The following is a 57,392-nucleotide window of genomic DNA, read 5'->3' as shown; positions in this document are numbered from 1 at the left end:
CGCTCTCGTGGCCGTCCGCCTCGACGACCTGCTGGCTGGCGACGCCACGCCGACTGTGCTGTTCGAGCCCACCGAGCGCGCGAGCCTCGACTCCGCCACGTGGACCCGCGAGTGCCTCGTCCTGACGATCCTCGAGGACGTCCGCAACCGGGTCGAGGTCCTCGTGCCGCCCGCCGACGGGGCGACGGGGTGGGAGCGCGGGCCGCTCCCCGGGGCGCCCACGACGGCGACGCTCTCCGTCGGGGCGGTCGACCGCGACGAGTCGGACGACCTGTGGGTCGTCGGCACCGACTTCCTCACGCCCGCGACGCTGCACGTCGTCGACGCCGCCGGGCGCACGGCGCCCGAGGTGCTCAGGTCCGCGCCCAGCGCGTTCGACGCGAGCGGTCTCGCGTTCGAGCAGCGCTTCGCGACGTCCGACGACGGGACCCGCGTCCCGTACTTCGTCGTGCGCAGCAAGGACGCGGCTGCAGGCGAGCCCGCCCCGACGCTCCTGTACGGGTACGGCGGCTTCGAGGTGTCGCTCACCGCGGACTACTCGGGCGTCCTCGGAAGGTCGTGGCTCGAACGGGGCGGCACCTACGTCCTCGCCAACATCCGTGGCGGCGGCGAGTACGGCCCCGCCTGGCACCAGGCCGCTCTCCGTGAGAACCGGCACCGCGCGTTCGAGGACTTCGCCGCGGTCGCCCGCGACCTCGTCACGACGGGCGTGACGACGCCCGAGCGGCTCGGCTGCAAGGGCGGCTCGAACGGCGGCCTGCTCACGGGCGCGATGCTCACGATGTACCCGGAGCTGTTCGGTGCGATCGTCATCCAGGTGCCCCTGCTCGACATGCGCCGCTACACGAAGCTCCTCGCCGGGGCGTCGTGGGCGGCCGAGTACGGCGACCCCGACAACCCCGAGCAGTGGGACTATCTGCGCACGTTCTCGCCGTACCACCTGGTCCGGCACGGCGCGACGTACCCGCCCGTGCTGCTGACCACCTCGACGCGCGACGACCGCGTGCACCCGGGCCACGCACGGAAGATGACCGCTCTCCTCGAGCAGGTCGGGGCGGACGTCACGTACGTCGAGAACATCGAGGGCGGGCACGGCGGAGCGGCTGACAACGCCCAGGCCGCCCACATGTCGGCGCTCGCCTACGAGTTCCTCTGGCAGCAGCTCGGCTGACGACGGCACGGGGGTTGCTGCCGCAGCACGGGGCCGCCGCAGAGACGCAGCGGCGGCACCCTCCCGACGAGCGGTGCGGTGCCACGCGGCGCGCCACCGGGCCGGTCGTCGCGGCTCAGCCCGCGGCACGCTCCGCGAGGACGAGCGCCGCGCGCGCGAGCGTGCGCAGCGCGCCCCGCTCGGCCTGGACGTCGCCACCGGTCCCGACGGGCCCCGGCACGAGCGGCAGCGCACCGCGCGCCGCCGTCACGACGACCTGCTCGAGCGACCGGTCCGGCAGACCGATGCGCCGCCACGGCTCGCTCACGAGCCGTGCGACCGCACCGACGTCGGCGCCCGCGCACTGCGAGACGGGTGCGGGCGGAAGGCCCGCCCACAGGTCGACCCCGCGCTCGACCGCACGCGCGACCTGGTCCCACGTCCGCTCGTCCCACGGGCCCACGTCCAGACCGACCGCATCCGCCCCCGCGAGCACGGCTGGCGCGACACCGACCCACGCGCTGCCCACGTGGACGACCGAGCGCGCGCCCGCCGAGCGCACCGCGCTCACGACCGGACGCAGTCCCTCGAGCAGCGTCGTCCGCTCGACCGCCGGGATCCGCGAGTATCCGGAGAAGGTCGGAAGCACCCCCGCGGTGACCTGGCCCAGGAGCGACTCGTCGAGCTGCACCGTCAGCCGGGCCCGCGGGGCGTGACGCCGCACGTCCGCCAGGTGCGCGGTCACGCCTGCGGCCAACGACTCCCCCAGCTCGCGCACCGCGCCCGCGTCCGTGAGCACACGGTCCCCGCGCGCCAGGTAGAGCGCTGCCGCGAGCGTCCACGGGCCGACGACCTGCACGCTCAGCTCTCCGTCGAACGACGCAGCCGAGATCGCGAGCGCGTCGAGGTCCTCGCGCCAGAAGGCCTGCGCACGCTCGAGGTCGACCCCACCGTGGTCGGCGAGCCGCCATCCGTGCGGCCCCAGCTCGACCGGGAGCTGGTCGAGCAGCGCGGCCGTGCGGCCGACCGGGTCGGCCCCAGGGCCACGCGAGGCGAGCTCGGGCAGGAACGGCACGCCGCGCACACCGTCCGGCACGTCGCTCAGGTCGCCGAGGACGGTCAGCTGCGACTCGAGCGGGTCGCTGCCGGGCCACCGGCCCGGACCTGAGACGCCAGGGCCAGGTGCCCGCCGCGGCAGCGCGTCAGCGTCGCCGCCTGCCCCGTCGGGCGTCAGCTCCGCCGTCACGACGCCGCCGCGACGGCGCCCGCACGCCACGCACGCGACACCGTCGCCTGGCCCAGCACGCGGGTGCCGCGGTAGACCACGAGCGACTGCCCGGCCGCGACGCCGCGCAGCCGGTCGCCCGTCAGCTCGACCTCGAGGGCGCCGTCGGCACCCGTGCGCACGCGCGCCGGCACGGGCGCACCGTGGGCGCGCACCTGCACCTCGCCGTCGACCCAGCCGCCCGGTCCCTCGCCCCGCACGTCCTCGGCGAGCCAGACGACGCGCTCGCCCGCGAGGCGGTCGACCGTCAGCAGCTCGGCCGCGCCGACGACCACCGTGTTCGTCACGGGCTGCACCTCGAGCACGTAGCGCGGCTTGCCGTCCGGGGCCGGGCGGCCGAGCGCGAGCCCGCGGCGCTGCCCGACCGTGTACGCGTACGAGCCGTCGTGCTGCCCGACGACGTTGCCCTCGGTGTCGACGACGTCGCCCGGGCGGGACCCGAGCCTCTCCCGCAAGAAGCCCTGCGTGTCGCCGTCGGCCACGAAGCAGATGTCGTACGAGTCCGGCTTGGCGGACACGCTCAGACCGCGGCGCGCCGCCTCGGCGCGCACCTCCGCCTTCGACGCGAAGTCGCCGAGCGGGAAGATCGACCGCGCGAGCCGCTCCGGCCCCATGACCGCGAGGACGTAGCTCTGGTCCTTGTCGACGTTCGGCGAGCGGTGCAGCTCGCGCACGACCTCGCCGCCGGCTCCCGTGCGCTCGACGACGCGCGCGTAGTGGCCCGTCGCGACCGCGTCGAAGCCGAGCGCGGTCGCCTTGTCGAGGAGCGCCTCGAACTTGATGTGCTCGTTGCAGCGCACGCACGGGTTGGGTGTGCGGCCGGCCTCGTACTCCGAGAGGAAGTCGGCGACGACCGTCTCCTCGAACGTCTCCGAGAGGTCCCACACGTAGTACGGGATGCCGAGCACGTCGGCGGCGCGCCGCGCGTCACCCGCGTCCTCGATCGAGCAGCAGCCGCGCGAGCCCGTGCGGAACTGCGCCCGGTCGCGCGAGAGCGCCATGTGCACGCCGACCACCTCGTGACCCGACTCGACCGCAAGCGCCGCGGCCACTGCCGAGTCGACGCCGCCGGACATCGCTGCGAGGACGCGCATCAGCCTGCCACCGCCCTCGTCGCGTCGGGGCGCGCGGACGCGAGGCCCGCGCGCGAGGCGCGCGCGACGATCTGCGGGAGCACCTCGAGCAGCCGGTCGACGTCGGCCTCGGTCGTCGTGCGTCCGAGCGAGAAGCGCAGCGCGCCGCGCGCGTCGACCTCGTCGACGCCCATCGCGACGAGCACGTGCGACGGCTGCGGGACGCCCGCCTGGCAGGCCGAGCCGGTCGAGCACTGCACGCCCGCCGAGTCGAGCAGGTAGAGCAGCGAGTCGCCCTCGCAGCCAGGGAAGGTGAAGTGGGCGTTCGCGGGCAGGCGTGCTGGCCCGTCGTCGAGCATCGCGTCCACCTCAGGGCCGCGCAGGACCGCCGACGGCACCCGCTCGCGCACGCCCGCGACGAGGGCGTCGCGCAGCGCCGCGACCCGCGCACTCTCCGCCTCGCGCGCCGCGACCGCCTCGTCGAGCGCGACGGCGAACGCACGCACGCCGGGGGCGTCGAGCGTGCCCGAGCGCACGCTGCGCTCCTGCCCGCCGCCGTGCAGGACGGGGGTGATCGCGAGACCGCGACCCGCGACGAGCGCGCCGACGGAGACCGGCCCGCCGAGCTTGTGCGCCGAGACCGTCATCGCGTCGAGGCCCGACGCCGCGAAGTCGACCGGCAGGTGTCCGACCGCCTGCACGGCGTCCGCGTGCACCGGCACGCCCACGGCGTGCGCGACCTGCACGATGCGCCGCAGCGGCTGGACCGTCCCGACCTCGTTGTTCGCCCACATGACCGACACGAGGGCGACCTGGTCGCCGTTCTCGTCGAGCTCCGCGCGCAGGGCGTCGACGTCGACGAGACCGTCGCGGTCGACCGGAAGGAGAACGATCTCCGCGCCCGCGTGCTCGGCGAGCCAGAACGCCGGGTCGAGCACGGCGTGGTGCTCGACGCCGGAGACGACGACGCGACGACGCTCCGGGTGGCCCGTGCGCCGAGCCCAGAACAGCCCCTTGATCGCGAGGTTGTCGGCCTCCGTGCCCCCCGCGGTGAAGATCACCTCGGAAGGGCGGGCACCGATCGCTGCGGCGACGGACTCGCGCGCCTCCTCGACGACGCGGCGAGCCGCGCGGCCCGCGGCGTGCAGGGACGAGGGGTTGCCCACGACCGCCATCTGCTCGGCGTACGCCTCGATCGCCGCCCGCGACATCGGGGTCGTGGCGGCGTGGTCGAGATAGACGCGGGGTGGGGTGGTCACGACGTCCAGTCTACGAACGGCTCGGGCAGTGCCCGCGCCGAGGAGAACCCGGTCAGCCGCGACGCTCGCGGATCGCCGCCGCGGCCTGCGGCAGGACGGTCGCGAGGTCACCGACCACGGCGAAGTCGCAGATCTCGAAGATCGGGCACTCCGGGTCCGAGTTCACCGCGACGATGACCTCGGAGGCCTGCATGCCGCCACGGTGGTGCGGCGCGCCCGAGATGCCGGCGCCGATGTACAGACGCGGGGAGATCGTCACGCCCGTCTGGCCGATCTGGGTGTCGTGCTCGATCCAGCCCTCGTCGACGCAGTCACGTGTCGAGCCGACCGCAGCACCGAGCGCGTCCGCGAGCTCACGGACGGGCGCGAAGTCGCCGCCCGTGCCGCGACCGCCCGCGACGACGTACGCCGCCTCCGCGAGCGCGGGGCCCGCCTCGGCGTCGATCTCGTGGACCGTGCGCGAGACGAGGCGCACTCCCCCGGCAGCGGCCGACGCCTCCTCGGCGGGGACGTCGACCTTCTCGACGGACGGCGTGGTCGGGTCGGACGCCTCGGACGGGCGCACCGAGTTCGGGCGCACCGTGAGCAGCGCGAGCGGCGTGCGGACCTCGCACACGAGGTCCCACGTCCCGGCGAACACCCGCTTGGCGCCGACGACGCTCCCCCCGTCACCTTCGCGGACCTGCGCCGCGTCGATGACGAGCCCGGCGCCGGACAGCAGGGCGAGGCGCGCGAGCACCTCCTTGTGCGCGAACGTCGCCCGCGCGAGGAGGACGCGTGCGCCGTCGGTCACGTGCGTGAGCGCCTGCGCGGCGACGCCGGTGAGGTGCGGCTCGCCGTCGACGGCGAGCTCGACGACGCGAGCGACGCCGTACGCGCCGAGCTGGTCGAGGGTCGCGGGCGCGGGCGCGTCGAACGAGACGACGGCGACGACGCCCAGATCGCGGGCGATCGTCACGAGCTCGAGGTCGGCGTCGCGCAGCGGCTCCGCGAGCGAGTCGACGAGGACGAGAGCGGTCGAGGTGCTGGTCATGTCGGGCATCCCTCTCAGACGAGACCGCGGCTGGCGAGGAAGTCGGCGAGCGCGACGCCGCCCTCCCCGTTGTCGACGTGCAGCTCGACCGGCGGGCGCTCGGGGCGCGGTTCGGCGGACAGCACCTGTGTACGCGCACCTGCAGCCCCGACCTTCGACGTGTCGACGTCGAGCTCCGCGAGGGACCAGGTCGTGATCTCCTTCGTGCGGGCCGCCATGATGAGCTTGAAGTTCGGGAAGCGCGGGCGGTTGATGTGGTCGTTGACGCTCACGACGACCGGCAGGTCCGCCTCGAGCACCTCCGTGACCCCATCGACGTCACGCTCCACCCGGGCCGCGCCGTCCGCGACCGCGAGCGCGCCCGCGTTCGTCAGCTGGGGCCAGCCGAGCTCCGCGGCCACGAGCGCCGGGACCACCGAGCCGAGACCGTCGAGGGCCGCCATGCCTGCGAGGACGAGGTCGACCGGACCGTCCTGCGCGACACGGCGCACCGCGGCGGCGAGCACCGCGGCCGTGCCGAGGTAGTCGGAGCCCGCGAGCGCGTCGTCGAGCACGTGCACCCCGACGTCCGCACCCAGCTGGTAGGCGCGGCGCAGGGCGTCCGACGCCTCTGCCGGGCCCATCGTCAGCGCGACGATCTCGCTGCCTGCGCGCTCCTCGTCGGACATGCGCTCGAGCAGGCGCACCGCCTCCTCGAGGGGGTGCTCGTCGAGCTCGTTGAGCGAGCCGTCGGCCGCGCCGCGCGCGACCCGCCCGTCGACGAACGTCCGGTTCGAGTGGATGTTGGGCACGTGCTTGGTCAGCACGACGATTCTCAGACCCACGGTGCTCCTCGGCTGATCTCAGGCTCTGCCCGGCCGGTCCGGCCCACGACGAGAGCAGGCTACCGCGCGCCCCGCCGCGCCGTCGGGTCATCCCGGGTGACGGATTCCCGCACGCGGGCGCCGCTGCCTCACAATGGGACGATGCACCGCCTCGCCCGCGGCCCGCTCAACATCGGGCCCGGTCGGACGAATGGATGAGAACCATGACCTGCCTGCTCGACGCCACCGCCATCGACACGACCCGCGCACCCCTGGGTGTCCGCGTCGTGGACGGAGGCGTGACCGTCGCGGTCGCTGCGGCGCACGCGACGCGCGTCGAGCTGTGCCTCCTCGACCGCGACGACGCCGCGCCGAGCGGCTGGAGCGAGCGGCGCGTCCCGCTGTTCGGCCCGCGCCTGGGCGTGTGGTCCGCGTTCGTGCCCGGCGTCCGCGCCGGCCAGCACTACGGCTTCCGCGCGCACGGCGCGTGGGACCCCGCCGTCGGCCTGCGCTACAACCCGAACAAGCTGCTGCTCGACCCGTACGCGCGCGGCGTCGAGGGTGAGCTCGGGTACGGCCCCGAGACGTACGGGCACTCGTGGGAAGCGCGGTGCGAGGACGGCCTGCCCGCGATGAGCGAGCTCGACTCGCTCGGGCACGTGCCGCACAGCGTCGTCGTCGACTCCTGGTTCACTCCCCCGGCCTCCGGCCGGCCGCACGTCCCGTGGAGCCAGACCGTCGTCTACGAGGCGCACGTGCGCGGGCTGACCCTCAAGCTGCCCGGCCTACCCGACGAGCTGCGCGGCACCTACGCGGGCCTCGCGCACCCCGTGACGATCGAGCACCTCAAGAGCCTCGGCGTGACGACGCTCGAGCTCCTGCCGGTCCACGCGTCGGCGTCCGAGCCGCACCTCGTGCGCAGCGGCCTGACGAACTACTGGGGCTACAACACGCTCAGCTTCTTCGCGCCCGAGCCCCGCTACGCGATGGCGTCCTCCCGCGAGGCCGGCCCCGGTGCTGTCCTCGACGAGGTCAAGGGCATGGTCGCCCTCCTCCACGAAGCAGGCATCGAGGTCGTGCTCGACGTCGTCCTCAACCACACGTGCGAAGGCGGCACCGACGGGCAGCAGCTGTCGTGGCGCGGGCTCGACCCCACCGTCTACTACCTGCACGACGGCGGCCACCCCGCCCGCTTCGCCGATGTCACCGGGTGCGGCAACACGCTCGACTTCCGGCGCACGCGCGTCGTCCAGATGGCTCTCGACTCGCTGCGCTACTGGGCGGACGAGGTCGGCGTCGACGGCTTCCGCTTCGACCTCGCCGTGACGCTCGGTCGCGGGCACGACGGCTTCACGAACTTCCACCCGTTCCTCGTCGCCGTCCAGACCGACCCCGTCCTCGGCGGGCTCAAGCTCATCGCGGAGCCGTGGGACGTCGGCCCCGGCGGCTGGCAGACCGGCAGCTTCAAGGCGCCCTTCGCCGAGTGGAACGACCGGTTCCGCAACGCGGTGCGCTCGTTCTGGCTGTCCGACGCGCGCGCCGCCTCGCACGGGCACCCGACGCACGGCGTCCGCGAGCTCGCGACGCGACTGTCCGGGTCCGCCGACATCTTCGGTCACAGCGACCCGCCGCTCGTGCGTGGCCCCGGCGCATCGATCAACTTCGTCACGGCCCACGACGGCTTCACGATGGCCGACCTCACCGCGTACGACCACAAGCACAACGAGGCCAACGGCGAGGACAACCGGGACGGCACCGACGACAACCGGTCCTGGAACCACGGCATCGAGGGCCGCCTGGACCACGTCGGCTCCGAGATCGCAGCCCTGCGCCGTCGCTCGCACCGCAACCTCATGGCGACGCTCCTGCTGAGCGCTGGCACGCCCATGATCACCGCGGGTGACGAGATGGGCCGCACGCAGCACGGCAACAACAACGCGTACTGCCAGGACACCGACATCGCGCACGTGTCGTGGGACCTCGACGCGCCCGCCCGAGACCTGCTCGAGACGACGCGCTACCTCCTGGCGCTGCGCCGATCGCTGCGCGCGCTCCAGGCCGAGCACTTCTTCCTCGGCCGCCCGCTGTCCCGGCGCGGCGACGACAAGCTCGACCTCGCGTGGCTCGGGACCGACGGCGCGCCGCTCACCGCGGACCGCTGGAACGACACCTGTACGCGGTCGCTGCAGATGATCCGACGCACCGCCGACGCCGCCGACCCGGCCGTCCTGGTGGCGCTCAACGGCTCGCTCGACCCCGTGCCCCTCACCCTGCCGGCCGACGAGACGTGGGAGCTCGTCTGGGACAGCACGTGGGAGAACCCCGTCGAGCGGCTGAGCCCGGACGACGAGGACGACCCGGAGCTCGAGCCGCTGAGCATCCGGATGTATGTGTCGAAGGCCCCATGACCGGGGCAGACGCGCCCGTTCCGGCCCTCGCGGCCCGCGCGTGCTGGTGCGGTTCGGCACGGGTACTCGATAGGTTCGTCCAGTGAGCAAGAAACGTCGCCCCACTGCCCCGGCCCGCGCCACCTCCGCCCGCCAGGAGGTCACGCCGGCCACGTCCGTGACCGTCCCGGCCGAGGTCGGCAGCGCGAACGGTGCGGTCTCCGCCGTCGTGCCCCCCGTCCCCCAGGACGTCCCCGTGCCGATCCTGCCGACACCGATCGGCCGCATCCCCGTGCTCGACGTCAGCCCGACGCTCGAGCAGGGCCGATGGCCCGCGAAGGCCGCCGTCGGCGAGGCCGTCCCCATCCGCGCGACCGTGTTCCGTGAGGGGCACGACGCCGTCGCTGCGACGGCGGTGCTGCTGCGCCCGGACGGCAGCGTGCACTCGACCGCGCGCATGGTCGACATCGCCCCCGGACTCGACCGCTTCGAGGGGCGCGTCGCGCCCGACGCCGAGGGCGAGTGGAGCTTCCGCGTCGAGGGCTGGTCCGACCCGTACGGCACGTGGGCGCACGACGCCGAGGTCAAGATCAACGCCGGCATCGACGTCGACCTCATGTTCGAGGAGGGCGTGCGCCTGTTCCGCCGCATCGCCGCGCAGGACGGCCTCACCCGCTCCGCCGCGGGCGTGCTCGAGCGCCTCCTCGCCACGCTGCAGGACCCGCGCCTCGCACCGCCGCAGCGGCTCGCCGCCGCGCTGTCGCCCGAGGTGCGCCGCGTCGTCGTCGACGAGCACCCGCTGCGCGACCTCGTGACCCCGTCGGCCACCTACCCGCTATGGGTGGGCCGCGAGCTCACGCTCGCGAGCTCCTGGTACGAGATGTTCCCGCGCTCCGAGGGCGCCCGGTACGACGCCGCGACGCAGTCGTGGCAGTCCGGCACCTTCCAGACCGCCGCGCGCCGCCTGCCCGCGATCGCCGCGATGGGCTTCGACGTCGTCTACCTGACGCCGATCCACCCGATCGGCACGACGTTCCGCAAAGGCCGCAACAACTCCCTCGAGGCGCTGCCCGGCGACCCGGGCTCGCCGTACGCGATCGGCTCAGCGGACGGCGGCCACGACGCGATCCACCCCGACCTCGGCACGTTCGAGGACTTCGACGCGTTCGTCGCGTCCGCGCGCGAGGTCGGCCTCGAGGTCGCTCTCGACCTCGCGCTGCAGTGCTCGCCCGACCACCCGTGGGTCACCGAGCACCCCGAGTGGTTCACGACGCGCGCCGACGGCTCGATCGCCTACGCCGAGAACCCGCCGAAGAAGTACCAGGACATCTACCCGCTCAACTTCGACAACGACCCCGAGGGGATCTACGCCGAGATCGAGCGCGTCGTGCGCCTGTGGATCGACCACGGGGTCACCGCGTTCCGCGTCGACAACCCGCACACCAAGCCCCTCGACTTCTGGGAGCGGCTCCTCGCGTCCGTCCGGGCGACGCACCCGCACGTCATCTTCCTCTCCGAGGCGTTCACGCGCCCCGCGATGATGGACGCTCTCGCGCGGATCGGCTTCCACCAGTCGTACTCGTACTTCACGTGGCGCAACACGCGCACCGAGATCGAGGAGTACCTGCGCGAGGTGTCCGACGAGCAGGGCTCGTGGATGCGCCCCTCCTTCTGGCCGACGACGCACGACATCCTGCCGCCGTACCTCCAGCACGGCGGCGTCGCAGGATTCGCCGTGCGCGCGGTGCTCGCCGCGACGTCGTGCCCCACGTGGGGCATCTACTCGGGCTACGAGCACGCCGAGCGCGTCCCCCGCCCGGGCGTCGAGGAGCAGATCGACAACGAGAAGTACGAGTACAAGCCGCGCGACTGGTCCGCGCCCGAGGCCCAGGGCCTCACGCGCCTGCTCACGCAGCTCAACCGGATCCGCGCCGACCACCCTGCGCTGCGCCAGCTGCGCAACCTCACGGTGCACTCCTCGACCAACGACCAGGTCGTCGTCTTCTCCTCGCACCTCGACGGGCGTTTCACGCCCGACGGGCAGCCCGACACGGTCATCACCGTGCTCAACCTCGACCCGTGGAACACCCAGGAGGCGACGGTCCACCTCGACCTCGCCGCCCTCGGCCTGCCGGCCTCCGCCGGCGACGCCCCCGCCTTCAACGCCCACGACCTGCTGACCGGCGCGACCTACGCGTGGGGCAGCGAGGCGTACGTGCGCCTCAACCCGTTCGAGAACGTCGCTCACATCATCCAGGTAGGACACCCATGACCGTTCCCCCGTCGTCCGGCTCCCCCCGCCCCGCGCCCGTGCCCGCCGGTCCGGCGGCTGCGCCCGCGCCCGGCGGCCGGACCCAGCACGAGCCCGCACCGGTGACCGCGCCGGTCCCGCTCGCGTCGCTCCCGCGACAGCGTCAGCCGCAGGTGCCCGCCTTCCCGAAGGCGCTGTCGGACGACCCGGAGTGGTACCGCACCGCGGTGTTCTACGAGGTCATCGTGCGCGCGTTCTCCGACTCGACCGGCGCTGGCACGGGTGACATCCGCGGCCTGATCGACCGGCTCGACTACATCCAGTGGCTCGGCATCGACTGCCTCTGGTTGCCGCCGTTCTACCCGTCGCCCCTGCGCGACGGCGGCTACGACATCTCCGACTACACCGCGATCGCGGGGCAGTACGGCACGATGGAGGACTTCGCGGAGCTCATCGAGGCGGCCCACGCGCGCGGCATCCGCGTGATCATCGACCTCGTCATGAACCACACGAGCGACCAGCACCCGTGGTTCCAGGCGTCGCGCTCGGACCCCGACGGCCCGTACGGCGACTTCTACGTGTGGAGCGACGACGACTCGAAGTACGAGGACGCGCGCATCATCTTCGTCGACACGGAGACGTCGAACTGGACGTTCGACCCGGTCCGCCGGCAGTTCTACTGGCACCGGTTCTTCTCGCACCAGCCCGACCTCAACTTCGAGAACCCGCACGTCGTCGAGGCGATGCTCGACGTCACGCGGTTCTGGTGCCGCGTCGGCATCGACGGCTTCCGCCTCGACGCCGTCCCCTACCTCTTCGAGGAAGAGGGCACCAACTGCGAGAACCTGCCGCGCACGCACGAGTTCCTGCAGAAGGTGCGCGCGATGGTCGACCGCGAGTTCCCGGGCCGCATCCTGCTCGCCGAGGCGAACCAGTGGCCCAACGACGTCGTGGACTACTTCGGGACGGAGGAGAAGCCCGAGTGCCACATGTGCTTCCACTTCCCCGTGATGCCCCGCATCTACTACGCGCTGCGTGACCAGCGCTCGACGTCGATCCTCGACATCCTCGCCGACACCCCGCAGATCCCTCGCGGCGCCCAGTGGTCGACGTTCCTGCGGAACCACGACGAGCTCACGCTCGAGATGGTCTCCACGGAGGAGCGCGCGAGCATGTACGGCTGGTACGCGTCCGACCCGCGCATGCGCGCGAACGTCGGCATCCGCCGCCGTCTCGCTCCGCTGCTCGACAACTCCCGCAAGGAGATCGAGCTCGCGCACGCCCTGCTGCTGTCGCTCCCCGGAAGCCCGTGCCTCTACTACGGCGACGAGATCGGCATGGGCGACAACATCTGGCTCCCGGACCGCGACGCGGTCCGCACGCCGATGCAGTGGACCCCGGACCGCAACGCGGGCTTCTCGACGGCCGACCCTGGCAAGCTCTACCTGCCGGTCGTCCAGTCGCTCGTGCACTCGTACGAGGGCACGAACGTCGAATCGCAGCTCGCGCAGCCGTCCTCGCTCCTGCACTGGGTGCACGGCATGCTCTCGGTGCGCCGTCGCCACCGGGCGTTCGGCACAGGTGACTTCGTGCCCGTGCAGTGCGACAACGACGCCGTCCTCGCGTTCCTGCGCGTGACGAATGAGGAGACGCTCCTGTGCGTCGCCAACCTCGCCGCGACCGCGCGGCGCGCGCAGCTGACGATCCCCGGCTGGGAAGGTGCGCAGGCGGTCGACGTGTTCGGCGGCGCTGTGCTCGGCGAGGTCGACGCGGACGGCGAGGTCACGTTCACGCTCGGCTCGCGCGACTTCTTCTGGTCGGTGCTCACCCCGGCGGCGGAACTCGCAGCCGAGCACTCCCCGGCCGCAGCCGACGCGCAGCCCGCGTAACCCGCAAGCGCCCGCCCGCCACCAGCCCAGGAGTGACGCCGATGTCCCGACCCGCAGCGGACCTGACCGAGCAGCTCGGTCCGTTCGAGCCCGCCCCCGTCCCGACGGAGGCGGAGCTCGCGGCCCTGCGCGCCTGGATGCCGACCCGCCGGTGGTTCCCCGTGAAGAGCGGGTCGCCGGCGATCGACCCGTGGATCAGCGTGCGCTTCACCGACGGCTCCGCTCCGGTGATCCACCTGTTCCTCGTGGGCGACGGCGAGCCGGACACGCGCACGATCGTCCAGGTGCCGGTCGTGCGCCGTCCGGCGCTCCTCCCGCCCGTCGAGGTCGGCGCACCGCTGCCGCCCGGTGTCATCGGGGAGGTCGACGGCGAGTGGCTCGTCGACGCCGTCGGCGAGGAAGAGCTCTGGCGGTCCTGGCTCGCGCTCGCGCAGTGGGGCGAGCAGGACGCGGGTCCTGCGGACGTGGACCTCGGCAACGCACGCCTGGTCACAGGCGAGCAGTCGAACACGTCGATCCTGTTCCCGCGCGCGGGCGGCGGGGCGATCCTCAAGGTGTTCCGCGCCGTCGTGCGCGGCGCGAACCCGGACGTCGACGTGCCGCGAGCGCTCGTCCAGGCCGGCTGGACGGGTGTGCCCGCCCCGCTCGCGTGGCTCGAGCTCTCGTGGCCCGAGGAGCGCACGGGCCTGCTCGACCTCGGCGTGCTCTCCGAGCTCGTGGCGGACGCCGCAGACGGCTTCGAGCTCGCGTGCGCGTACGCGGCGGAGGCCCGCAGCTTCGAGACCGAGGCGTTCGAGCTGGGCCGCACGATCGCCGAGATGCACGACGCCCTCGCCCGGGCGATCCCGACGTCGGGCCAGACGGTCGGCATCGAGTGGCTCCGCTCCGAGCTGCGCCACCGGGCGCGCGGCTCGGCCGCGCAGGCTCCTGTCCTCTCGACGCGCCTGCCCGCGATCGAGGCGCTCCTGAGCAGGCTCGGGACGGACGTGCCCGCCGACCTGCTGCTGAGCCTCCAGCAGATCCACGGCGACCTGCACCTCGGCCAGGTGCTCTACTCCCCCACCGGCTGGCGCGTCATCGATTTCGAGGGCGAGCCGATGCGCCCGCTCGAGGAGCGGCGTCGGCCTGACCTGCCCGTGCGGGACGTCGCCGGCATGCTGCGGTCCTTCGACTACGCGGCCGCGGTCGGCGAGTGCCCGGACCCGACCTGGGTCGTCGCGTGCCGTGCAGCGTTCCTCGACGGCTACGCGGCCGGTCAGGCCGAGGGCGCGGCGCTCGCGCCGACCGTGCCGGGCCTCGAGGCGGCCCTGCGGGACGCCCTCGAGCTTGACAAGGCGCTCTACGAGGTCGTGTACGAGGCGAACAACCGCCCCGACTGGGTCGCGATCCCGATCGCGGGGGTCGACCGTCTGCTCGCTGCGGCGGCTGCCCCGGACCCCGGCGACGACGTCGTCTGACGTGGCGCAGCCCCGTCCGGGCCGTGCCGACGCGCGCCGGGACCGGCGTGCGGACCGTTGAGCAGCGGCGACGCCCGGCGCGCCGGGCCTTCGTGCCCAGCGAGAGCGGCTGAGTCGTGGAATGGTAGGAAGATGACAGCCGCGCCTCTCCCGATCCCTGTCGACCCGAGCCTGCTCGCTGCCGTCGCCGGCGGGCGTCACCACGACCCGCACGGCATCCTGGGCCCGCACCCGCACGACGGCGGCGTCACGATCCGCGTGCTTCGCCCCCTCGCCGACGAGGTCGTCGTCGTCACGGCCGACGGCGAGCACCGCGCCGAGCACGAGCAGGACGGCGTCTGGGTCGTCGTGCTCCCCGGCGAGACCGTCCCCGAGTACCGCCTGCGCGTGCGGTACGGCACCGAGACGACCGACACCGACGACCCGTACCGGTTCTGGCCGACGCTCGGCGAGATGGACCGCCACCTCATCCGCGAGGGCCGCCACGAGGAGCTGTGGCGCGTCCTCGGCGCGAACGTCCACACGTACCCCGGCCAGCTCGGCGAGGTCACCGGCACAGCCTTCGCCGTGTGGGCGCCCAACGCCCGCGCCGTCCGGCTCGTCGGCGACATGAACCACTGGCAGGGCTCGTCGCACTCGATGCGTTCGCTCGGCGAGTCCGGCGTCTGGGAGCTGTTCGTCCCCGGCGTGCGCGGCGGCACCCGCTACAAGTACGAGATCCTCACGCAGGACGGCTCGTGGCGGCAGAAGGCCGACCCCATGGCGAAGGGCACCGAGGTCCCGCCCGCGACCGCGTCGGTCGTCGTCGAGAGCGGGTACCGCTGGCAGGACGACGCCTGGATGGACCAGCGCGCCCGGACCGACGTGCACAACGCCCCGATGAGCGTCTACGAGGTCCACCTCGGCTCGTGGCGCCAGGGCCTGAGCTACCGCGAGCTCGCGGACCAGCTCACGCAGTACGTCGTCGACCTCGGCTTCACGCACGTCGAGCTCATGCCCGTCGCCGAGCACCCGTACGGGCCGTCCTGGGGCTACCAGGTCACGTCGTACTACGCCCCGACGTCCCGCTTCGGCAGCCCGGACGACCTGCGTCACCTCATCGACACTCTCCACGCGGCGGGCGTCGGGGTCATCCTCGACTGGGTGCCCGCGCACTTCCCCAAGGACGAGTGGGCGCTCGGCCGCTTCGACGGCACCGCCCTCTACGAGGACCCGGACCCGCTGCGCGGGGAGCAGCCCGACTGGGGCACCTACGTCTTCAACTTCGGCCGTCCCGAGGTCCGCAACTTCCTCGTCGCGAACGCGACGTACTGGCTCGAGGAGTTCCACGTCGACGGGCTGCGCGTCGACGCCGTCGCGTCGATGCTGTACCTCGACTACTCCCGCGAGGCGGGACAGTGGCGGCCGAACAAGAACGGCGGCCGCGAGAACCTCGAGGCGATCGCGTTCCTCCAGGAGGCCAACGCGACCGCGTACCGCCGCAGCCCCGGCGTCGTCATGATCGCCGAGGAGTCCACCGCGTGGCCCGGCGTCACGACGCCGACCGACGCGGGCGGCCTGGGCTTCGGCCTCAAGTGGAACATGGGCTGGATGAACGACACCCTGCGCTACCTCGCGCAGGACCCGATCAACCGCCGCTACCACCACTCCGAGATCACGTTCTCGCTCGTGTACGCGTTCTCCGAGCAGTTCACGCTGCCGCTGAGCCACGACGAGGTCGTGCACGGCAAGGGCTCGCTCCTGCGCAAGATGCCCGGCGGCGACTGGCAGCAGCTCGCGGGCCTGCGCTCGCTCCTGGCGTACCAGTGGTCCCACCCCGGCAAGCAGCTGCTGTTCATGGGCGGGGAGATCGGCCAGGGCACCGAGTGGAGCGAGAGCCGCAGCCTCGACTGGTACCTGCTCGACCACGCCCCGCACCAGGGCGTGCACCGGCTCGTGAAGGACCTCAACGCGCTGTACCGCTCGCAGCCCGCGCTGTGGTCCCAGGATCACACGCCTGCCGGCTTCGAGTGGCTCGACTCGGACGACGCCGACCACAACGTCATCGCGTACCTGCGCCGCGGCACGGACGGGTCGACGGTCGCGATCGTCGTCAACTTCGCCGACGCGACCCACGAGAGCTGGCGCCTGCCGCTCCCCGAGGGCGGCGTATGGCGCGAGGCGCTCAACACGGATGCCGAGGTGTACGGCGGCTCCGGCGTCGGCAACCTCGGCGCGGTCCACGCGGAGCCGGTCGGCCACCACGGTCGTCCGTTCTCGGCGACGCTGCGCGTGCCGCCGCTCGCGGCGCTCTTCTTCGTGCACGAGGGCTGATCCCGCCGCGCACGACGAAGGCCGGGCCCCTGCGGGGGCTCGGCCTTCGTCGTCGGTAGGTCGTCGCGGCGGTGCGTCTCGCTCCGAGCCGAGGGCTCAGTAGAGCGCGTTCGCGAGCGCGCGGCGGGCGGGGCCGACGCGCGGGTCCGCGTTGCCGAGGATCGTGAAGTAGTCGACGAGCCGGACGCGCACCCGCTCGCGGTCGTCACCCGCCGTGCGGGCGACGAGCTCGATGAGACGCCCGAGAGCGTCTTCGACCTTGCCGCCGGCGAGGTCGAGGTCTGCGACGTCGAGCTGGGCCTGCACGTCGTCGGGCGCGTCGGCGGCGGCGCGGCGGACGTCCGCGAGCGTCATGTGCGACGTCCGCTCGAGCAGCTCGACGTTCGCGAGGCCGGCCGCGGCGTCGGTGTCCTTCGGGTTCTCCTTGAGCGCCTGCTTGTAGGCCGCGATCGCGGTCTCGAGGTCGTTCTCCGCGATCGCGTCGTACGCCTTCTGGTGCAGCGGCGGGAGCTCCGGCTCAGGCGCCGGCTGGGCAGCGGCCTGCTCGGCGGTGACGCCGGGCGCTGCGGTGAGGCGACCCGTGATGCCGTTGGCCTCGGCGGCCGCGAGCACCTGGTCGAGCACGTCGCGGACCTGGTTCTCGTCGGCGGCGCCCTGGAACAGCGGCACGGGCTGGCCGGCGAGGACCGCGACGGCAGTCGGCACGCCCTGGACCTGGAACGCCTGCGCGATCTGCGGGTACGCCTGGACGTCGACGCGCGCGAGGAGCATGGCGCCCTCGTAGCCGTCGACGAGCCGTCCGAGGGTCGTCGCGAGCCGCGCGTTGGCCTCGTCGGTCGCGACCCACAGGAGGACGACGACGGGGACCTGCATCGACTGCTCGATGATCTGCTGGAACGTCGCCTCGGTCGTGTCGACGACGAAGCCGCCCGCTGCCGGGGCCCCGCCGGGCTCGCCCGGGGGCGGCGCGACCGGGCGGCCGAGGGACGAGAGGTCGACCGCTCCGCGGACGTCGAGCCGAGGGTCTGGCGCTTGCTGACTCATGAGACCTTCCTGTTCGCGTGTGTCGGGCCCGCGCGCGGGCCGGACGGGGTCAGTCGGGGATGCCTGCCGCGGTCGCGACGTGCTCGACACCGAGGACCGAGACCTGTCCGCCGCCGGCGGCGGGCGGGACGTAGAGGGCGACGACCGTCGTGTAGCTGATGGTCATCTCGTTCTTCACCTTGGTCTTCTTCGGCAGCAGCGCCTTCTCGATCGCCGTGCCGGGCGAGAGCACGGCGCCCTTCTCGGCGGTGCGGAGCTCGAGGACCTTGAGCTCGCCGACGACGACGGCGCCGCCGTCGGCCGTGCCGACCGCCTCGATCGCGCCGGGGACGGGCGTGAAGGTCATGGTCTGCTTGCCGTCGGCGGCCTTGAGCGCCTTGTTCTGCAGCTTGGAGATCTCGGCGATCTGCTCGCGGAACGGGTCGTCGGCGAAGGCGTCGGCGTGCTTGGACTTCGCCTTCTTCGTGAGGACGTCGGCGTACTGGTCGACCGCGGTCTGCGGCGTCACGAGGAGGCCCTCGGCGTCGGGGGCGACGGCCTGCGAGCCGACCTCGAGCGAGGCGAACGCCGGCAGGACGACCTTGGGGAAGAGACGGACCCAGCCCCACAGCTGGTAGTTCGAGCGGGCGTCCGCCTGCTCGAGGACGAGCAGTCGCTCGGTCTGCAGCTCGGGCTGCTCGGAGATCGCGACGACGGTGCGCGGCCACTGCGACTCGACGGGCGAGGTCGTCGAGACGACCTCGGTGGGGAGCGCGGTCAGGTACTCGTCGGAGTCGATGCGGTCGGCGACCTTGAGCTCGCTCTCGCGGATCGCGCGGGCAGGGCCGGTCAGTCGTTCTCCGAGCCCCTTCGCGGAGCGCGCCTCCTGGGTCTTGGCGAGCGTCGTCCCGATCGCGTCGAGGATCTTCGCCTCCTGCTCCTCGTCGAGGACGGGGCCGGGAGCTGCCGGGGCTGCGGGCGGCTCGGGCGTCGGGATCTCGGGCGCGCACGCGCCGAGCGCGGTGAGCACGACGGCGACGCCGAGCGCTGCGGCGGTGCGGCCGGTGCGGCGGGTCATGCGTCCTCCTCGGGGCGGTCGGGGGTCTGCTTCTCGGGCGTCCACGTGGGCGGGTTCGTCGGCCTGTCGGTCGTGGGCGGCGTCGTCGCGGCGGGCGTGTTCAGGTACGGGTTCGCCCCCGCTCCTGCCGCGTAGGGGGACGACGGCGCACCTTGGCGCAGCTGGTGGTGCGGCTGCGGGATCGGGGGCCCTGCCGTGGGGCTCGGGGCGGCCGGACCGACGGGGGTCCATGCCGCGCCAGGCTGCGCCCCACCGGGCCGGGAAGCGGGCGCAGGCCGGGCTGCGGGCGTCGCGGGGGTGCCGTACGGCGACGCGGTGCCGGACGGCGTCGGAGTTCCGGACGGCGTCGGGCTTCCGGCCTGTGCCGGGCTGCCGTACGGCGAGCGGTAGGCCGACGGCGTCGCAGAGCCGGACGGCGCAGAGCCAGACGGCGCAGGGCCAGACGGCGCAGGGGCCGCGTACGGGGAAGCGCCTGCCGCGGGCGGCTGCGTGGCCGACGGCGGCTGCGTGGCGGACGGCGCAGGCGCGGCTGTGCCGCCGGCCTGGAAGCCCCAGGCCGCGCGCCACGCGTCGGCGCGTGCGCTCGGGTTCTCGTCGGCCGGACGCTGCCCGGGCGTCGCGCCGGCGACCGCTGCGGCGGGTGCCGCCTGGCCGGGAGCAGCAGGGCCCTGGGTCGTGGCGGGGCGTCCCGCGGAACCCGGGGCTGCCAGGTTCTGCTCGGCAGTCTCCGTCGCGGACTCTGCACGGGAGCGGACCTGCGGGAGCATGCCGGTGCGAGGACGCTTGCGCCCGCGGTCGCGGGCCGCCTCCGCGGCCTCGCGCTCGGCGCGCTCACGCAGCTCGCGACGGGTCAGGGGGCGACCGCCGAGCTCTCCGGGGGCGGGTGCACCTGCCTGGGCGGCAGGCGCCGTCACGGCCGCGGCTACCGGAGCCGGCTGCTGCGTCTGCGCAGCGGCGGGCGCCGCTGCCGGCGCGTTCTCGTCGCTGCCGACCGACGCGGCGAACCGTGACGTGGGGGCGACGATCGGGCCGCCGTGCGGCGCGTCGGGTGCGACCCGCACGGGGGCGGGCACGCCGCGGCGCGCGTTGCGCGCCTCGACGATCCGCAGCGCGATCGCGGGCAGGCGCGGCACGAGGATCAGCGCAGCGGCCGCGAGCAGGAGGACGACGCCGAGCACGACCCCCGGCACGAGCGCGGGCGTCGAGACGACGCGAGGCCAGCTCATCGTGACCGTCGGGGCGACGGCGCCGTCGCCGGTCCCGGCCACGAGCAGCATCTCGCGGTCGAGCTTCTGGTCGAGGGTCAGCGTCGCCGTCCCGTCGCCGCGCGCCTCCGCGAGCCACATGTCCGAGCCGAGCGGGTCGGGCCCGACGATGCCCGAGGCCCCGACGGACGGCGCGTCCTCGTCGCCCCCGGCCTCGTCCTTCGCGTCGCCGTCCTTGCCGTCGGCGTCCTTCGCGTCGGCGCTCGGCTCGGGGACCGGCGTCGTCTCCCCCGCGACCGGGGTCGAGGAGAGGTCTGTCCAGGACGCGAGACCGCTGACCTGCACGTGGGCGTCGTCGCCGACCCACCCGCGCACGTCAGCCTCCCGGCCGACGACGATCGCGACGGGGCCGCCGTCGGCGCGCGCGGCCGTCACGGTCACCTCGTCGCCCACGAGCCCGAGCACGCCCGGCTCGGCCACGAGCATCGTCACCTCACCCGACGGAGCGACGGAGGCCGTGACGACGTCGTCGGGCCGCCAGAGGGTCGCCGAGGCGATCGCCAGGCCGAGGGAGGCAGCTCCCAGGACCGCGAGCACCACGGCCATCACGCGTTGCAGCACCGTCATTCCCTTCACGTCGGACGTTCTACCCTACGGCGGCCGGTCCTCGCCCGGCGAAAGTCTGACGTCCCCAGGTCCGGCGCGCACCGAATCTGCACGAGTCGGGCACGGGCCGGGCCCGACCGCGGCCCCGGACCCACAAGACCAGCCGCGCCCTCACCCGATAGGCTGGCGGGGTGCACGCCCGCGCGTGCGCCCACCGCTGACGTGGTGCGTCACTCACGGGAACGGTGCCCGCCGTCCCCACGACCGCCGAGGTTCTCTCGTGACCGAAGATCGTCCCCTGTTCCCCGTCGTCATGCGTGGCTACGACCGTTCCCAGGTCGACGGCGAGGTTGCGCGTCTCCAGAAGCAGCTCGAGAGCGCGCGCGCCCAGGTCGCCCAGCTCGACGAGCGCACGCTGCAGATCAGCGGCGAGCTCTCCGAGGCGCAGCGCCAGCTGCGCGAGGCCGAGCGCCCCACGTACTCGGGTCTCGGCACCCGCATCGAGCAGCTCATGCGCTCCGCGGAGGAGCAGTCGTCGGACGTCGTCGCGCAGGCCAACGCCCAGGCGGCGGACGCGCTCGCCCGCGCCAAGCTCGCCGCCGGCCAGATCCGCGGCCGCGCCGAGAACGAGGTCGCCGAGCTGCTCGCGACCGCCCGCCGCGAGGCGGACGAGATGCGCGCGGCCGCCCACACCGAGGCCGAGAGCACGATCACGAGCGCCCAGCGCCGTGCTGAGGAGATGGTCGGCTCCGCCGAGCGCGAGGCCGCTCGCATCCAGGGCGTCTCCCAGACCGAGGTCGCCGAGCGCCGTGCGACGACCGAGCGCGAGCTCGCGACGCTGCGCGCGACGACGGAGCGCGAGACGACCGAGCTGCGCATCACGACCGAGCGCGAGGCTGCCGAGCTGCGCGCGAAGACCGAGGCCGAGACGACCGAGCTGCGCGAGCAGACCGACCGGTACGTCGAGGACGTCCGCCAGACGGCGCACCTCGAGACGACGACGCTGCGTCAGCGCACCGAGAAGGAGGTCGCGGAGATGCGTGCCGCGGCCGAGGCGGAGACCACGGAGCTGCGTCAGCGCACGGCCAAGGAGACCGCCGAGCTGCGCGCGACGACGGACGCCGAGGTCACCGAGCTCCGTGCCCGCGCGAAGGAGTACTCCGACTCGCTCCGCGAGGCGGCGGACCGCGAGACGACCGAGCTGCGCCAGCGCGTCGAGAAGGAGACGGCCGCGCTGCGCAAGGAGGCCGACCAGTACGCGGCCCTCACCCGCACGACGGCCGAGCGCGAGGTCGACGAGCTGCGCACGACGGCGCAGGCCGAGGTCGACGAGCTGCGTTCGACCGCCGCGACCGAGACGGCCGCCCTGCGCACCGAGGCCGAGCAGTACGCGGCGTCCGTGCGCGCTGCCGCCGACCGCGACGCGACCGAGCTGCGCGAGAGCGCACGCCTCGAGAGCACCGCGCTGCGAGAGAGCACGACCCGCGAGATGACCGAGCTGCGCGAGAGCACGGAGGCGGCTGCGGCCGCACTGCGCGAGCAGACCCAGCGCGAGACCGACGAGCTGCGCTCCGCGACCGAGATCGAGGTCGAGCGGATCCGCACCGACGCGACGCGCGAGGCAGCCGACATCGTCGCCAAGGCGCGTACCGAGGCGGCCAGCCAGCTCGAGCGGGCGCGCACGGCCCTCGCGGACACCGAGATCGAGATCGCTCAGCGTCGCGAGACCGCCGAGCGCGAGGAGGCCGAGCGCCAGGCCGCGGCCCGTGCGGAGACGGAGCGCATGGTGAACGAGGCCGAGGCGCACGCCGCCGACGCCGAGCAGCGCGTCGTGCGCGCCGTCGAGCAGGCGGAGAAGGTGCGCCGCGAGACGGACGAGCACGCCAAGCAGCTCCTGTCGAACGCCCGCAAGAACGCCGACGCGGTCGTGTCGCAGGCACGCGAGCACGCCGAGAAGACCCTGTCCGACGCCGTCCTCGAGGCGGACCGCGAGCGCAGCGCCGCCCAGCGCCAGGTCGACGACCTCAACCGTCAGCGCGAGGCCATCACGACCTACCTGGACGAGCTCCGCTCTCTGCTCGGTGGCGACCCGATCCCGTCGCGTCGCACGCTCGAGAAGGCGTCGGCCGCGGAAGAGTCGTTCCGGGCTCAGCAGCAGGCTGTCGACCTCGACGAGATCGAGGCGACCGTGACCGGTTCCGCCGCGGAGGCCGTCGACGCCGAGGCTCCCGTCGCCTCGGCCGGGTCGGTCGAGTCTGCCGACTCCGCGCCCTCAACCGACTCGGCGCCGTCACCCGACTCCGCGCCCTCCGCCAGCTCGGCGTCATCGGCGGGCTCGGCCGGGTCCACCCCCTCCGCGGGCTCTGCGCCGTCGGCGCAGTCCCCCGCCGAGCCTGCCGGCTCCGCCGCGGCTGACGACGAGGCCACCGAGCCCGCCGAGGAGGAGGCCGCCGAGGAGAGCTCGGGGTCCAAGTGACCGACGACTCCAGGACGTGGGCCGAGCAGCGGCGCGAGCAGGCGCTCGCCCACGGTGAGCGCCTCGCCGCGGCGAAGGCTCAGGAGACCGTGCGCGCCCGCGCGCTCGTCGCAGAGTTCATCGAGCGCGCGCGGGCGGCCGGCGTCCCCGCCGAGCCGCTCCTCGCCCGCGACTACAGCGGGCGAGGTCCCTTCCGGACGGGCAAGCACGGCTGGTACGTACGCGCCAACCGGACGGCCGCCGTCGGCGACGACGGCGAGTTCTACGTGCTCGTCGTCGAAGGCGGCCTCCTGGCGAGGCTGCGCGGCGCGACGCTCACCCCGAGCGACCCACCCCTCGTCCTGGGCGCGGGCGGGCGCGACGGGGAGTCCATCGCGCTGCGCGACGCCCTCGCCCGGGTCGCACCCGAGTAAGCGCGGGAAGCCGCGCAGCGCACGGACGCGCTCCCCGTCCACGCGAGCGAGCCCGAGCCCCGGTGGGCTCGGGCTCGTTCGCGTCGACGACGGGTCAGACGCGGCGCAGCAGCGCCGCGAGCGCCGCAGCGACCGGCTCGGGCGCCTCGTTCGTCGTCATGTGCCCCGCACGCGGGACGACGACGAGCTCAGCGTCCTTCGCGGCGTCGACCATCTTCTGCGCCTCTGCGACGGGCGACAGCTCGTCCTCGTCGCCGACGACGACGACCATCGGCCCCTCGAACCCCGCGATCGCGTCGAGGCGGTCGGGCCGGGGCGCCATCGCCCGCTGGCACCACGCGACACCCGCGGGTCCCTGGTCACGGATCCACGTGTCGAGCCGCTCGACGAGGTCCTCGCGGTTCGCGCGGCTCGTCTCGCCGAGCAGCGAGCGCCGCATCGACAGCACGGGCTCGACGTTGTGGTTCTTCTCGACCTCGTCGGCGATCCGCAGGCGGTTGTCGCGAACAGCCTGCGGGTCCGCGCCCGCCTTCGTGTCGAGCAGCGCCGCGCCCGCGACGAGCTCCGGGTGCCGCGCGAGCAGGCTCATGACGACGTACCCGCCCATCGACAGGCCCGCGACGACCGCACGGTCGATGCCGAGCGCACGCAGGGTCGCGGCGACGGCGTCACCGGACAGGTCGATCGACGGCTCGTCCGGCGCCCCGAGCGTCGCCGCGACGTCCGGACCGGTCGGCGACTCCCCCATGCCCGGCAGGTCGAGCGCGATCACGTCGGGCTCGCCCGGAAGCAGGTCGACGACGTCGAGCCACATCCGCGAGTCGAGCGGGAAGCCGTGGAGCAGCACGAGCGGCACCCCGGTGCCGCGGCGCAGACGGTGGTGCGCGAGAAGTCCGTCACCGGTGATCATCAGGTGTCCTCCCAGGTAGGTGCCTGCCTCCGATGATGCTCGCCAGGCAGCCCGGGCGCCAGAGGACCGCTCCGCTCAGCGCTCCTCGGGCTGGTCCAGGTCGGCGGACTCGACCGCGCTGCCGTCCCACACGGTCGGCAGCGGCGAGTGGCCCGGCAGGACGTGCGAGACGATCTCGTCGAGGACCCGACGGACGGAGGACTCCCCCACCCACAGGTGCTTGGCACCGTCGACGCCGATGACCTCGGCCTGCGGCACGACCGAGAAGCGCTCGCGCGCCTCGGCAGGGCGCAGGTAGTCGTCGTGCTCGGGGACGAGGGCGACGAGCGGGCGGCCGAAGTCCGCCCACCGCGCGAGGTCCGCGTCGCCAGCGCGGTGCAGCGGCGGCGAGAGCAAGATCGCTCCCTCGATCGCGGGGTCGGCGCCGTGCATGAGGGCCAGCTCGGTGCCGAACGACCATCCGACGAGCCACGGGCGCGGCAGCTCGCGGAACTCCGCGAGCTCGATCGCGGCGGCGACGTCGAAACGCTCGGCGTTCCCGCCGTCGAACGCGCCCTCGCTCGTGCCGCGGGGCGACGACGTGCCGCGGGTGTTGAAGCGCAGGACGGCGAGGTCGGCGAGCGCGGGGAGGCGCCAGGACGCCTTGCGCAGCACGTGCGAGTCCATGTAGCCGCCGTGCGTCGGCAGCGGGTGGAGGGTCACGAGCGTCGCGACCGGGTCGCGGTCGGCGGGGAGCGCGAGCTCACCGACGAGCGTGAGGCCGTCGGCGGTGTGGAGCTCGATGTCCTCGCGGCGCGCCGGCAGGACGGTCGTGGAGCGGATCTGGGTGTGGGTCGGCTCGTTCATCGCCCACGAGCCTAGCCGCGGCCCGGCCTGGGCGCGGTCTCGTCTAGCCGCGGTCCCAGCAGGCCGTGTGCCAGTGCCTGCGGGCGGCGAGCGCTGCCTCGGCCCCGAAGAGCGAGTCGTCCGCCCACGCGACGACGTGCGGCACGCCCGCGGTGATCTCCTGCTGGCAGCCGGGGCACCGGTACGTCTTGTCGTTGCCGCGCACCTTCTGCACCGTCCAGGTCTCGCCGCGGCGGGTCACGGAGGACCGGCCGCCGGTCGCTCGCTCGAGGTCGAGCTCGCGGTGCGGCTCGCCCCAGGGACGACGACGGGACGGACGCGCAGAGGGCATGCCTCCATCGTGCCACGCGGCGGCGGGGGCGCTGCTTCCAGGGTCCTCACAGGGCTACCCCGTAGGCTCTGGGGTGGACCAGCGCGCTCAGCGCACCTAGACAAGGCGAAGGACCTCTCCTGGTGAAGAACTCCACCCTCCGACGCGTGGCCGTGCTCAGCGCGGGCGCAGTCCTCCTGCTGACCGGCTGCAGCGACGACTCCGAGCCCGCGGCGAGCCCCTCGACGCAGGCCGGCGCGGCCCCGTCGACGACCGCGACCGAGTGCAAGCCCGTCGAGTCGCAGGAGGCCTCGCCGCTCGACGGCGTCGTCGTCTCGGGCGACCTCGGCACGGCCCCGACCCTCAAGGTCGAGAAGGCCGTGGAGATCACCGAGGCGGCGGTCAAGCTCGTCTGCGTCGGTGACGGCGCGCAGGTCAAGGACGGGCAGACGCTCTCCTACCGCTACACCGTCGTCATGGGCAGCGACGGCGAGCAGAAGTACCAGAGCACCGAGGACGAGTCTGGCGCGCTGACCGTCGACTTCTTCGGCGAGAAGATGCACGAGGCTCTCGTCGACGCGACGATCGGCACGCGCCTGCTGTGGGCCGAGCCCTCCACGACCGAGGGCGAGCCGCCGGCGGTCCTGGGCTTCGAGATCACGGGTGCCCGCGACGTCCCGACGCGTGCGTCGGGCGAGACCGTCGAGCCCGCTGCCGGTCTGCCGACCGTCAAGCTCGCCGACGACGGCGCGCCGACGATCACGATCCCCGAGGGCTACGAGGCGCCGAGCGACCTCGTCGTCCAGACGCTCATCAAGGGGTCGGGCCCGGAGGTGACGGCGGAGCAGACGCTCACCGTCCAGTACGCAGGTGTGAAGCTCGACGGCTCGACGTTCGACTCCTCGTGGGAGCGCGGCGCGCCCGCGACCTTCCCGCTGACGGGTGTCATCGAGGGCTGGACGAAGGGCCTCGCCGGCCAGACGGTCGGCAGCCAGGTGCTCCTCGTCATCCCGCCGGCTCTCGGTTACGGCGGCTCTGCCGGCCACGAGCTCGAGAAGGAGACGCTCGTCTTCGTCGTCGACATCCTCGAGGCCAGCTGACGCTTGTCATGACGTCTCTCCGGAGGCCCGGTCCCCTCGTGGGGTCGGGCCTCCGGCGTGTCCGGGTCGCGCTCACCACGTGTGAGGGTCGTCGCACCAGGCCTTTGGCCGCACCGACCGCCCGTGCGCGGGACCTATCGTGGACGAATGACGACTGAGCTTCCTGCCGACAGCCTCGTCCCCGCGAGCGAGCCCGAGCGGGAGGTGCTGACCTGGGAGAGGTTCGGCGTCGCCGCGCGCGAGCTGGCGCAGATGGTCGTCGACTCGGGCTTCGAGCCCGAGGTCGTGGTCGCTGTCGCCCGCGGCGGCCTGCTGCCTGGCGGCGCGGTGGCCTACGCGCTCGGCACGAAGGGCGTCGGGACGCTCAACATCGAGTTCTACACGGACATCGGCCAGACCCTCACCGACCCGCGCGTCCTGCCGCCGCTCATGGACACGTCCGAGCTGCCAGGCCACCGCGTCCTCGTGGTCGACGACGTCGCGGACTCGGGCCGCACGCTCAAGCTCGTGATGGAGATGCTCGCGAAGCAGGGCGCCGAGGCGCGCTCGGCGGTGCTGTACTCGAAGCCGCGCTCGATCATCCGTCCCGACTACTCGTGGATGGACACGGACAAGTGGATCACCTTCCCGTGGTCCGACCGCCCCGCGATCGGTTCAGACCGCCCGGGCGACTGAGGCGTCGGTCTCCGCCCCCCAGCCCAGGACGATCTGGCAAGGACGACGAGAGCGCCGCACCCGAGGGGTGCGGCGCTCTCGCGTTCGTCAGGCGGCCGGGATCAGAAGTCCCAGTCCTCGTCCTCCGTGTTGACGGCCTTGCCGATCACGTACGACGAGCCGGACCCGCTGAAGAAGTCGTGGTTCTCGTCGGCGTTGGGCGACAGGGCCGAGAGGATCGCCGGGTTGACGTTCGTCTCGTCCTTGGGGAACAGCCCCTCGTAGCCGAGGTTCATGAGGGCCTTGTTGGCGTTGTAGCGCAGGAACTTCTTGACGTCCTCGGTCAGGCCGACGCCGTCGTACAGGTCCTGCGTGTACTGCACCTCGTTCTCGTAGAGCTCGAAGAGCAGCTCGAACGTGTAGGCCTTCATCTCGTCGCGCTCGGCCTGCGTGAGCTGCTCGAGACCCTTCTGGAACTTGTAGCCGATGTAGTAGCCGTGCACCGCCTCGTCACGGATGATCAGGCGGATCAGGTCTGCCGTGTTGGTGAGCTTGGCGCGGCTCGACCAGTACATCGGGAGGTAGAAGCCCGAGTAGAACAGGAACGACTCGAGCATCGTCGAGGCGACCTTGCGCTTGAGCGGAGAGTCGCCGCGGTAGTACTCGAGGACGATCTCGGCCTTGCGCTGGAGGTTCGGGTTCTCCTCGGACCATCGGAACGCCTCGTCGATCTCCTGGCTCGAGATGAGCGTCGAGAAGATCGAGGAGTAGCTCTTCGCGTGGACCGACTCCATGAACGCGATGTTCGTGTAGACGGCCTCCTCGTGCGGGGTCAGCGCGTCCGGGATCAGGCTCACCGCGCCGACCGTGCCCTGGATCGTGTCGAGGAGCGTGAGCCCCGTGAACACGCGCGTCGTCAGGGTCTTCTCAGCGTCGGTGAGCGTCGCCCACGACTGGATGTCGTTGGACAGCGGGACCTTCTCCGGCAGCCAGAAGTTGCCGACGAGCCGGTCCCAGACCTCGAGATCCTTCTCGTCCTCGATGCGGTTCCAGTTGATCGCCGTGACACGGTCGATCAGCTTGATCTTCGGGCTGGGTGACATGCGTTCCTCGTTCGTTCGGGCAGTGTGTGCGGGGCTGGCGTTCTCAGGTCAGAGCATGCAGGAGACGCAGCCCTCGACCTCGGTCCCCTCGAGCGCCAGCTGGCGCAGCCGGATGTAGTAGATGGTCTTGATCCCCTTGCGCCACGCGTAGATCTGCGCCTTGTTGATGTCGCGCGTCGTGGCGGTGTCCTTGAAGAAGAGCGTCAGGGACAGGCCCTGGTCCACGTGCTGCGTCGCCGCGGCGTACGTGTCGATGATCTTCTCGTAGCCGATCTCGTACGAGTCCTGGTAGTACTCCAGGTTGTCGTTCGTCATGTAGGGAGCCGGGTAGTAGACGCGCCCGATCTTGCCCTCCTTGCGGATCTCGATCTTCGACGCGATCGGGTGGATCGAGGACGTCGCGTTGTTGATGTAGGAGATCGAACCGGTCGGCGGCACAGCCTGCAGGTTCTGGTTGTAGATGCCGTGCTCCATGACGGAAGCCTTGAGCGCGCGCCAGTCGTCCTGCGTCGGGATCGCGACGCCGGCCTTCTCGAACAGCTCGCGGCCGCGCTCGGTGACCGGCACCCACTCCTGCTCGGTGTACTTGTCGAAGAACTCGCCGCTCGCGTACTTCGAGTCCGCGAAGCCCTCGAACGTCGTGCCACGCTCGATCGCGATCTTGTTCGAGGCGCGCAGCGCGTGGAACAGCACCGTCATGAAGTAGATGTTGGTGAAGTCGATGCCTTCCTCGGAGCCGTAGAAGACCCGCTCACGGGCGAGGTACCCGTGGAGGTTCATCTGGCCGAGGCCGATCGCGTGCGACTTGTCGTTGCCGTCCTCGACGGAACGGACCGAGCTGATGTGGCTCTGGTCGGAGACCGACGTCAGGCCGCGGATCGCCGTCTCGATCGTGCGTCCGAAGTCCGGGGAGTCCATGACCTTGGCGATGTTGAGCGAGCCGAGGTTGCAGGAGATGTCCTTGCCGATGACGTCGTAGGACAGGTCCTCGTTGTACGTGGTCGGGGTGTTGACCTGGAGGATCTCCGAGCACAGGTTCGACATGTTGATCCGGCCCTTGATCGGGTTGGCCCGGTTCACGGTGTCCTCGAACACGATGTACGGGTAGCCCGACTCGAACTGGATCTCGGCGATCGTCTGGAAGAACTCGCGCGCGTTGAGCTTCGTCTTGCGGATCCGCGAGTCCTCGACCATCTCGTGGTACTTCTCGGTGATCGAGATGTCCGCGAACGGCACGCCGTACACGCGCTCGACGTCGTACGGCGAGAACAGGTACATCGACTCGTTCTTGCGGGCGAGCTCGAACGTGATGTCGGGGATGACGACGCCGAGGGACAGCGTCTTGATGCGGATCTTCTCGTCGGCGTTCTCGCGCTTGGTGTCGAGGAACTTCATGATGTCCGGGTGGTGCGCCGAGAGGTACACCGCTCCCGCACCCTGGCGCGCACCGAGCTGGTTCGCATAGGAGAAGGAGTCCTCGAGGAGCTTCATCACGGGGATGATGCCCGAGGACTGGTTCTGGATCTGCTTGATCGGCGCGCCGGCCTCGCGGATGTTCGAGAGAAGGAGCGCGACACCGCCGCCGCGCTTCGAGAGCTGCAGCGAGGAGTTGATCGCGCGGGCGATCGACTCCATGTTGTCCTCGATGCGCAGCAGGAAGCAGCTGACGAGCTCGCCGCGCTGCGCCTTGCCGGCGTTGAGGAAGGTCGGCGTGGCCGGCTGGAAGCGGCCCGCGAGGATCTCGTCGACGAGGCTCTCGGCGAGGGCCTCGTCGCCCTGGGCCAGCATGAGCGCGGTCATGACGACGCGGTCCTCGAAGCGCTCGAGGTAGCGCTTCCCGTCGAACGTCTTGAGCGTGTACGACGTGTAGTACTTGAACGCGCCGAGGAACGTCTCGAAGCGGAACTTCTTGGCGTACGCACGGTCGTTGAGCGCGGAGACGAACTCGAACGAGTACTGGTCGAGGACGGCCTTCTCGTAGTACTCGTGCTCGACCAGGTAGTCGAGACGCTCGCGCAGGTTGTGGAAGAAGACGGTGTTCTGGTTGACGTGCTGCAGGAAGTACGCGCGCGCCGCCTCACGGTCCTTGTCGAACTGGATCTCTCCGTTCGGGCCGTACAGGTTCAGCATCGCATTGAGCGCGTGGTAGTCGAGCTCGTCGTCGTGGGCCGCCGGGACGGTCATGCCGAGATCCGTGACTGTCGTAGCCAAAACTGCCTCAATCCTTCGCGGACGCGCGTGACGTCCTCAGTGGTGCCCAAGAGCTCGAACCCGTACAGGTACGGGACGTCGCACTTGGCGGAGATGATCGGACCGGCGATGCAGTACGCGTCGCCGAAGTTGGTGTTCCCTGCGGCGATCACGCCGCGCAGGAGCTTCCTGTTGTGCGGGTCGTTGAGGAACCTCACGACCTGCTTGGGTACGGCGCCGGAGTCCTTCCCGCCGCCGTACGTCGGGACCATCAGGACGTACGGCTCGTCGACCTGGAGCGGCTCCTCCCGGGGGAACAGCGGGATGCGCTGCGCCGGGAGGCCGAGCTTCTCGACGAACCGGTGGGTGTTCTCCGACGCGCTGGAGAAGTACACGAGCGAGGACACGCTGCTCCCCTCCTGTGCGTCGGGACGAGCGAGCGTCCCGACCGACTGGCTCGACGGCGTTGTGGCGCCTGACGGTCGGGTGGCGTCCGCGACGCCGTGCCCGGCCGGGGGCCGGGCACGTCGACAGGGTCAGGCGACGGCAGTGGCCTTCTCAGCGGCGAGCGCCGCGATCTGGTCGGGGCGGAAGCCCGACCAGTGGGTGTCGCCGGCGACGACGACGGGGGCCTGCATGTAGCCGAGCGAGCGGACCATGTCGAGCGCCTCGGCGTCCTGGCTGATGTCGACGACCGTGTACTCCAAGCCGCGCTTGTCGAGCGCGCGGTAGGTGGCGTCGCACTGCACGCAGGCCGGCTTGCTGTAGACGGTGATGCTCATGTCACGTGTCCCCTCGGGTCGGATTGGCCCGCATACCAGCGGTGTTATTACGTTCGTGTGGTTCAGGCCGGTCGTGCTGCGGCGGGCTTGTGGTCCTCGCGTCGACCTGACTGCATCAACACTACACCTAGGGGTCGAGCAAAGCCACCACCCCTAGGTGTTGTGAATGACACGGATGTCATCCCATCACTCGGGGCCCGTGGACAACCGTGTGCAAACCCTGTGGACCGCCGTCCAGGACACCCGCGAGGGCGTCCCGGACGGCTCCGACAGCGACACCGCCGCGCGCGCCTGGAACTGCGGTCACAGGCCACGCGCGCCGTCCCCGAACCGTCTCCCCCAGTCTCCCCGGACCCTCTGACACCCGTGGACGACGGTCGTCCACAACCGGTGGACGAGCTGCCGTCGCGTCGTCGCCGTCGGCGCGCACGAGGGTCATATCGTGGACCGCGGTGGTGTCGAGCGACGACGCCCGGCCCTGACCGCCACCCACCCGCACGACGAACGAGGAGAGCGATGCCGCTCTACGACCTGCCCCTCGACGAGCTCGTCTCGTACCGGCCCGACGTGGCCGAGCCCGACGACTTCGACGCGTTCTGGCGCGAGACGATCGAGTCCGCCCGCGCCCACGACACCCCCGTCCACCGCACACCGGTCGACACCCCGCTCGCGCTCGTCGACGTCTTCGACGTGACGTTCCCGGGTTTCGACGGTCACCCCGTCAAGGCGTGGCTCACAGTACCCCGCGGGCGCAGCGGCCCGCTGCCCGCCGTCGTCCACTACAACGGCTACGGCGGCGGCCGCGGCCTGCCGCACCAGCGTCTCCTGTGGGCGGCAGCCGGCTACGCGTACCTGTTCATGGACACGCGCGGCCAGGGCGGCACGTGGGGCGACGGCGGGCAGACACCCGACCCGGTCGGCACCGGGCCGTCCCACCCTGGCGTCATGACGCAGGGCATCACGGACCCGCACGACCACTACTACCGGCGCATGTTCACGGACGCCGTGCGCGCGGTCGACGCCGTCCGCACCTTCCCCGAGGTCGACGCCGCGCGCGTCGCCGTGACCGGCGGCAGCCAGGGCGGGGGCACGGCCCTCGCCGTCGCAGGCCTCGTGCCCGACCTGTGGGCGGTCATGGCCGACGTGCCGTTCCTGTGCCACATCAGGCGCGCCGTCGGGCTCGTCGACTCGAGCCCCTACCACGAGATCACGAAGTTCCTGTCGGTCAACCGCCACCTCGAGGAGACCGCCTTCCGGACGCTCTCCTACATCGACGCCGTCAACCACGCTCGCCGCGCGGCCGCCCCGCTCCTCGCGTCGGTCGCGCTGCGGGACCCGATCTGCCCGCCATCGACCGTGTACGCGGCGTACAACCACTACGGGCGGCCCGGCTCGCTGGGCGCGAGCGACCGCACGATGGAGGTGTACCCGCACAACGAGCACGAGGGTGGCGGCGGCTTCCAGGAGGCCCGTCAGCTCGAGTGGCTCGCCGGGCTCGCAGCGCGGGAGTGACGGCCGGCTGACGGCCGTGGGCGCACCACGACGCGCGAGAGGGCCGTACCCCCGTCCGGGGTGCGGCCCTCTCGCGTCGGGCTCAGCGGCCGGCGTAGTCGATCGGCGCGACGGGCGGGAGCTGCTTCGTCGTCACGAGCGTGCGGTACCAGAAGGCCGAGTCCTTCCAGGTGCGCTCGAGCGTGTCGTAGTCGACCCGGATGATGCCGAAGCGACGGTCGTAGCCCCAGGCCCACTCGAAGTTGTCGAGGAGCGACCACGCGAAGTAGCCGCGCACGTCGGCACCCGCGTCCATCGCCTGTCCGACGGCGTCGATGTGGTCGTGGAGGTACGCGACGCGCATGTCGTCGTGCACCCGGCCGTCCTCGGAGACCGTGTCGGCGAAGGCCGCGCCGTTCTCGGTGATGACGAGCGGCAGGCCCGGGTACCGGTCCGTGAGCCGCGCCAGGAGCTCGGTCATGCCGGTCGGGTCGATGCCCCAGCCCATGGCGGTGTGCGGGCCGGGCTTCGCCGGGAACTCGACGTCCTCGCAGCCGGTCCACGGCGTCGCGTCGGTGACCTTGTGGCCGTCGGCCATCTCGGGCGTGCCCTCGCCGTCGAACGCCTTGACGATGTTGGTGTCGTAGTAGTTCACGCCGAGGTTGGTCAGCGGGACGTGGATGGTCTCGAGGTCGCCGTCCTGGACGAAGGACCAGTCGGTGAGGCTCGCGGTGTCGGCGAGCAGGTTCTCCGGGTACGCGCCCTCGAGGAGCGGCCCGAGGAAGACGCCGTTGCCGACGGCGTCGATGCGGCGCGCGGCCTCGCGGTCGGCAGCCGACTGTGTGTCGTGCGGGCGCACGACGTGGATGTTGAGCGTGATCGAGACGCGCGCGTCGTCGCCGAGGACCGAGCGGATCGCGCGGGCGGCGAGGCCGTGACCGAGGTTGAGGTGGTGCGCGGCGGCGAGCGCGGCCGGGCCCTCCTTGCGACCCGGGGCGTGGGCGCCCGAGCCGTAGCCGAGGAAGGCGGAGCACCACGGCTCGTTGAGGGTCGTCCACGTGTGGACGCGGTCACCGAGCGTCTCGGCCATGAGGCGTGCGTACTCGCCGAACCGCTCGGCGGTCTCGCGCGCGGGCCAGCCGCCGGCGTCCTCGAGCTCCTGCGGGAGGTCCCAGTGGTAGAGCGTCGCGACGGGCTTGATGCCCGCCTCGAGGAGCGCGTCGACGAGGTTCGAGTAGAACGCGACGCCCTCGGGGTTGAGCGGGCCGGAGCCGTGCGGCTGGACGCGCGACCAGGAGATCGAGAAGCGGTAGGCGTCGAGGCCGAGGTTCTTGATGTGCTCGAGGTCTTCGGCCCAGCGGTGGTAGTGGTCGTCGGCGACGTCGCCGGTCTCGCCGTTGAGGACCTTGCCGGGGGTGCGGGAGAACGTGTCCCAGATCGACGGGGTGCGGCCGCCCTCGTCGGCGGCTCCCTCGATCTGGTAGGAGGCGGTCGCGGCGCCCCAGACGAAGTCCTCGGGGAACGTGCGGGCGGTGGTGTCGGCCATCGTCTCTGCTTTCTGGGACGGGTGTCGGAAATATGTCCGTGGGAACGCTCTCACACCCCACGAGACCTTTCAAGGGATCATCTCGAAACGATTCGAGATGGGTGGACGGTGGTGCAGTCGAGCCGACCGTCGTCGCGGCCCCCCGCAGGGGCCGCGACGACGGTGAGGGACGAGGGAGCCAGGCCCCGGCGTCCTACAGGTCGATCACGGCGCCCGACGGGCCACCCTCGACCACGCGGTCGCCCACCTGCACGCGCCACGGCTTCGTCGACGCGGACGTGACGCGCACCTGCGCGCCCTCGCGCACGACGTCGAACAGCGTGTCCGGGCCGCCGACCGCCTGGGCCGCGGGCACCGCCGTCGTGCCCGCGTAGCCGTCAGGCAGCTCGAACAGGCGCAGCGTGACGCCGTCCGCCCAGTCGTACTCGGGGGAATGCGTCCCGGCGCCGACCGGCAGCACCGTGCCCGGGCGCACGAGCAGGGGCAGCGAGTCGAAGCCGTACTGCTCCGTGACCCACCGCGGCCCCGTCAGCTGGTGGCCGTCGAGCAGGTGCGTCCACGTGCCCTCCGGCACGTAGTACGTCACCGTGCCGTCCGCCGTGAACACCGGCGCCACGAGCAGCGACTCGCCCAGCATGTACTGCGTCTCGATCGTCGCGACGCTCGGGTCCTCGGGGAACTCGAGCAGCATCGGGCGCGCCATCGGCGTGCCGGCCCCGTACGCGTCGCGGGCCGCGCCCGCGAGGTACGGCATGAGCGAGAGCTTGAGCCGCGTGAACAGGCGCGTGACGTCGACAGCCTCGTCGTCGAAAGCCCACGGCACGCGGTACGACGACGAGCCGTGCAGCCGCGAGTGCGACGACAGCAGCCCGAACGCGAGCCACCGCTTGAACACCGCCGGGTCAGGCGTGCCCTCGAAGCCTCCGATGTCGTGGCTCCAGTAGCCGAAGCCCGAGAACGCGAGCGACAGACCACCGCGCAGCGACTCCCCCATCGCCTCGAAGGTCGAGAAGCAGTCACCGCCCCAGTGCACCGGGAACTGCTGACCGCCCGCCGTCGCGGACCGGGCGAACAGCACCGCCTCGCCCTCACCGCGGCGCTCCTCGAGAAGGTCGAAGACCGCCTTGTTGTAGGCCTGCGTGTAGTAGTTGTGCATGCGCGCCGGGTCGGAACCGTCGTGCCAGACGACGTCCGTCGGGATGCGCTCGCCGAAGTCCGTCTTGAACGCGTCGACACCCTGGTCGAGAAGCCGGGAGAGCTTGCTCGTGTACCACTCGGTCGCGTCCGGGTTGGTGAAGTCGACGAGGCCCATGCCGGCCTGCCACAGGTCCCACTGCCACACCGAGCCGTCCGGGCGCTTGACGAGGTAGCCCTTCTCGGCCCCCTCGGCGAACAGCGGCGACCGCTGCGCGATGTACGGGTTGATCCAGGCGCAGATGCGCAGGCCCTTCGCCTTGAGTCGCTCGAGCATCGCCTCAGGCTCCGGGAAGGTGCGCGGGTCCCACTCGAAGTCGCACCAGTTGAACTCGCGCATCCAGTGGCAGTCGAAGTGGAAGACGCTCAGCGGCAGGTCGCGCTCGGCCATCCCGTCGATGAAGCTCGTGACCGTGGCCTCGTCGTAGTCGGTCGTGAACGACGTCGACAGCCACAGGCCGTACGACCAGTCGGGCACGCGCGCCGGGCGCCCCGTGAGCGCGGTGTAGCGCTCGAGGATCGCCTTGGGCGTCGCGCCGTAGATCACGAAGTACTCGAGGGACTGCGACTCGACGCTGAACTGCGTCCGCGAGACGACCTCGGAGCCGACCTCGAACGACACGAGCTCGGGCTGGTTGACGAAGACGCCGTAGCCGCGGTCCGTGAGGTAGAACGGCACGTTCTTGTAGGCCTGCTCGGACGACGTGCCGCCGTCGGCCTGCCAGACGTCGACCGTCTGGCCGTTCTTGACGACCGGCCCGAAGCGCTCGCCCAGGCCGTAGACGTGCTCGCCGACGGACAGCGAGAGCTGCTCGTGCGTGTACGTGCGCCCCTCGTCGTCGGTCACGACGCCGACGGACTTCGGCAGCGAGCTCGTCAGGACGCGGCCGTCCGCCTCGAAGTCGACGCGCCACGTGTCGCCGCGGTGGACGCGGACGCTCAGCGCGCCCGAGGTCAGCACCCCGGCCTCGTCGGTGACCTCGACCGTCGGGGCGAAGTCCTCGTCCTCGGCGACCTGGAAGTGCGGGCCATCGTCGCGCGCGCCCGCGTGGTGCGTGATGCGCACCCGCACGACGTCCTCGATAGGCGCCGAGTACTCGAGCGTGAGGAGGGTGCGGTTGAGCGCGTCGCCACGCCCCTCGATCCGCTTGGTCGGTGCGTAGACCGTGAGGCTCCGCTCGCCGGGCCAGACGTCGTAGGCCTGGGCTGCGAACTGCGGGTGCATGCCCTCGCGGACGCACCAGTAGCCGTCGGTGAACTTCATGGCACTCCTTGCCGGGTGTCTCGTGGCGGGCTCAGGGCCCGTGGTTCAGCGGTCGCGCGGAGGCGCGACGGAGTCGCCGGGCGCGAGCGCGCACGGCACGAGGATGGGCTCGGTCGGGGCCTCGCCGCCCTCGACGAGGTCCAGCAGCGTCTCGACGGCGTGCCGCGCGAGGCGCTCGGCGGGGACCTCGAGGGAGGTGAGCTGGGGCTCGGCGAGAGCGCCGACGCCGCGGGAGGTCGCGATCGCGAGGACGGACAGGTCTCCGGGGACGTCGACCCCGCGGCGACGTGCCTGCGCGAGCAGACCGAAGCCGGCGGTCTCGTTCATGAGGACGACGGCGGTCGGTGCGGGTGCCGCACCGAGCAGCGCGTCGAGCGCACCGCGCCCGCCCGCGGCGTCCTCGTCGGCCCACACGTGCGTGCCGACGACGCCGTGCGCGCGGGTCGCGGTGGCGAACGCAGCCTCGGCGCGGACGCTCGGCCCATACCCCCGCCGCTGGCTCGCCTCGGAATGGTTGACGAACCCGATCTGTCGGTGCCCCTCAGCGGCGAGGAGCGCGACGGCCTCGTCGACCGCCGCGTCGAAGTCGATGTCGACGCACGCGCGGCCTTCGGTGCGGGCGGGGCGGCCGAGCGTCACGAACGGCACGTCGACCTTCTCGAGCGTCGCGACGCGCGCGTCGTCGAGCGAAACCTCGAGGAACACCACGCCGTCGACGGCGCCGCCGAGCACGAGGTCCTGGATCTCGGCGGCGTCCTGCTCCTCGGTGCCGAGGCCGGGCCAGACGGCGACGTGGTTGTCGCGGGCGCGGGCCGCGCGGGCGGCCTGCGTGACGATCTCGGAGAGGGTGCCGCCGAGCGCGTTCTCGGTCGACGGGAGGACGAGGGCGATCGTGCGGCTGCGCTTGCTCGCGAGCGAGCGTGCGGCGGCGTTGCGGCGGTAGCCGAGCTCGATCATCGCGGCCTCGACGCGGGCGCGCGTCGCGTCCGAGATGGGTCGCGTCTTGTTGATCACGTAGGAGACCGTGCTCAGCGACACGCCTGCGTGCCGGGCTACGTCCTGCATCGTCGCCATGGATCCCTGACCTCGTCGTCGTGCGCGGTGTGCGCGGGGCGCGCCGGGTGGCGCTGGACTGGGTGAACGCTTGGTGAAGCGCTTCGATGACCAACTATCGCACACACGACCGGCGCGCCGTCAAGCGCGACCGACGAGCGCCGTCGCGCAGCCCACCGGACGGCGACGACCAGCCCCGACCACCGGGCCCGACGACCAGGCGCCTGGCCCTAGGCCACCCACGCCCCCGCGCGCGCCACCCGACGCACCGAGAGGTCCGGACCCAGCACCAGGACGTCCGCACGCGCCCCCGCCGCGAGCCGGCCCAGGTCGGAGCGCCCCAGCACCGCAGCAGGCGTCGACGTCACCGCGCGGACGGCGTCCACGAGCGGCACGCCGCCCTCGACCGTCACCCGTAGCACCTCGGCCAGGTGCGCGGTGCCGCCCGCGATCGACCCGCCGTGCGTCAGGCGGGCCACCCCGTCCACGACCGTCACGTCCTGCGAGCCGAGCCGGTACGCGCCGTCGGGCATGCCTGCGGCCGCCATCGCGTCCGTCACGAGCGCGACGTTGCCCGCACCCACCATGTCGAAGACGTCCCGCACGAGCGCCGGGTGCACGTGCGTACCGTCGGCGACGAGCTCGACGACCGCGCGGCCGCGCGCGGCCGCCGCGAGGCAGTCCGGGACCGGCCCGGCCTCCCGGTGCGCGAGCGGGCGCATGCCGTTGAACAGGTGCGTGACCGTCGGGCGGCGCGAGCGCACGCCGTCAGCCCCGAGGCGGACGAACGACTCCTCGAGGGCCGCCCGCATCTCCCCCGCCGCCGCGTCCGTGTGACCGAAGGACGGCAGCGCGCCCACCTCGGCAAGGGCGTCCGCGACACCGGCAGGACCTGCCACGCCGGGCACCTCGGGCGCGACCGTCATCGTCACGAGGTGGCCGCGCGCGACGCGCGCGACCTCGCGCACGAGGTCAGGGTCGGGCACCTGCATGAGCGTCGGGTCCTGCGCACCGCACCGGTCGGCCGACAGGAACGGCCCCTCGAGGTGGATGCCCGCGATCTCCCCCGCGTCCGCGAGGTCCGCGAGCACGGCGGTGCGCTCGAGGAGCGTCTCGCGCGACGCCGTCACGAGGGACGCGACGAGCGACGTCGTCCCCGCGCGCAGGTGCTCGCGCGCCGCGACGGCGGCCGTCGCGACGTCGGGCGAGTCCGGGAAGCTCGAGCCCCCGCCACCGTGGCAGTGCAGGTCGATCAACCCAGGGACGAGCACGTCGTCCGTCGGCGCAAGGTCCACGACGAGCGTCGACCACGCCGAGGCGCGTGCCTCCTCGCACGGCGCGACGAGAGCGATCGTGTCGCCCTCGACCACGACGACGGCGTCCTCCAGGACGCCCTCGTCCATCACCACGCGTCCACGCGACGCCCACCCGCTGAGCTCGTTCTCGGCCATGCGCCTATCGTCTCGCGTCCGCGGGCCAGGTCCCGTAGGACCCACCGAGACACGCCCGCGACCTGGCGGGACACGGCATCGCCCCACGGGGGAAGGGAGCGACGCCGTGGGGGGGCGGTTACTTGACCGCGCCCGCGGTGACCCCCCGCGTCAGCGTGCGCTGGAACAGGAGGAAGAACACCAGGGTCGGGACGAGCGAGACGAGCGTGCCCGCGTTGAGCGTCGGCACGTCGAGCATGCGATCGCCCTGGAGCGACGCGAGGGCGATCGGCACTGTCTGCGTGTCGTTCGTCGTGAGCATGACGAGCGGGATGAAGAACTCGTTCCACGTCCAGATGAAGAAGAAGATCAGCAGGACGCTCATCGTCGGACGCACGACCGGGTAGACGATGCTCCACAGCATCCGCCAGCGGCCCGCGCCGTCGAGCGCGGCCGCCTCGAGCAGCGCCGGCGGGAACGAACCGAGCACGGACGCGAGCAGGTAGGTCCCGAACGCCGCCTGGATGACCGTGAAGATCAGCACGATGGACCACGGCGAGTTGTTCAGCCCGATGCTCTGCATCATCGTGAACAGCGGGTAGACGAGCATCTCCTGCGGCAGCATGTTCGCCAGCAGGAAGAGCGCGACGATCCACAGCCGGCCGCGCACCCGCCCCACGCCGAGGGCGTACGCGTTGAGGAGCGAGACGACGACGGCGAACAGCGCGACGAGCGCCGACGTCCACACGGAGTTCCAGAGCTTCGTCTCGAAGCCCACACGCTCCCAGAACGTGCCGAGACCGTCGAAGTACAACGACTCGGGCAGCGTCAGCGGGCCGTTCGCGGAGTAGTCCGCCGGCGACTTGAAGGCGTTGAGCAGCATGATGACGAACGGCGCGAGCATCAGCACGCCGACGATCACGGTCACGGCGAGGACGACCCACTGCCCGACCGTCCGGGTGCGGCGCTTGGTCCGTCCCGGGCTCGCGGTGGGGGTCGCCGTCCTCGGCGCGGTGGTCACGGTGGCCATGTCAGCGGCCCTCCTCTTCACGCTTGGCGCTCAGGTTCTGGAAGAGCTGGATGACGAGGGCGACGACGATGATGACCACCGTGAGGACCGTCGCGATCGCCGAGCCGTAGCCCACCTTCGACTTGTCGAAGAAGTTGAGGAACGAGTAATACGACGGCACGAGCGTCGAGGCCTCGGGCCCGCCACGCGTCAGGACGTAGATCGGCGCGAACACCTTGAGCGCCGCGATCGTGCACGTGAGCGAGACGACGAACGTCTCAGGCTTGATCTGCGGGAGCGTGATCGCGCGGAACCGGCGCCACCAGCCCGCGCCGTCGAGCTCCGCCGCTTCGTACAGCTCAGGGTCGACGCGCTGCAGCGCCGACATGAAGATGACCGTCGGGTAGCCGATCTGCATCCAGATCAGGACGAGCATCACGGACGGCATGGCCGTGCCCGGGTCGCCCAGCCAGTTCGGCGGGCTGTCCACGCCGAGACCCCGGAGGATCTCGTTGACCGCGCCCGTCTGGGAGTTGAGCACCCAGTTCCACAAGATGCCCGCGACGGACACCGGGAGGATCTGCGGCAGGTAGTAGGTCGCGCGGAGGAATGACGCCGTGCGCGAGCCGAAGTGCTTGCCGACATAGTCGAACAGCACCGCGGCGAGCACGAGGCCGATGAGGGTCGGGACGATCACCATCGCGACGATCATCGACACGGAGTTCTGGAAGGAGAGCCAGAACTGCTCGTCCTGCATGAGGTTCTGGTAGTTCTCGAGCCCGACGAACCGCTTGGGGGCGTTGCCACCCTTCCAGCGGTGCAGGGAGTACCAGATGTTCAGCACGAACGGCACGCCGATGATCGCGGCGAAGCCGATGCCGCCCGGCAGCAGGTACCACCAGTACGGCGACGGCCGCCAGGAGCGGCGCGGCCGCCGGACGGGGACGTCCTGCTGAGCCTCGCGCGTGCCCGCGGCGGAAGTAGGAGCTGGCATCGTTCTCTTCTCTCGGTGGCCGTTCGGCCCGTCGGCCGCCTGCCCGCAGGGGGATGGGCAGGCGACCGACGGAGTGTGACGCTCGGGGCCTCAGCCCTCGAGCAGGTCTGCCTTGCCCTCGACGTACGGGGCCCTGAGCTGGTCGAGGACCTCGGTCGGGGACTTGGACTGGTTCGCGAGCGACTGGAGCGCGCTGACGATCTGGTCGTAGTAGCCGGCGACGGGCCAGTCGGGGTAGAACGCGAGGCCGTCGGTGGCGTTGATGTCCGCGAAGGCCTTCGTGAACTCCTGCGTCTTCGGGTCGCTGATCGCCGCCGGGTCGCCAGCGACCGGGAGGCCGCCCTTCTCACCGAGAATGTTCTGCACCTCGGGGCGCAGCGTGATGTCGATGAAGTCGACCGCGAGGTCCTTGTTCTTCGCGTTCTCCGGGACGACCCAGAGGTTGCCGGACGACCCGGTGTGCAGGGAGTTGCCCGGGAAGAGGAACTGGCCCCAGTCGTACTGGATCTCCTCGACGAGGCGGCCGAACCACCACGAGCCGGAGACCATCATCGGGTACTTGCCGGAGATGAAGGCGGTGCCCATGTCCTCGGCGGTCAGGCCCGCGACGTCATCGGCCACGTAGCCCGCCTTGATCCACGCGTCGAGCTTCTCCGTCCCGGCCTGCATGGCGGGGCCGTGGAAGTCGACGTCGTTCTGGAAGAGCTGGTAGTCGTTGACGAACTGGCGGTCGGCGTTCGCGAGCACGAGGTTGTACCAGAGCTGTCCGAGCGGGTACTCGGCCCCGGCCTCCGCGAGCGGCGTGATGCCCGCCTCGACGAACGTGTCCATGACCGACTCGAGCTCGGCGAGCGTCGTCGGGACCTCGAGGCCGTGCTCGGCGAACATGTCCTTGTTGTAGAAGACCGACACGTACTCACCGTAGTTCGGCACGCCGTACCACTCGCCGCCGCCCATGAGGCCGCGCTCGTCGTACCGGGCGGTGGTCTGCAGCGACGAGGCGAGCTTGTCGCCCCAGCCGAGCTCCTCGGCGTCCTCGGTGAGCGACGTGAGCAGGCCCTGCGAGGCGAGCTGCCCGGCGGTCGCGTTGCCCTTGTTGTACTCCATGACGTCGGGGACGTCGTTGCCGGTGAGCACGATCTTGGCGTTCTTCTGGATGGCCTCGAACGTCTGGTTCTCGACCTTGACCTCCACGCCGGGGTGCTCGGCCTTGAAGATCTCGATCGCCTTCGCCCACGCCTGCCCCATCGCGGAGGCGTCGGACTCGTAGTGCCAGATCGTCAGCGAGCCGTCACCGCTCGCGGCCTCGTCGGAGCCGCCGCCCGAGCAGGCGGTCAGCGCCAGGGGCACCGCGACGAGGGCTGCGACCAGCCCTGCGCGTCGGTTGAGCTTCTTCATCGTTCTCTCCTCTTCGAGATGGATGGACATCCTTGTGCGGCGCCGCGGGCGCGCGCCGCTCGGCTTCAGCGTCCCCGCGCTGACGGCGCGCTGCTGGCGGCAGCACGGCGCTCGTGGGACCCGTCGCACCAGGTGCGTGCAGGCACCGCGGCGACCGACGGGGTCGCGCTCGTGGTCACGATCGCGAGGGCCGGGTGCGCGACGCGGGTCGTGGTACATGCGGCGGGGGGGCCCGTGCGGGCCGCGCGCAGCTCGCCGGAGGCGGCGCGGAGGGACGCGTACGCAAGCATCGCTGCGTCCGTCGTCGTCACCATGTCGGTCTCCTCAGGCTCCGTCGCCCGCCGCCGTCGGAGCTGACGGCCTGCGCTATCGAAGCGCTTCCGTGAAGCGCTTCGATAGTGAGTATCAAGGCCCGGCGGCGGGTAAGTCAACCTAAGAAGGTCAAGATGTGGTCACGACCGCGCGCGACGGCGGCCGCGGCCCCCGAGCGCAGCGCGGCTCAGAAGAGGCGCGAGTCCACGTCGTCCACGCCGCGCATCGCGTCGTAGTCGAGAACGACGCATCGGATGCCCCGGTCCTCCGCGAGGACGCGGGCCTGCGGCTTGATCTCCTGGGCGGCGAGGACGCCCTGCACGGGAGCCAGGAGCGGGTCGCGGTTGAGCAGGTCGAGGTAGCGCGTGAGCTGCTCGACCCCGTCGATCTCCGCGCGGCGCTTGATCTCTACCGCGACAGCAGCGCCCTGCGGGTCGCGGGCGAGGATGTCGACCGGCCCGATCGCCGTCATGTACTCGCGGCGCACGAGCGTGTGCCCCGCGCCGAGGATCTCGATCTGCTCGGCGAGCATCGCCTGGAGGTGAGCCTCGACGCCGTCCTTGATGAGGCCGGGGTCGATGCCGAGCACGTGCTCGCTGTCGTGGAAGACCTCGTGGAGCTCGATCTCGAGACGGTCGTCGCTCTTCGCGTGCTGGACCGTCCAGATCTCGGTGACCCCGGACTCGGCCTCGGCCTCGTCGGCCGGGCGGACGGCCATCGCGCAGGGCGGGCTCATCCAGTTCAAGGGCTTGTACGAGCCACCGTCCGAGTGGAGCAGGACGCTCCCGTCAGCCTTGACGACGATGAGCCGTCGGGCGAGCGGGAGGTGAGCCGAGAGCCGGCCCGTGTAGTGAGCCGAGCACTCGGCGATCACCAGTCTCACGAGAGCTGCCTACCTGGAGGGTTGGTGCCGCGCTAGGCGACGGCGCCGTGGGAGCTCGGCGGCGCCGACTCGAGCCACGACGTGAGGCCTGCGTAGGCCTGGACGGACATGATGAGGACGAGCTCGTCGCCCTGATAGCTGCAGCGGACGACGTACTGCTCGTCGTCGCCCTCGACAAGGTCACGCGAGACGACCTCGAGCGCTCCGCGGGACCACGACTCGGCTGGCCTCGGGCTGAGCGACCAGCGTCGCCACCAGTCGAGACGACCGACGCCGTAGTGCGCGATCCCCTTGACGGGCGCGGGATGGCTCGGCCCCACGGGGACGACCGAGCACTCGAACGACCCGACCCGGTGCCCGAGGGACCTCTGGCGGGACCCGACGAAGAAGGCGACCACCAGGACGAGCGCGGCAAGGATCGCGAAGATCCAACCCACGTACGTCATCCTGGTGGTCGCCTCAGGTCGTCAGCCGGCGACCGGCTGCTCGGCGGAGTCCGCGACGACGGTCACCCGGTCGGAGTCGACCGAGACGAAGCCGCCGGCCACCGCGATGGAGACCGTAGCGCCGTTCGCGGGCGTCACGCGGACGGTGCCGTCCTTGAGCAGCGCGAGGAGCGGCGTGTGCCCGGCGAGGATGCCGACCTCGCCGTCGTGCGCGGGGGCGACGACGCTTCGCGCCTCGCCCGACCACACGTGCCGGTCAGCCGCGACGATGTCGACGGTGAGCTCTGCCACTGGGACTCCTACTCTGATCTCTCGGCCTGGTCAGCGTACGGCGTCAGACGCCGTACTCCTTCTGGATCCGGGCCCAGTTGCGCTCGAGGTCCTCGAGGCCACCGATGTTGAAGAACGCCTGCTCGGACATGTGGTCGAACTCGCCGTCAGCGATCTTCTTGAACGCCTCGATCGTCTCCGACAGCGGGACGGTCGAGCCGGGCACGTTCGTGAACTGCTCGGCCATGTAGGTGTTCTGCGAGAGGAACTGCTGGATGCGGCGGGCGCGACCGACGACGGTCTTGTCCTCTTCCGAGAGTTCGTCGACACCGAGGATCGCGATGATGTCCTGGAGCTCCTTGTTGCGCTGCAGGATCGACTTCACGCGGGTCGCGACGTCGTAGTGCTCCTGGCCCACGTAGCGCGGGTCGAGGATGCGGGACGTCGAGGCGAGCGGGTCGATGGCCGGGTAGAGACCGCGCGAGGCGATCTCACGGCTGAGCTCGGTCGTCGCGTCGAGGTGCGCGAACGTGGTGGCCGGGGCCGGGTCGGTGTAGTCGTCAGCGGGCACGTAGATGGCCTGCAGCGACGTGATCGAGTGGCCGCGGGTCGACGTGATGCGCTCCTGGAGCTGACCCATCTCGTCGGCGAGGTTCGGCTGGTAGCCGACCGCCGAGGGCATGCGACCCAGGAGGGTCGAGACCTCGGAGCCCGCCTGCGTGAAGCGGAAGATGTTGTCGATGAACAGGAGCACGTCCTGCTTCTGCACGTCACGGAAGTACTCGGCCATCGTCAGGGCCGAGAGGGCGACGCGCAGACGCGTGCCCGGCGGCTCGTCCATCTGGCCGAAGACGAGCGCGGTCTGGTTGATGACGCCCGACTCGGTCATCTCGTCGATGAGGTCGTTGCCCTCACGCGTGCGCTCGCCGACACCGGCGAACACGGAGACACCGTTGTGGTTGTTCGCGACGCGGTAGATCATCTCCTGGATCAGGACCGTCTTGCCGACGCCAGCACCACCGAAGAGGCCGATCTTTCCACCCTGCACGTACGGGGTGAGAAGGTCGATCGACTTGATGCCCGTCTCGAACATCTGCGTCTTCGACTCGAGCTGGTCGAACTTCGGGGCGGTGCGGTGGATGGGCCAGCGCTCGGTGACCTCGATGACCTCGCCCGGCTTGGCGTTGAGCACCTCGCCGGTCACGTCGAAGACGTGGCCCTTGGTGACGTCGCCGACGGGGACGGAGATCGGGGCGCCGGTGTCACGGACCTGCGCGCCGCGGACGAGGCCGTCCGTCGGCTTGAGCGCGATCGCGCGGACCATCGAGTCACCCAGGTGCTGGGCCACCTCGAGGTTCAGCGTGAAGGTCTTCTCGCCCTCACCCTGCGCGGACAGGTCGATGTCGACCTGGAGCGCGTTGTACATCTCCGGGAGCTGGTCCGCGGGGAACTCGATGTCCACGACCGCGCCGATGACACGGGCGACGCGACCGACTCCGGGCGTCTTGGCGCCTGCGGCACCGTTCTCAACAGTGGTGGCAGTCATGACTTCTTGCCTCGCTTCACAAGGCCGGAGGTCGCTCCGGCGGGGACGTTGCTTGCTACGGGGGTGAGCGGCGCCATCATGAGGCCGCCAGTGCGTCTGCGCCGGAGACGATCTCGGAGATCTCCTGCGTGATCTCGGCCTGACGCGCCGAGTTGGCGAGGCGCGTGTAGGTCCGGATCAGGTCCTCGGCGTTGTCGGTCGCGGTGTGCATCGCGCGCTGGCGGGCAGCCAGCTCGGACGCAGCCGCCTGGAGCAGCGCGGCGAAGATGCGGCGCCGCACGTACCGCGGGAGCAGAGCGTCGAGCACCGCGTCGGCGGACGGCTCGAACTCGTAGAGCGGGAGCGCGTCGTGCTCGCCGGGCTCCTCGACGCCCTCGACGACCTCGAGCGGCAGGAGACGGATGACGCGGGGACGCTGCGTGACCATGTTGACGAACTGCGTGTACACGACGTGCAGCTCGCCGACGCCGCCCTCCTCGGCCGGAGCGCGGAACGCCGCCAGGAGCCGGTCGGCGATCTCGTTGGCGACCTCGACGGTCGGAGCGTCGGAGTCGCCGGACCACTCGCCCGCGAGCTCGTGCCCGCGGAACGAGAAGTACTGGAGACCGCGGCGTCCGGCGACGTAGAGGTCGACCTCCTTGCCCTCGGACTTCAGGCGCTCGATCAGCCGCTCCGCCTCGCGGATGACGCTCGCCGAGTAGGCGCCCGCCATGCCGCGGTCGGAGGTGACGAGGAGCACGGCGACGCGATTCGTGTCGGTCCGCTCCGTCAGGAGCGGGTGGTCGACGTGAGCGTGCGACGCCGCAGCGGACAGCGCACGCGTGAGCGCCTCCGAGTACGGGGTCGCTGCTGCGACGCGGTTCCGTGCCTTGCCGATGCGCGAGGCTGCGATGAGCTCCATCGCGCGGAAGATCTTCTTCAGCGACTGGGTCGACCGGATCCGCTGCCGGTAGACGCGCTGCTGACCCGCCATCGGCTCAGGCCTTCTTCTGGCGGACGATCTGCTCCTGCTCGACCGGCGCCGCCTCGTCCTCGTCGTCGGCCTGGCCGATGAGCGGGGTGCCGTCGGCCTTGAGGAAGCCGGAGCGGAACGTGTCGACGGCGGCGGCGAGCGCCTCCTCGGTGTCCCCCTCGAGCTTGCCCGTGGTCGCGATGGTCGTCAGGACGTCGGTGTTGCGGCGCAGGTGGTCGAGCAGCTCCGACTCGAACCGGCGGACGTCCTCGATCGGGACGTCGTCCAGCTTGCCCTTGGTACCGGCCCAGATCGACGCGACCTGGTCCTCGACCGGGTACGGCGAGTACTGGCCCTGCTTGAGCAGCTCCATGAGGCGGGCACCACGAGTGAGCTGCGCCTTGGAGGCCGAGTCGAGGTCGGACGCGAACATCGCGAAGGCCTCGAGCGAGCGGTACTGCGCGAGGTCGAGCTTGAGCGTGCCGGAGACCTTCTTCATGGCCTTGATCTGCGCCGAGCCACCGACTCGCGAGACCGAGATACCGACGTCGACCGCAGGACGCTGGTCAGCGTTGAAGAGGTCGGACTGGAGGAAGATCTGGCCGTCGGTGATCGAGATGACGTTCGTCGGGATGTACGCCGAGACGTCGTTCGCCTTCGTCTCGATGACGGGCAGGCCGGTCATCGAGCCCGCGCCGAGCTCGTCCGAGAGCTTCGCGCAACGCTCGAGCAGGCGGGAGTGCAGGTAGAAGACGTCACCCGGGTAGGCCTCGCGGCCCGGCGGACGCCGCAGGAGCAGCGACACCGCACGGTAGGCCTCAGCCTGCTTGGACAGGTCGTCGAAGACGATGAGGACGTGCTTGCCCTGGTACATCCAGTGCTGGCCGATGGCCGAGCCCGTGTACGGCGCGAGGTACTTGAAGCCAGCCGGGTCAGAGGCGGGGGCGGCGACGATCGTCGTGTACTCGAGCGCACCGGCGTCCTCGAGCGCACCGCGGACCGACGCGATCGTCGAGCCCTTCTGGCCGATCGCGACGTAGATGCAGCGGACCTGCTTGTCGGGGTCGCCCGAGTCCCAGTTGGCCTTCTGGTTGATGATCGTGTCGATCGCGATCGCCGTCTTGCCGGTCTGGCGGTCACCGATGATGAGCTGACGCTGGCCGCGACCGATCGGGATCATCGCGTCGATCGCCTTGAGGCCGGTCTGCAGCGGTTCGTGGACCGACTTGCGGGCCATGACGCCCGGCGCCTGGAGCTCGAGGGCGCGGCGGCCCTCGGTCGCGATCTCGCCGAGGCCGTCGATCGGCTGACCGAGCGGGTCGACGACGCGGCCCAGGTAGCCCTCGCCGACGGGGACCGAGAGGACCTCGCCCGTGCGGTGGACCGTCTGACCCTCCTCGATGCCCGTGAACTCGCCGAGGATCACGACGCCGATCTCGCGGACGTCGAGGTTGAGGGCGAGACCCAGGGTGCCGTCCTCGAACCGCACGAGCTCGTTCGCCATGACGCCGGGCAGGCCCTCGACCTGGGCGATGCCGTCAGCCGCAAGGGTGACGCGACCGACCTCTTCGGTCACGGTCTTCTGGGGCTCGTAGGACTTCACGAAGCTGTCCAGCGCAGCCCGGATCTCCTCGGGCCGGATCGTCAGCTCAGCCATTGCTTGTCTCCTGTCATGACCGCCGTGCGGTCTCACGTTCATCTGTGCGCGACCCGTGAGGGCCGCAGGTGCGATCGGTGCGCCGGGGGCGCCTTGACTAGCTCGCCATCCGGCGTCGCGCGTCGGTCATCCTGCTCAGGACGGTCGCGTCCACGACGTCGTCGCCGACCTGGATGTGCAGGCCGCCGATCACGGCGGGGTCCACCGTGAAGTTGAGCTGCACCTCCTTGCCGTACGCCTGCGCGAGGATGCGGCCGAGCCGGTCGAGCTGCGCCTCCGAGAAGGGCTGGCTCGCGGTCACGACGGCGACCAGGCGGTCGCGGAGCTCCGCGGCGATGCTCGAGTACCACGTGAGCGTCGCGACGAAGCGGCGACCACGGGGGTGGCTCGTGGCTCGGCGTGCGAGCCGCTGCGTCACCTCGTCACCGCGGCCCGCGAGGACCGAGTCGAGGAGCCGCACGCGGTCCTCGGTCGTGACTCCCGGCGCGCTGAGCGCCGAGCGTGCCTCACGCGAGCCGAGCAGCGACCGCATGATCGTGAACAGCTCGTCCTCGACCACCTGGAGCTGCCCGCGGGTACGGGCCGAGACCAGCAGCGAGGCGACGGCGAGGTGCTCGACGGCTTCCACGAGGTCGTCGTCGGCCGTCCAGCGCTCCACGACGAGGCCCGCGACGGCGTCGACCACACGCTGGTCGAAGCCGTTGCCGAGGACCTGGCGGACGAGCGCGACCTTGCTGTCCCCCGGACGTGCCGGGTCAGCGAGGGCGCGGACGAGCGCCTTCGAGGAGTCGAGCGCGTCGAGGACGGCGAACAGCTGCTCCCCGATCACGCTCGCATCGTCGCCGGCCGCGGTGAGGACGGGCTCGAAGCCCGACCACACGGTCGACAGCGATCGCTGGCTGGTACCCCGCATCACTTCTCCTTGACGGTTCCGGACAGAGCAGACGACTCGAGCTCGTCGAGGAAGCGGTCGACGACACGCGACTGGCGCGCCACGTCGTCGAGCGACTCGCCGACGATCTTCGAGGCGAGCTCGGTCGCGAGCGCACCGACGTCGGCGCGGAGCGAGACGGCAGCCGCCTGACGCTCGGCCTCGATCTGGCGCTTCGCGGTCTCGAGGAGGCGCGCGGCCTCCTGCGAGGCCTTCTCACGAGCCTCGACGACGATCTGGTTCGCCTCGCTGCGGGCGTCGTCACGCACCCGAGCAGCCTCGGTGCGCGCCTCGAGGAGCAGACGCTCCTGCTCGGCGGCCGAAGCTTCCGCCTGCTCCTTCGCCGTGTCGGCGAAGGCGAGACCGGCCTCGATCTTCTCGGTGCGCTCGTCGAGGATCCGGTTGAAGACCGGGAGGACGAGCTTGCCGAGGACGAAGGCGATGATGACGAAGCAGACGGCCGACCAGACGATGTCGTACGTGGCAGGGCGCAGGATCGACTGCTCCGAGCCCTCGGCTGCCAGGATCGTTGCGGTGAGCACGATCAGAAGACGAAGCCAGCGGCGAAGCCGATGAGGCCGAGGGCCTCGATCGTGGCCAGACCGATGAACATGTTGGTGCGCAGCGCGCCGGCGACCTCAGGCTGGCGAGCCGTGGCCTCCTGCGTCTTGGCGACCATGATGCCGAGGCCGATGCCCGGGCCGAGCGCCGCGAGGCCGTAGCCGACGGTCGCGATGTTGCCCGTGATCTCAGCGAGGTTCGAGATTTCCACCGAATTGCTTCCTTCCATCGTGGGTGGGGGATCCCCCACCCATGGTGTTGACGACGAGCCGGTCCGCGACCCGTCGGAACGAGGGACCCGTCAGTGGGCTTCCTCGGACAGATTGATGTAGACCGCCGTGAGCAGCGTGAAGATGTACGCCTGCAGCGCTGCGATGAAGAGCTCGAAGCCCGTGAAGGCGAGCCCTGCGGCGAGGGTGACCGCGCCGACCGCCTTGATCGCGCCGGCAGCCTCGAGGAAGAGGTAGTGCGTCGCGGCGAAGCAGAGGACGAGGAGCAGGTGCCCGGCGACCATGTTCACCAGGAGACGGACGGCGAGCGTCGCCGGCCGCAGGATGAACGTCGAGATGATCTCGATCGGCGTCAGGATGAAGTAGATCGGCCACGGCACGCCGGACGGGAAGAGCGAGCTCTTGAAGTAGTGCAGGCCGCCCTGCTTGCGGATGCCCGCGGCGATGAACGCGACGTACGAGACGAGCGCGAGGACGATCGGGAAGCCGATGAGCGAGGACCCGGCAATGTTCAGGCCGGGGACGATGCCCGTGATGTTCATCGCGAACACCGCGAGGAAGATGATCGTCAGCAGAGAAACGTGCTTGCGCGCGTTCTTCTTGCCGATGATGTCCTCAGCGATGGAGACGCGGACGAAGTCCAGGATCATCTCGAGCCCACCCTGGAAGCGCCCGGGCACGAGTCGCGCCCGGCGAGCACCGATCGCGAAGATCGTCACGAGGACGAGCGTCGCGATCACACGGACCAGGGTGATCCGGTTGAACTCGAAGATCGTTCCCTCGAACAGGATGGCGCCCGGGAAGAAGTCGGCGAGCGTGGGGACATGGAAGCCCCCGTCGCCGGCGGCGAGCACAGTGGCACCGAGGTGGTTCAGGGCGGACAGGATGAGCTCCCAAGCTTTCGCGTCGACGCACGGGCCGATCGAGCCGTAGCCGGCCCGACGCGCGTCCGTCGGACTACATTGTCGGAATCGGGTCCAAGACTAACCCATCGCCTGGTGTCCCAGGGCCGTAAGTCCGGGCTGCAGTGTGACGTGGACGACATTTTTCGCAGGCATCCTCGCCAGGGCGATTCGGGACGTAGGTCCCACGGCCCTCCAGGGCGCAGCAGAGCCCCGCGCGCCCCCAGGTCAGGCGCTTGCGCCCGGGTCCTCCCCTGGCTCGACGTGCGGCACACGCGCCGCAGCAAGACCGCGCATCTCGACGACGAGAGACCCGAGGATCGCGAGCGTCAGCACGACGAACAGCACGACCTTGTCGTAGAACTCCTGGTCCTTGAGAACGACGAGCACGACGACGAGGACGATCATCTTGCCGAGCCACGCCCCCGCGGCCGACGCCGTCGTCACGTGGATCGGCTTGTCCGCGGTGGCATACATGATCACCGCGGTCGTCAGCGAGAACAGCGCCGCGATCGCCGCGCCGATGAGCGCGCCCCACAGCCCCTCGGTGCCGCGCACGAGGAACCCGACGAGCGCGCCGAGGACCGTGAGGGACCCGACGAAGACCACGACGTCGCGCAGCACGGCGCCGAACGCGGTGCGCACGGCGGAGGACGGGGCGGGCTCAGGCGACATGGTTCTCCTCGGGGACGGTGTCGGGCGGTGCGGGTCGGGACCGCTGCGGGCGCAGGGGCCCGAGCGTCAGCGCGAGCGCGACGAGCGCCCCCACTCCCAGCCCCACGGCGGCCTGCGCCACAGTGAACGTAATGAGGGACGCGGCTCCGAACGCGAAGACCGCGGTCCACAGGTACATGAGCACCACCGCACGGCGGTGCGTGTGCCCGAGCGCGAGCAGCCGGTGGTGCAGGTGCATGCGGTCGGGATGGAACGGCGACTTGCCCTGGCTGACGCGGCGCACGACGGCGAGCATCATGTCGAGCAGCGGGAGCACGAGCACCGCGAGCGGCAGCAGGATCGGCAGGAACGCCGGCACGGCCTGGCCCTCGGACAGGCGGGCCGGGTCGATGCGGCCCGTGACGACGATCGCGGCCGCCGCGATGACGAGGCCGATGAGCATCGAGCCGGAGTCACCCATGAAGATCCGCGACGGGTGGAAGTTGTGCGGCAGGAACCCGAGGCAGACGCCGACGAGCGCGACCGTCGCGAGGCTCGCGAGGTCCGAGTAGTCGGTCGGGTTCGTGTCCTGCGTGAGGAGGTACGTGTACCCGAAGAACGCCGTCCCGCCGATCGCGATGAGCCCCGCGGCGAGTCCGTCGAGCCCGTCGACGAAGTTGACCGCGTTCATCGCGACGACGACGACGAGCACGGTCGCGAACAGGGACAGCCGGCTCGAGCCGATCGTCACGCCCGCGATCGGTACGGTGATGAGCTGGACGCCCTGCCACGCCATGACGCCGGCCGCGAGGACCTGCCCCGCGAGCTTGGTCATCCAGTCGAGGTCCCAGATGTCGTCGGCGACCCCGAGGAGGCAGACGATCGTCGCGCCCAGGAGGATCGCCCACGCCTCGTTCGAGGCGGTGAAGACTCGTTCGAGGAATGGCATCCGGGACGCGAGGACGAACGCCGCCCAGAGGCCGAGCAGCATGGCGATACCGCCGAGCCGGGGCGTCGGGATCTGGTGGACGTCGCGCGCCCGCACAGCGGTCATCGCGCCGGTGCGCATCGCGACCCAGCGGGCGAGCGGCGTGGTGAGGAGGGTGACGCACGCGGCGACGAGTGCGACGAGGAGGTAGACCCTCACGCGCTGCCCGCCGCGTCGCCGGGTCCCGCGTCGCCGTCGGACCCTGCTGCGCCGTCGTCCTCCCCGACGTCGAGGATGCTGGGGACGATCTCGCGCAGGTCGGCGACGCCGATCGCGCCCGCCCGCACGACTCGCATGCGCGGCCCGGTCGCGTCGACGATCGTCGACGCCACACCGCCGGGAGCCGCACCGCCGTCGAGGTAGACCTGCACGGAGTCGCCGAGCTGGTCGTGCGCCTCCTGGGCGGTCATCGCGGCTGGCTGGCCCGTGCGGTTCGCGCTCGAGACGGCGAGCGGACCCGTGCGGCGCAGCAGCGCGAGCGCGGCAGGGTGGTCAGGCATGCGCAGCGCGACGGTGCCGTGCGTCTCGCCGAGGTCCCAGGCGAGCATCGGCTGCGCCGTGAGGATCACGGTGAGCCCGCCCGGCCAGAAGCGCTCGACGAGCGCGCGGACGTCGTCGGTCACGTCGGTCGCGAGACCGTCGAGGGTACGGACGTCCGGCACGAGGACGGGTGGCGGCATCTGCCGGCCGCGGCCCTTGGCCGCGAGGAGCGCGGCGACCGCGTCGGCGTCGAAGGCGTCGGCGCCGATGCCGTAGACGGTGTCGGTGGGCAGGACGACGACGGCGCCGCGCTGCAGCGCTGCGACGGCCTCGTCGAGCGACGGTCCCCAGGACTGCGGATCGTCGACCTTCAGGATCGCGTTCACGACGTCGATACTGCCACGTCGCGGGCCGCGCGGCGGCCGACCACCATGCGGGGGCGCCCGGTCAGGTCGGCCCGGGTCGCGACGTCGGCGAAGCAGCCGGTCGCCTCGAGCAGTGCGCGCGCGGCCTCGGCCTGCACCTCGGCGTGCTCCATGACGAACAGGCCACCGGCGCGCAGGAGCCGCGCGGCCGCGGCGGCGATGCCGCGCGGCACCTCGAGCCCGTCCGGGCCGAGGCCGTAGAGCGCCACCTGCGGGTCGTGGTCGGCGACCTCGGGGTCGACGGGCACGGCACCCGGCGGGACGTACGGCGGGTTGGAGACGACGACGTCGCACGTCCCGTCGAGCTCGTGGAGCGCGGTGCGCGCGTCGGCGCGCACGAGGTTCACGAGAGCAGCACGCCCGGAGCCGCCCGTGACGGCGCGGACGTTGCGCTCAGCCCACGCGTATGCCTCGGCGTCGAGCTCGACGGCGTGGACTCGGGCCTCGGGCACCTCCGTCGCGACCGCGAGAGCGATCGCGCCCGACCCGGTGCACAGGTCCACGACGACCGGGCGCCCCCCGTCGGCAGCCGCACGGCGCGCCGCGTCGATCGCGACCTGCGCGACCTCCTCGGTCTCCGGGCGGGGCACGAACACGCCCGGCCCGACGGCGAGCTCGAGGTGGCGGAACGGCGCGGTGCCGACGATGTGCTGGAGCGGCTCGCGTCGCGAGCGTCGCGCGACGGCCTCCCCCAGAGACGCGACGACCTCGCCCGGGACCTCGCGGCCGAGGACGACCGCGGTCGCGACCGCGCCACGGTCGACGCCCCACGCGTGCGCGAGGAGCAGCTCGGCGTCCGCGCGCGGCGACGGCACGCCCGCGTCCGAGAGGGTCGCGGACGTGCGGGCGAGGAGCTCGCGCGCCGCGACGCCGTCGGACATCAGCTGCCCGCCGAGGCGAGGCGCGCAGCCTCGTCCGCCTCGATCGCGGACCGCACGACGGGGCCGAGGTCGCCGTCGAGCACCGCGTCGAGGTTGTACGCCTTGTACCCGGTGCGGTGGTCCGCGATGCGGTTCTCCGGGAAGTTGTAGGTGCGGATGCGCTCGGAGCGGTCGACCGTACGGACCTGCGAGCGGCGGATGTCGTTGGCCGCCGCGGCCGCCTCCTCCTGCTGTGCGGCGAGGAGCCGCGCGCGCAGGACGCGCATCGCCTGTTCCCGGTTCTGCAGCTGCGACTTCTCGTTCTGCATCGACACGACGATCCCCGTGGGCACGTGCGTGATGCGCACGGCCGAGTCGGTCGTGTTGACGGACTGGCCGCCCGGGCCGGACGACCGGTAGACGTCGATGCGCAGGTCGTTCGGGTCGATGACGATCTCACCCGCGTCCTCGACCTCGGGGAACACGAGCACGCCCGCGGCGGAGGTGTGGATGCGGCCCTGCGACTCGGTCACAGGGACGCGCTGGACCCGGTGGACGCCGCCCTCGTACTTGAGCTGGGCCCACACGCCGTCCTCGGGCGCGACGGCGCCCTTCGACTTCACGGCGACCTGGACGTCCTTGTAGCCCCCGAGGTCGGAGGCGGTGGCCTCGATGATCTCGGTCTTCCAGCCCTGGCGCTCCGCGAAGCGCAGGTACATGCGCAGGAGGTCGCCCGCGAACAGCGCGGACTCCTCGCCGCCCTCCCCCGCCTTGATCTCGAGGATGACGTCGCGGCCGTCGTCGGGGTCGCGCGGCACGAGGACGCGGCGCAGCTTCTCGCGCGCGGCCGACTCGGTCTCCTCGAGAGCCGGGACCTCGGCGGCGAACGACGCGTCCTCCGACGCCATCTCACGCGCCGCCTCGACGTCGTCGGCCGCCGCGCGCCAGGCGCGGTACGCGCCGACGACCTGGCCGAGCTCCGCGTAGCGGCGGCCCAGCGTGCGGGCCTTGCCCGCGTCCGCATGGATGCCCGGGTCGGCCAGCTGCTCCTCGATCTGCGCGTGCTCGGCGAGCATCGGCTCGACCGCGGCAAAGCTCTCGGTGACGTCGTCGGGCTTGCTCATCGGGGGTCCTTCGGTGCGCTGGGGCCGGGTCTGCTCAGTGACCAGCGCGCCGCGGCACGCTGGAGACACGACAGCGCCGGCGGGACCGCTTCCCCGACTGCCCCTGGAGAGGTTGTCGGCACGGTTCCGCCGGCGCTGTGAAGTCGCTAGTTGGCAGCCTTCTTGCCGTAGCGAGCCTCGAAGCGGGCGACGCGGCCGCCGGTGTCGAGGATCTTCTGCTTGCCCGTGTAGAACGGGTGGCAGGCGCTGCACACGTCCGCACGGATCTCACCGGAGGTCTGCGTGGAACGGGTCTTGAACGAGTTGCCGCACGTGCACGTGACCGTGGTCTCGACGTACTCGGGGTGGATGTCCTTCTTCATGATTCTCCTTGTGGGGAACGGACCCGGGTCGCCCACGTTCCGCGGCCGTGAACCGGATACCAGCGGTCTATTCTGCCACGCCCGTCAAGCCCGTGTGACCAGGCTGAGGGCGTGGCGCTCCTCACGGCGGAGCGCTGGCCCGGGTGGCGGCGCCGCTACGATGGGCACGCCCGCGACCCGGCAGGTAGATCCCCAGGAGGAACGGTGCCCCGCACCCTGATCGTCACGAACGACTTCCCGCCACGGCAGGGAGGGATCGAGGCCTTCGTCAGCGCGGTCGCCGCCCGCTTCCCTGCCGACGAGGTCGTCGTGCACACCGCGTCGATGCCCGGGGCAGCAGAGCTCGACGCGACGCTCCCCTACCCCGTCGTCCGCGACCGGCGGACGACGCTCCTGCCGTCCCGGCGCGTGCGCCGCGAGGTTCTCGAGACGTTCCGCCGCTACGACTGCGACCGCGTCGTCTTCGGGGCGTCCGCCCCGCTCGCGCTCCTCGCCCCTGCCCTGCGCTCCGCAGGCGCGCAGAAGATCGTCGGCATCACCCACTCTGCTGAGACGTGGTGGGCGCGCGTGCCCGGCGTCCGCCGCGTCATCCGCACCGCGGGCGAGGCGACCGACCACGTGACGTTCATCAACGACTGGTGCCGTGACATCATCGCCCGGCCCATGACGCCCGCCGCGCGCGAGCGTATGCGCCGCCTCCACCCGGGCGCCGACGTCACCCGCTTCAAGCCCGACAACGGGGGCGACGCCGTGCGAGCGAGGCTCGGCATCGCAGCCGACGCTCCCGTCGTCGTGTGCGCGGCGCGCGTCGTCGCGCGCAAGGGCCAGGACATG

General features: G+C 71.7%; 51 protein-coding genes (2 of these 51 only partly in view). 12 read left to right on the top strand and 39 right to left on the bottom strand.

Going from position 1 to position 57,392, the window contains the following annotated elements; genetic code table 11:
• Positions 1-1,171: the 3' portion of a prolyl oligopeptidase family serine peptidase gene (locus ATL41_RS12325; RefSeq protein ID WP_098458736.1), read on the top strand. The gene continues 923 nt to the left of window position 1, outside the view; only the last 1,171 of its 2,094 coding nucleotides appear in the window; its start codon lies beyond the left edge, outside the window; its stop codon occupies positions 1,169-1,171.
• Between the two features lie 115 nt (positions 1,172-1,286).
• On the opposite strand, the gene ATL41_RS12320 is transcribed toward ATL41_RS12325, so the two are convergent.
• From ATL41_RS12320 to ATL41_RS12300, 5 genes are all read right to left on the bottom strand, one after another.
• Complete coding sequence (locus tag ATL41_RS12320; protein ID WP_342744441.1) at positions 1,287-2,396, bottom strand: uroporphyrinogen decarboxylase/cobalamine-independent methonine synthase family protein; 1,110 nt, start codon at positions 2,394-2,396, stop codon at positions 1,287-1,289.
• Positions 2,393-3,529, bottom strand: coding sequence for a tRNA 2-thiouridine(34) synthase MnmA (gene mnmA / locus ATL41_RS12315; protein WP_098458735.1), 1,137 nt, complete (start codon positions 3,527-3,529; stop codon positions 2,393-2,395). Before mnmA ends, ATL41_RS12320 begins: the two co-directional genes overlap by 4 nt.
• Positions 3,529-4,719 (bottom strand): cysteine desulfurase family protein, encoded by a 1,191-nt coding sequence (locus ATL41_RS12310; RefSeq protein WP_245854929.1) that lies wholly within the window; start codon positions 4,717-4,719, stop codon positions 3,529-3,531. Before ATL41_RS12310 ends, mnmA begins: the two co-directional genes overlap by 1 nt.
• A 100-nt stretch (positions 4,720-4,819) precedes the next feature.
• Positions 4,820-5,800: an electron transfer flavoprotein subunit alpha/FixB family protein gene (locus ATL41_RS12305; protein ID WP_098459094.1), complete on the bottom strand. Its 981-nt coding sequence runs from the start codon at positions 5,798-5,800 to the stop codon at positions 4,820-4,822.
• 14 nt (positions 5,801-5,814) lie between these two features.
• Entirely contained in the window at positions 5,815-6,624 is an 810-nt protein-coding gene (locus tag ATL41_RS12300; protein ID WP_342744440.1) for an electron transfer flavoprotein subunit beta/FixA family protein, read from the bottom strand.
• A gap of 203 nt (positions 6,625-6,827) precedes the next feature.
• Between ATL41_RS12300 and glgX the strand changes: the two genes are divergently transcribed.
• The 5 genes from glgX (at position 6,828) to glgB (ending at position 16,900) form a co-directional block, all read left to right on the top strand.
• Positions 6,828-9,011, top strand: coding sequence for a glycogen debranching protein GlgX (glgX, locus tag ATL41_RS12295; RefSeq protein WP_098458733.1), 2,184 nt, complete (start codon positions 6,828-6,830; stop codon positions 9,009-9,011).
• A gap of 208 nt (positions 9,012-9,219) precedes the next feature.
• The gene (locus ATL41_RS12290) at positions 9,220-11,262 is read left to right on the top strand and encodes an alpha-1,4-glucan--maltose-1-phosphate maltosyltransferase (RefSeq protein ID WP_425432687.1); all 2,043 of its coding nucleotides are present in this window, start codon (positions 9,220-9,222) and stop codon (positions 11,260-11,262) included.
• Positions 11,259-13,130, top strand: coding sequence for a maltose alpha-D-glucosyltransferase (gene treS / locus ATL41_RS12285; protein ID WP_098458731.1), 1,872 nt, complete (start codon positions 11,259-11,261; stop codon positions 13,128-13,130). The genes ATL41_RS12290 and treS overlap by 4 nt, the downstream gene beginning before the upstream one ends.
• A 41-nt stretch (positions 13,131-13,171) precedes the next feature.
• Positions 13,172-14,587 carry a maltokinase N-terminal cap-like domain-containing protein gene (locus ATL41_RS13570; protein WP_098458730.1) on the top strand — a complete coding sequence of 472 codons (1,416 nt, stop codon included), beginning with the start codon at positions 13,172-13,174 and terminating at the stop codon, positions 14,585-14,587.
• A gap of 132 nt (positions 14,588-14,719) precedes the next feature.
• Positions 14,720-16,900 (top strand): 1,4-alpha-glucan branching protein GlgB, encoded by a 2,181-nt coding sequence (gene glgB / locus ATL41_RS13565; protein ID WP_098458729.1) that lies wholly within the window; start codon positions 14,720-14,722, stop codon positions 16,898-16,900.
• Between the two features lie 96 nt (positions 16,901-16,996).
• Here the strand turns inward: glgB and ATL41_RS12270 are convergent, their stop codons facing one another.
• The 3 genes from ATL41_RS12270 to ATL41_RS12260 are packed head-to-tail and all read right to left on the bottom strand — an operon-like array spanning position 16,997 to position 20,833.
• Entirely contained in the window at positions 16,997-17,944 is a 948-nt protein-coding gene (locus ATL41_RS12270; protein ID WP_098458728.1) for a tetratricopeptide repeat protein, read from the bottom strand.
• Positions 17,945-17,993: 49 nt separating this feature from the next.
• On the bottom strand, positions 17,994-19,001 hold the full coding sequence (locus ATL41_RS12265; protein ID WP_098458727.1) for a DUF8094 domain-containing protein: 1,008 nt from the start codon (positions 18,999-19,001) through the stop codon (positions 17,994-17,996).
• Complete coding sequence (locus ATL41_RS12260) at positions 18,998-20,833, bottom strand: hypothetical protein (protein ID WP_098458726.1); 1,836 nt, start codon at positions 20,831-20,833, stop codon at positions 18,998-19,000. The genes ATL41_RS12265 and ATL41_RS12260 overlap by 4 nt, the downstream gene beginning before the upstream one ends.
• A gap of 259 nt (positions 20,834-21,092) precedes the next feature.
• On the opposite strand from ATL41_RS12260, the gene ATL41_RS12255 reads away from it, so the two are divergent.
• Complete coding sequence (locus ATL41_RS12255) at positions 21,093-23,288, top strand: coiled-coil domain-containing protein (protein ID WP_098458725.1); 2,196 nt, start codon at positions 21,093-21,095, stop codon at positions 23,286-23,288.
• Entirely contained in the window at positions 23,285-23,701 is a 417-nt protein-coding gene (locus tag ATL41_RS12250) for a hypothetical protein (protein ID WP_098458724.1), read from the top strand. Before ATL41_RS12255 ends, ATL41_RS12250 begins: the two co-directional genes overlap by 4 nt.
• Positions 23,702-23,795: 94 nt before the next feature.
• Here ATL41_RS12250 and ATL41_RS12245 read toward each other — a convergent pair whose 3' ends face one another.
• The 3 genes from ATL41_RS12245 to ATL41_RS12235 form a co-directional block, all read right to left on the bottom strand.
• Positions 23,796-24,611: an alpha/beta fold hydrolase gene (locus ATL41_RS12245; protein WP_098458723.1), complete on the bottom strand. Its 816-nt coding sequence runs from the start codon at positions 24,609-24,611 to the stop codon at positions 23,796-23,798.
• A gap of 75 nt (positions 24,612-24,686) precedes the next feature.
• A complete protein-coding gene (locus tag ATL41_RS12240; RefSeq protein WP_098458722.1) occupies positions 24,687-25,457 on the bottom strand; it encodes an alpha/beta hydrolase in 771 nt (256 codons plus the stop codon).
• A gap of 43 nt (positions 25,458-25,500) precedes the next feature.
• Complete coding sequence (locus ATL41_RS12235) at positions 25,501-25,788, bottom strand: hypothetical protein (RefSeq protein WP_098458721.1); 288 nt, start codon at positions 25,786-25,788, stop codon at positions 25,501-25,503.
• Between the two features lie 122 nt (positions 25,789-25,910).
• Between ATL41_RS12235 and ATL41_RS12230 the strand changes: the two genes are divergently transcribed.
• Both ATL41_RS12230 and ATL41_RS12225 read left to right on the top strand, forming a co-directional pair.
• Positions 25,911-26,867: an FKBP-type peptidyl-prolyl cis-trans isomerase gene (locus ATL41_RS12230; RefSeq protein WP_098458720.1), complete on the top strand. Its 957-nt coding sequence runs from the start codon at positions 25,911-25,913 to the stop codon at positions 26,865-26,867.
• 147 nt (positions 26,868-27,014) lie between these two features.
• The gene (locus tag ATL41_RS12225) at positions 27,015-27,542 is read left to right on the top strand and encodes a phosphoribosyltransferase (RefSeq protein ID WP_098458719.1); all 528 of its coding nucleotides are present in this window, start codon (positions 27,015-27,017) and stop codon (positions 27,540-27,542) included.
• Positions 27,543-27,643: 101 nt separating this feature from the next.
• Here the strand turns inward: ATL41_RS12225 and nrdF are convergent, their stop codons facing one another.
• The 4 genes from nrdF to nrdH all read right to left on the bottom strand — a co-directional run bounded on the left by nrdF (position 27,644) and on the right by nrdH (position 31,596).
• Complete coding sequence (nrdF, locus tag ATL41_RS12220; protein ID WP_098458718.1) at positions 27,644-28,624, bottom strand: class 1b ribonucleoside-diphosphate reductase subunit beta; 981 nt, start codon at positions 28,622-28,624, stop codon at positions 27,644-27,646.
• Between the two features lie 48 nt (positions 28,625-28,672).
• Positions 28,673-30,808 carry a class 1b ribonucleoside-diphosphate reductase subunit alpha gene (gene nrdE / locus ATL41_RS12215; protein ID WP_098458717.1) on the bottom strand — a complete coding sequence of 712 codons (2,136 nt, stop codon included), beginning with the start codon at positions 30,806-30,808 and terminating at the stop codon, positions 28,673-28,675.
• Positions 30,805-31,221 carry a class Ib ribonucleoside-diphosphate reductase assembly flavoprotein NrdI gene (nrdI, locus tag ATL41_RS12210; protein ID WP_098458716.1) on the bottom strand — a complete coding sequence of 139 codons (417 nt, stop codon included), beginning with the start codon at positions 31,219-31,221 and terminating at the stop codon, positions 30,805-30,807. The genes nrdE and nrdI overlap by 4 nt, the downstream gene beginning before the upstream one ends.
• Positions 31,222-31,350: 129 nt before the next feature.
• Positions 31,351-31,596 carry a glutaredoxin-like protein NrdH gene (nrdH, locus tag ATL41_RS12205; protein WP_098458715.1) on the bottom strand — a complete coding sequence of 82 codons (246 nt, stop codon included), beginning with the start codon at positions 31,594-31,596 and terminating at the stop codon, positions 31,351-31,353.
• Between the two features lie 516 nt (positions 31,597-32,112).
• On the opposite strand from nrdH, the gene ATL41_RS12200 reads away from it, so the two are divergent.
• A complete protein-coding gene (locus tag ATL41_RS12200; RefSeq protein ID WP_098458714.1) occupies positions 32,113-33,108 on the top strand; it encodes an acetylxylan esterase in 996 nt (331 codons plus the stop codon).
• Positions 33,109-33,190: 82 nt separating this feature from the next.
• Here the strand turns inward: ATL41_RS12200 and ATL41_RS12195 are convergent, their stop codons facing one another.
• The 24 genes from ATL41_RS12195 to rpmE form a co-directional block, all read right to left on the bottom strand.
• Entirely contained in the window at positions 33,191-34,633 is a 1,443-nt protein-coding gene (locus ATL41_RS12195; protein WP_098458713.1) for a GH1 family beta-glucosidase, read from the bottom strand.
• Between the two features lie 193 nt (positions 34,634-34,826).
• On the bottom strand, positions 34,827-37,091 hold the full coding sequence (gene yicI, locus ATL41_RS12190; RefSeq protein WP_098458712.1) for an alpha-xylosidase: 2,265 nt from the start codon (positions 37,089-37,091) through the stop codon (positions 34,827-34,829).
• A gap of 45 nt (positions 37,092-37,136) precedes the next feature.
• Positions 37,137-38,165 carry a LacI family DNA-binding transcriptional regulator gene (locus tag ATL41_RS12185; protein ID WP_098458711.1) on the bottom strand — a complete coding sequence of 343 codons (1,029 nt, stop codon included), beginning with the start codon at positions 38,163-38,165 and terminating at the stop codon, positions 37,137-37,139.
• A 209-nt stretch (positions 38,166-38,374) separates the two neighbouring features.
• The gene (locus ATL41_RS12180) at positions 38,375-39,595 is read right to left on the bottom strand and encodes an N-acetylglucosamine-6-phosphate deacetylase (protein WP_098458710.1); all 1,221 of its coding nucleotides are present in this window, start codon (positions 39,593-39,595) and stop codon (positions 38,375-38,377) included.
• A 118-nt stretch (positions 39,596-39,713) separates the two neighbouring features.
• On the bottom strand, positions 39,714-40,604 hold the full coding sequence (locus ATL41_RS12175) for a carbohydrate ABC transporter permease (protein ID WP_098458709.1): 891 nt from the start codon (positions 40,602-40,604) through the stop codon (positions 39,714-39,716).
• 1 nt (position 40,605) lies between these two features.
• Entirely contained in the window at positions 40,606-41,577 is a 972-nt protein-coding gene (locus ATL41_RS12170; RefSeq protein WP_098458708.1) for a carbohydrate ABC transporter permease, read from the bottom strand.
• A 90-nt stretch (positions 41,578-41,667) separates the two neighbouring features.
• Positions 41,668-42,975 carry an ABC transporter substrate-binding protein gene (locus ATL41_RS12165; protein WP_098458707.1) on the bottom strand — a complete coding sequence of 436 codons (1,308 nt, stop codon included), beginning with the start codon at positions 42,973-42,975 and terminating at the stop codon, positions 41,668-41,670.
• Positions 42,976-43,040: 65 nt separating this feature from the next.
• Positions 43,041-43,289 (bottom strand): hypothetical protein, encoded by a 249-nt coding sequence (locus tag ATL41_RS12160; RefSeq protein ID WP_098458706.1) that lies wholly within the window; start codon positions 43,287-43,289, stop codon positions 43,041-43,043.
• 185 nt (positions 43,290-43,474) lie between these two features.
• A complete protein-coding gene (gene nucS / locus ATL41_RS12155) occupies positions 43,475-44,170 on the bottom strand; it encodes an endonuclease NucS (protein WP_098458705.1) in 696 nt (231 codons plus the stop codon).
• A 32-nt stretch (positions 44,171-44,202) separates the two neighbouring features.
• Positions 44,203-44,616, bottom strand: coding sequence for a DUF2550 domain-containing protein (locus ATL41_RS12150; RefSeq protein WP_098458704.1), 414 nt, complete (start codon positions 44,614-44,616; stop codon positions 44,203-44,205).
• Between the two features lie 21 nt (positions 44,617-44,637).
• On the bottom strand, positions 44,638-44,907 hold the full coding sequence (locus ATL41_RS12145) for a F0F1 ATP synthase subunit epsilon (RefSeq protein WP_098458703.1): 270 nt from the start codon (positions 44,905-44,907) through the stop codon (positions 44,638-44,640).
• Between the two features lie 43 nt (positions 44,908-44,950).
• Complete coding sequence (gene atpD / locus ATL41_RS12140; RefSeq protein WP_098458702.1) at positions 44,951-46,432, bottom strand: F0F1 ATP synthase subunit beta; 1,482 nt, start codon at positions 46,430-46,432, stop codon at positions 44,951-44,953.
• Positions 46,433-46,508: 76 nt separating this feature from the next.
• The gene (locus ATL41_RS12135; protein WP_098458701.1) at positions 46,509-47,405 is read right to left on the bottom strand and encodes a F0F1 ATP synthase subunit gamma; all 897 of its coding nucleotides are present in this window, start codon (positions 47,403-47,405) and stop codon (positions 46,509-46,511) included.
• A gap of 4 nt (positions 47,406-47,409) precedes the next feature.
• Complete coding sequence (gene atpA, locus ATL41_RS12130; protein ID WP_098458700.1) at positions 47,410-49,041, bottom strand: F0F1 ATP synthase subunit alpha; 1,632 nt, start codon at positions 49,039-49,041, stop codon at positions 47,410-47,412.
• Between the two features lie 97 nt (positions 49,042-49,138).
• Complete coding sequence (locus ATL41_RS12125; protein WP_098458699.1) at positions 49,139-49,954, bottom strand: F0F1 ATP synthase subunit delta; 816 nt, start codon at positions 49,952-49,954, stop codon at positions 49,139-49,141.
• Positions 49,954-50,514 (bottom strand): F0F1 ATP synthase subunit B, encoded by a 561-nt coding sequence (locus ATL41_RS12120; protein WP_245854830.1) that lies wholly within the window; start codon positions 50,512-50,514, stop codon positions 49,954-49,956. The genes ATL41_RS12125 and ATL41_RS12120 overlap by 1 nt, the downstream gene beginning before the upstream one ends.
• Before the next feature lie 2 nt (positions 50,515-50,516).
• Complete coding sequence (atpE, locus tag ATL41_RS12115; protein ID WP_425432686.1) at positions 50,517-50,738, bottom strand: ATP synthase F0 subunit C; 222 nt, start codon at positions 50,736-50,738, stop codon at positions 50,517-50,519.
• 96 nt (positions 50,739-50,834) lie between these two features.
• Entirely contained in the window at positions 50,835-51,617 is a 783-nt protein-coding gene (gene atpB / locus ATL41_RS12110; RefSeq protein WP_245854826.1) for a F0F1 ATP synthase subunit A, read from the bottom strand.
• Between the two features lie 276 nt (positions 51,618-51,893).
• Positions 51,894-52,340, bottom strand: a complete 447-nt coding sequence (locus tag ATL41_RS12105) for a Cg1360 family ATP-synthase-associated protein (protein ID WP_098458696.1) — start codon at positions 52,338-52,340, stop codon at positions 51,894-51,896.
• Complete coding sequence (locus ATL41_RS12100; protein WP_098458695.1) at positions 52,330-53,466, bottom strand: MraY family glycosyltransferase; 1,137 nt, start codon at positions 53,464-53,466, stop codon at positions 52,330-52,332. Before ATL41_RS12100 ends, ATL41_RS12105 begins: the two co-directional genes overlap by 11 nt.
• Entirely contained in the window at positions 53,463-54,164 is a 702-nt protein-coding gene (locus ATL41_RS12095) for an L-threonylcarbamoyladenylate synthase (RefSeq protein WP_098459091.1), read from the bottom strand. Before ATL41_RS12095 ends, ATL41_RS12100 begins: the two co-directional genes overlap by 4 nt.
• Before the next feature lie 5 nt (positions 54,165-54,169).
• The gene (prmC, locus tag ATL41_RS12090) at positions 54,170-55,093 is read right to left on the bottom strand and encodes a peptide chain release factor N(5)-glutamine methyltransferase (protein WP_098458694.1); all 924 of its coding nucleotides are present in this window, start codon (positions 55,091-55,093) and stop codon (positions 54,170-54,172) included.
• Positions 55,093-56,196: a peptide chain release factor 1 gene (gene prfA, locus ATL41_RS12085; RefSeq protein ID WP_098458693.1), complete on the bottom strand. Its 1,104-nt coding sequence runs from the start codon at positions 56,194-56,196 to the stop codon at positions 55,093-55,095. The genes prmC and prfA overlap by 1 nt, the downstream gene beginning before the upstream one ends.
• A 146-nt stretch (positions 56,197-56,342) precedes the next feature.
• Complete coding sequence (rpmE, locus tag ATL41_RS12080; RefSeq protein ID WP_098458692.1) at positions 56,343-56,558, bottom strand: 50S ribosomal protein L31; 216 nt, start codon at positions 56,556-56,558, stop codon at positions 56,343-56,345.
• 204 nt (positions 56,559-56,762) lie between these two features.
• On the opposite strand from rpmE, the gene ATL41_RS12075 reads away from it, so the two are divergent.
• Positions 56,763-57,392, top strand: the 5' portion of a protein-coding gene (locus tag ATL41_RS12075) for a glycosyltransferase family 4 protein (protein ID WP_098458691.1). The gene runs 507 nt beyond the window's last position; 630 of the gene's 1,137 nt are visible here — the first part of the coding sequence; it begins with the start codon at positions 56,763-56,765; its stop codon lies off the right edge, out of view.

It is taken from the genome of Flavimobilis soli, assembly GCF_002564025.1.
In the GTDB taxonomy this organism is placed as follows: Bacteria; Actinomycetota; Actinomycetes; order Actinomycetales; family Cellulomonadaceae; genus Flavimobilis; species Flavimobilis soli.
Note: the sequence above shows the minus strand (reverse complement) of the source record. Positions and strands in the feature narration are given on the sequence as shown.

Bases quoted from the DNA above. Each gene is read 5' to 3' on its own strand.
- mnmA (WP_098458735.1), bottom strand. From the start codon at position 3,529: ATGCGCGTCCTCGCAGCGATGTCCGGCGGCGTCGACTCGGCAGTGGCC.
- ATL41_RS12310 (WP_245854929.1), bottom strand. From the start codon at position 4,719: ATGTCGCGGGCGGCGATCGAGGCGTACGCCGAGCAGATGGCGGTCGTG.
- ATL41_RS12305 (WP_098459094.1), bottom strand. From the start codon at position 5,800: ATGACCAGCACCTCGACCGCTCTCGTCCTCGTCGACTCGCTCGCGGAG.
- glgX (WP_098458733.1), top strand. From the start codon at position 6,828: ATGACCTGCCTGCTCGACGCCACCGCCATCGACACGACCCGCGCACCC.
- treS (WP_098458731.1), top strand. From the start codon at position 11,259: ATGACCGTTCCCCCGTCGTCCGGCTCCCCCCGCCCCGCGCCCGTGCCC.
- ATL41_RS13570 (WP_098458730.1), top strand. From the start codon at position 13,172: ATGTCCCGACCCGCAGCGGACCTGACCGAGCAGCTCGGTCCGTTCGAG.
- glgB (WP_098458729.1), top strand. From the start codon at position 14,720: ATGACAGCCGCGCCTCTCCCGATCCCTGTCGACCCGAGCCTGCTCGCT.
- ATL41_RS12270 (WP_098458728.1), bottom strand. From the start codon at position 17,944: ATGAGTCAGCAAGCGCCAGACCCTCGGCTCGACGTCCGCGGAGCGGTC.
- ATL41_RS12265 (WP_098458727.1), bottom strand. From the start codon at position 19,001: ATGACCCGCCGCACCGGCCGCACCGCCGCAGCGCTCGGCGTCGCCGTC.
- ATL41_RS12260 (WP_098458726.1), bottom strand. From the start codon at position 20,833: ATGACGGTGCTGCAACGCGTGATGGCCGTGGTGCTCGCGGTCCTGGGA.
- ATL41_RS12245 (WP_098458723.1), bottom strand. From the start codon at position 24,611: ATGATCACCGGTGACGGACTTCTCGCGCACCACCGTCTGCGCCGCGGC.
- ATL41_RS12240 (WP_098458722.1), bottom strand. From the start codon at position 25,457: ATGAACGAGCCGACCCACACCCAGATCCGCTCCACGACCGTCCTGCCG.
- ATL41_RS12235 (WP_098458721.1), bottom strand. From the start codon at position 25,788: ATGCCCTCTGCGCGTCCGTCCCGTCGTCGTCCCTGGGGCGAGCCGCAC.
- ATL41_RS12225 (WP_098458719.1), top strand. From the start codon at position 27,015: ATGACGACTGAGCTTCCTGCCGACAGCCTCGTCCCCGCGAGCGAGCCC.
- nrdF (WP_098458718.1), bottom strand. From the start codon at position 28,624: ATGTCACCCAGCCCGAAGATCAAGCTGATCGACCGTGTCACGGCGATC.
- nrdE (WP_098458717.1), bottom strand. From the start codon at position 30,808: ATGACCGTCCCGGCGGCCCACGACGACGAGCTCGACTACCACGCGCTC.
- nrdH (WP_098458715.1), bottom strand. From the start codon at position 31,596: ATGAGCATCACCGTCTACAGCAAGCCGGCCTGCGTGCAGTGCGACGCC.
- ATL41_RS12200 (WP_098458714.1), top strand. From the start codon at position 32,113: ATGCCGCTCTACGACCTGCCCCTCGACGAGCTCGTCTCGTACCGGCCC.
- ATL41_RS12195 (WP_098458713.1), bottom strand. From the start codon at position 34,633: ATGGCCGACACCACCGCCCGCACGTTCCCCGAGGACTTCGTCTGGGGC.
- yicI (WP_098458712.1), bottom strand. From the start codon at position 37,091: ATGAAGTTCACCGACGGCTACTGGTGCGTCCGCGAGGGCATGCACCCG.
- ATL41_RS12185 (WP_098458711.1), bottom strand. From the start codon at position 38,165: ATGGCGACGATGCAGGACGTAGCCCGGCACGCAGGCGTGTCGCTGAGC.
- ATL41_RS12180 (WP_098458710.1), bottom strand. From the start codon at position 39,595: ATGGCCGAGAACGAGCTCAGCGGGTGGGCGTCGCGTGGACGCGTGGTG.
- ATL41_RS12175 (WP_098458709.1), bottom strand. From the start codon at position 40,604: ATGGCCACCGTGACCACCGCGCCGAGGACGGCGACCCCCACCGCGAGC.
- ATL41_RS12170 (WP_098458708.1), bottom strand. From the start codon at position 41,577: ATGCCAGCTCCTACTTCCGCCGCGGGCACGCGCGAGGCTCAGCAGGAC.
- ATL41_RS12165 (WP_098458707.1), bottom strand. From the start codon at position 42,975: ATGAAGAAGCTCAACCGACGCGCAGGGCTGGTCGCAGCCCTCGTCGCG.
- ATL41_RS12160 (WP_098458706.1), bottom strand. From the start codon at position 43,289: ATGGTGACGACGACGGACGCAGCGATGCTTGCGTACGCGTCCCTCCGC.
- ATL41_RS12150 (WP_098458704.1), bottom strand. From the start codon at position 44,616: ATGACGTACGTGGGTTGGATCTTCGCGATCCTTGCCGCGCTCGTCCTG.
- atpD (WP_098458702.1), bottom strand. From the start codon at position 46,432: ATGACTGCCACCACTGTTGAGAACGGTGCCGCAGGCGCCAAGACGCCC.
- ATL41_RS12135 (WP_098458701.1), bottom strand. From the start codon at position 47,405: ATGGCGGGTCAGCAGCGCGTCTACCGGCAGCGGATCCGGTCGACCCAG.
- atpA (WP_098458700.1), bottom strand. From the start codon at position 49,041: ATGGCTGAGCTGACGATCCGGCCCGAGGAGATCCGGGCTGCGCTGGAC.
- ATL41_RS12125 (WP_098458699.1), bottom strand. From the start codon at position 49,954: ATGCGGGGTACCAGCCAGCGATCGCTGTCGACCGTGTGGTCGGGCTTC.
- ATL41_RS12105 (WP_098458696.1), bottom strand. From the start codon at position 52,340: ATGTCGCCTGAGCCCGCCCCGTCCTCCGCCGTGCGCACCGCGTTCGGC.
- prmC (WP_098458694.1), bottom strand. From the start codon at position 55,093: ATGTCCGACGGCGTCGCGGCGCGCGAGCTCCTCGCCCGCACGTCCGCG.
- prfA (WP_098458693.1), bottom strand. From the start codon at position 56,196: ATGAGCAAGCCCGACGACGTCACCGAGAGCTTTGCCGCGGTCGAGCCG.
- rpmE (WP_098458692.1), bottom strand. From the start codon at position 56,558: ATGAAGAAGGACATCCACCCCGAGTACGTCGAGACCACGGTCACGTGC.